At 65.6% G+C, this 57,671-nt stretch carries 42 protein-coding genes (2 of these 42 running past the window's edge); 20 read left to right on the top strand and 22 right to left on the bottom strand.

Annotation, left to right across the window (positions count from 1 at the left end):
• The 4 genes from LQG66_RS26795 to LQG66_RS26780 all read left to right on the top strand — a co-directional run.
• Positions 1 to 462, top strand: the end of a protein-coding gene (locus tag LQG66_RS26795; protein WP_231318634.1) for an MBL fold metallo-hydrolase. Its footprint begins 579 nt before the window's first position; the window shows 462 of its 1,041 coding nt (coding positions 580–1,041); the start codon falls outside the window, past its left edge; the stop codon is at positions 460 to 462.
• 465 nt (positions 463 to 927) lie between these two features.
• A complete protein-coding gene (locus LQG66_RS26790; protein ID WP_231318633.1) occupies positions 928 to 2,154 on the top strand; it encodes an MFS transporter in 1,227 nt (408 codons plus the stop codon).
• A gap of 307 nt (positions 2,155 to 2,461) precedes the next feature.
• On the top strand, positions 2,462 to 4,180 hold the full coding sequence (locus tag LQG66_RS26785; RefSeq protein WP_231318632.1) for an N-acyl-D-amino-acid deacylase family protein: 1,719 nt from the start codon (positions 2,462 to 2,464) through the stop codon (positions 4,178 to 4,180).
• Between the two features lie 240 nt (positions 4,181 to 4,420).
• A complete protein-coding gene (locus LQG66_RS26780; RefSeq protein WP_231327954.1) occupies positions 4,421 to 5,470 on the top strand; it encodes an IS110 family RNA-guided transposase in 1,050 nt (349 codons plus the stop codon).
• A gap of 407 nt (positions 5,471 to 5,877) precedes the next feature.
• On the opposite strand, the gene LQG66_RS26775 is transcribed toward LQG66_RS26780, so the two are convergent.
• Positions 5,878 to 7,188, bottom strand: coding sequence for an MFS transporter (locus LQG66_RS26775; RefSeq protein WP_231318631.1), 1,311 nt, complete (start codon positions 7,186 to 7,188; stop codon positions 5,878 to 5,880).
• Positions 7,189 to 7,450: 262 nt separating this feature from the next.
• Here LQG66_RS26775 and LQG66_RS26770 point away from each other — a divergent pair, with 262 nt between their 5' ends.
• The 4 genes from LQG66_RS26770 to LQG66_RS26755 are packed head-to-tail and all read left to right on the top strand — an operon-like array spanning position 7,451 to position 12,053.
• Positions 7,451 to 8,104: an ABC transporter ATP-binding protein gene (locus tag LQG66_RS26770; RefSeq protein ID WP_231318630.1), complete on the top strand. Its 654-nt coding sequence runs from the start codon at positions 7,451 to 7,453 to the stop codon at positions 8,102 to 8,104.
• Positions 8,101 to 10,563, top strand: a complete 2,463-nt coding sequence (locus LQG66_RS26765; protein WP_231318629.1) for an FtsX-like permease family protein — start codon at positions 8,101 to 8,103, stop codon at positions 10,561 to 10,563. The genes LQG66_RS26770 and LQG66_RS26765 overlap by 4 nt, the downstream gene beginning before the upstream one ends.
• A complete protein-coding gene (locus LQG66_RS26760; RefSeq protein ID WP_231318628.1) occupies positions 10,553 to 11,635 on the top strand; it encodes a lipocalin-like domain-containing protein in 1,083 nt (360 codons plus the stop codon). Before LQG66_RS26765 ends, LQG66_RS26760 begins: the two co-directional genes overlap by 11 nt.
• A 25-nt stretch (positions 11,636 to 11,660) precedes the next feature.
• On the top strand, positions 11,661 to 12,053 hold the full coding sequence (locus tag LQG66_RS26755; protein WP_231318627.1) for an MAPEG family protein: 393 nt from the start codon (positions 11,661 to 11,663) through the stop codon (positions 12,051 to 12,053).
• A gap of 153 nt (positions 12,054 to 12,206) precedes the next feature.
• Here the strand turns inward: LQG66_RS26755 and LQG66_RS26750 are convergent, their stop codons facing one another.
• The 3 genes from LQG66_RS26750 to LQG66_RS26740 form a co-directional block, all read right to left on the bottom strand.
• Positions 12,207 to 13,394 (bottom strand): ABC transporter substrate-binding protein, encoded by a 1,188-nt coding sequence (locus tag LQG66_RS26750; RefSeq protein ID WP_231318626.1) that lies wholly within the window; start codon positions 13,392 to 13,394, stop codon positions 12,207 to 12,209.
• A 153-nt stretch (positions 13,395 to 13,547) separates the two neighbouring features.
• The gene (locus tag LQG66_RS26745) at positions 13,548 to 16,700 is read right to left on the bottom strand and encodes an efflux RND transporter permease subunit (RefSeq protein ID WP_231318625.1); all 3,153 of its coding nucleotides are present in this window, start codon (positions 16,698 to 16,700) and stop codon (positions 13,548 to 13,550) included.
• Entirely contained in the window at positions 16,697 to 17,920 is a 1,224-nt protein-coding gene (locus tag LQG66_RS26740; protein ID WP_425601249.1) for an efflux RND transporter periplasmic adaptor subunit, read from the bottom strand. Before LQG66_RS26740 ends, LQG66_RS26745 begins: the two co-directional genes overlap by 4 nt.
• 443 nt (positions 17,921 to 18,363) lie before the next feature.
• On the opposite strand from LQG66_RS26740, the gene LQG66_RS26735 reads away from it, so the two are divergent.
• From LQG66_RS26735 to LQG66_RS26715, 5 genes are all read left to right on the top strand, one after another.
• Positions 18,364 to 19,914: an AMP-binding protein gene (locus LQG66_RS26735; protein ID WP_231318624.1), complete on the top strand. Its 1,551-nt coding sequence runs from the start codon at positions 18,364 to 18,366 to the stop codon at positions 19,912 to 19,914.
• Positions 19,915 to 20,016: 102 nt separating this feature from the next.
• Positions 20,017 to 20,766 (top strand): CBS domain-containing protein, encoded by a 750-nt coding sequence (locus LQG66_RS26730; protein ID WP_231318623.1) that lies wholly within the window; start codon positions 20,017 to 20,019, stop codon positions 20,764 to 20,766.
• Positions 20,767 to 20,778: 12 nt separating this feature from the next.
• The gene (locus tag LQG66_RS26725) at positions 20,779 to 21,084 is read left to right on the top strand and encodes a c-type cytochrome (RefSeq protein ID WP_231318622.1); all 306 of its coding nucleotides are present in this window, start codon (positions 20,779 to 20,781) and stop codon (positions 21,082 to 21,084) included.
• 359 nt (positions 21,085 to 21,443) lie between these two features.
• Entirely contained in the window at positions 21,444 to 22,826 is a 1,383-nt protein-coding gene (locus LQG66_RS26720; RefSeq protein WP_231318621.1) for a sensor histidine kinase, read from the top strand.
• A complete protein-coding gene (locus LQG66_RS26715; RefSeq protein ID WP_231318620.1) occupies positions 22,813 to 23,175 on the top strand; it encodes a response regulator in 363 nt (120 codons plus the stop codon). Before LQG66_RS26720 ends, LQG66_RS26715 begins: the two co-directional genes overlap by 14 nt.
• A 64-nt stretch (positions 23,176 to 23,239) precedes the next feature.
• Here the strand turns inward: LQG66_RS26715 and LQG66_RS26710 are convergent, their stop codons facing one another.
• The 4 genes from LQG66_RS26710 to LQG66_RS26695 form a co-directional block, all read right to left on the bottom strand.
• Positions 23,240 to 25,195 carry an acetyl-CoA carboxylase biotin carboxylase subunit gene (locus tag LQG66_RS26710; RefSeq protein WP_231327955.1) on the bottom strand — a complete coding sequence of 652 codons (1,956 nt, stop codon included), beginning with the start codon at positions 25,193 to 25,195 and terminating at the stop codon, positions 23,240 to 23,242.
• Between the two features lie 17 nt (positions 25,196 to 25,212).
• Positions 25,213 to 26,829, bottom strand: a complete 1,617-nt coding sequence (locus tag LQG66_RS26705) for an acyl-CoA carboxylase subunit beta (RefSeq protein WP_231318619.1) — start codon at positions 26,827 to 26,829, stop codon at positions 25,213 to 25,215.
• A 168-nt stretch (positions 26,830 to 26,997) separates the two neighbouring features.
• On the bottom strand, positions 26,998 to 28,596 hold the full coding sequence (locus LQG66_RS26700; RefSeq protein ID WP_231318618.1) for an AMP-binding protein: 1,599 nt from the start codon (positions 28,594 to 28,596) through the stop codon (positions 26,998 to 27,000).
• 118 nt (positions 28,597 to 28,714) lie between these two features.
• Positions 28,715 to 29,581 carry a beta-keto acid cleavage family enzyme gene (locus LQG66_RS26695; protein WP_231318617.1) on the bottom strand — a complete coding sequence of 289 codons (867 nt, stop codon included), beginning with the start codon at positions 29,579 to 29,581 and terminating at the stop codon, positions 28,715 to 28,717.
• A gap of 184 nt (positions 29,582 to 29,765) precedes the next feature.
• Between LQG66_RS26695 and LQG66_RS26690 the strand changes: the two genes are divergently transcribed.
• On the top strand, positions 29,766 to 32,363 hold the full coding sequence (locus LQG66_RS26690) for a cation-translocating P-type ATPase (protein ID WP_231318616.1): 2,598 nt from the start codon (positions 29,766 to 29,768) through the stop codon (positions 32,361 to 32,363).
• Here LQG66_RS26690 and LQG66_RS26685 read toward each other — a convergent pair.
• The 4 genes from LQG66_RS26685 to LQG66_RS26670 all read right to left on the bottom strand — a co-directional run bounded on the left by LQG66_RS26685 (position 32,333) and on the right by LQG66_RS26670 (position 36,487).
• Positions 32,333 to 33,124, bottom strand: coding sequence for a helix-turn-helix domain-containing protein (locus LQG66_RS26685; protein WP_231318615.1), 792 nt, complete (start codon positions 33,122 to 33,124; stop codon positions 32,333 to 32,335). The genes LQG66_RS26690 and LQG66_RS26685 overlap by 31 nt on opposite strands.
• Positions 33,125 to 33,345: 221 nt before the next feature.
• Positions 33,346 to 34,002: a glutathione S-transferase family protein gene (locus LQG66_RS26680; RefSeq protein WP_231318614.1), complete on the bottom strand. Its 657-nt coding sequence runs from the start codon at positions 34,000 to 34,002 to the stop codon at positions 33,346 to 33,348.
• Positions 34,002 to 35,171, bottom strand: coding sequence for an acyl-CoA dehydrogenase family protein (locus tag LQG66_RS26675; RefSeq protein ID WP_231318613.1), 1,170 nt, complete (start codon positions 35,169 to 35,171; stop codon positions 34,002 to 34,004). The genes LQG66_RS26680 and LQG66_RS26675 overlap by 1 nt, the downstream gene beginning before the upstream one ends.
• 176 nt (positions 35,172 to 35,347) lie before the next feature.
• On the bottom strand, positions 35,348 to 36,487 hold the full coding sequence (locus LQG66_RS26670; protein ID WP_231318612.1) for an acyl-CoA dehydrogenase family protein: 1,140 nt from the start codon (positions 36,485 to 36,487) through the stop codon (positions 35,348 to 35,350).
• Between the two features lie 310 nt (positions 36,488 to 36,797).
• On the opposite strand from LQG66_RS26670, the gene LQG66_RS26665 reads away from it, so the two are divergent.
• Positions 36,798 to 38,030, top strand: coding sequence for an ABC transporter substrate-binding protein (locus LQG66_RS26665; RefSeq protein ID WP_231318611.1), 1,233 nt, complete (start codon positions 36,798 to 36,800; stop codon positions 38,028 to 38,030).
• Between the two features lie 1,104 nt (positions 38,031 to 39,134).
• On the opposite strand, the gene LQG66_RS26660 is transcribed toward LQG66_RS26665, so the two are convergent.
• The 3 genes from LQG66_RS26660 to LQG66_RS26650 form a co-directional block, all read right to left on the bottom strand.
• Positions 39,135 to 40,100: an IS110 family RNA-guided transposase gene (locus LQG66_RS26660; protein WP_231318610.1), complete on the bottom strand. Its 966-nt coding sequence runs from the start codon at positions 40,098 to 40,100 to the stop codon at positions 39,135 to 39,137.
• Between the two features lie 1,017 nt (positions 40,101 to 41,117).
• Entirely contained in the window at positions 41,118 to 42,167 is a 1,050-nt protein-coding gene (locus tag LQG66_RS26655) for an IS110 family RNA-guided transposase (protein WP_231327954.1), read from the bottom strand.
• A 342-nt stretch (positions 42,168 to 42,509) separates the two neighbouring features.
• Positions 42,510 to 43,280 (bottom strand): helix-turn-helix domain-containing protein, encoded by a 771-nt coding sequence (locus tag LQG66_RS26650; RefSeq protein ID WP_231318609.1) that lies wholly within the window; start codon positions 43,278 to 43,280, stop codon positions 42,510 to 42,512.
• Between the two features lie 198 nt (positions 43,281 to 43,478).
• Between LQG66_RS26650 and LQG66_RS26645 the strand changes: the two genes are divergently transcribed.
• The 4 genes from LQG66_RS26645 to LQG66_RS26630 all read left to right on the top strand — a co-directional run bounded on the left by LQG66_RS26645 (position 43,479) and on the right by LQG66_RS26630 (position 48,137).
• Positions 43,479 to 45,746 carry a marine proteobacterial sortase target protein gene (locus LQG66_RS26645; protein ID WP_231318608.1) on the top strand — a complete coding sequence of 756 codons (2,268 nt, stop codon included), beginning with the start codon at positions 43,479 to 43,481 and terminating at the stop codon, positions 45,744 to 45,746.
• Positions 45,747 to 45,846: 100 nt separating this feature from the next.
• Positions 45,847 to 46,416 (top strand): class GN sortase, encoded by a 570-nt coding sequence (locus tag LQG66_RS26640; RefSeq protein ID WP_231318607.1) that lies wholly within the window; start codon positions 45,847 to 45,849, stop codon positions 46,414 to 46,416.
• A gap of 122 nt (positions 46,417 to 46,538) precedes the next feature.
• Positions 46,539 to 47,255 carry a DUF1614 domain-containing protein gene (locus LQG66_RS26635; protein ID WP_231318606.1) on the top strand — a complete coding sequence of 239 codons (717 nt, stop codon included), beginning with the start codon at positions 46,539 to 46,541 and terminating at the stop codon, positions 47,253 to 47,255.
• A 57-nt stretch (positions 47,256 to 47,312) separates the two neighbouring features.
• On the top strand, positions 47,313 to 48,137 hold the full coding sequence (locus tag LQG66_RS26630) for an MlaD family protein (protein ID WP_231318605.1): 825 nt from the start codon (positions 47,313 to 47,315) through the stop codon (positions 48,135 to 48,137).
• 35 nt (positions 48,138 to 48,172) lie between these two features.
• On the opposite strand, the gene LQG66_RS26625 is transcribed toward LQG66_RS26630, so the two are convergent.
• The 7 genes from LQG66_RS26625 to urtA form a co-directional block, all read right to left on the bottom strand.
• Entirely contained in the window at positions 48,173 to 48,514 is a 342-nt protein-coding gene (locus LQG66_RS26625) for an FmdB family zinc ribbon protein (RefSeq protein WP_231318604.1), read from the bottom strand.
• A gap of 100 nt (positions 48,515 to 48,614) precedes the next feature.
• Positions 48,615 to 49,844 carry a formamidase gene (gene fmdA, locus LQG66_RS26620; protein WP_231318603.1) on the bottom strand — a complete coding sequence of 410 codons (1,230 nt, stop codon included), beginning with the start codon at positions 49,842 to 49,844 and terminating at the stop codon, positions 48,615 to 48,617.
• A gap of 34 nt (positions 49,845 to 49,878) precedes the next feature.
• A complete protein-coding gene (gene urtE, locus LQG66_RS26615) occupies positions 49,879 to 50,568 on the bottom strand; it encodes an urea ABC transporter ATP-binding subunit UrtE (RefSeq protein WP_231318602.1) in 690 nt (229 codons plus the stop codon).
• 26 nt (positions 50,569 to 50,594) lie between these two features.
• Positions 50,595 to 51,350: an urea ABC transporter ATP-binding protein UrtD gene (urtD, locus tag LQG66_RS26610; RefSeq protein WP_231318601.1), complete on the bottom strand. Its 756-nt coding sequence runs from the start codon at positions 51,348 to 51,350 to the stop codon at positions 50,595 to 50,597.
• Positions 51,351 to 51,360: 10 nt separating this feature from the next.
• On the bottom strand, positions 51,361 to 52,500 hold the full coding sequence (urtC, locus tag LQG66_RS26605; protein ID WP_231318600.1) for an urea ABC transporter permease subunit UrtC: 1,140 nt from the start codon (positions 52,498 to 52,500) through the stop codon (positions 51,361 to 51,363).
• A 57-nt stretch (positions 52,501 to 52,557) separates the two neighbouring features.
• Positions 52,558 to 53,484: an urea ABC transporter permease subunit UrtB gene (gene urtB / locus LQG66_RS26600; protein WP_231318599.1), complete on the bottom strand. Its 927-nt coding sequence runs from the start codon at positions 53,482 to 53,484 to the stop codon at positions 52,558 to 52,560.
• A 250-nt stretch (positions 53,485 to 53,734) separates the two neighbouring features.
• Positions 53,735 to 54,997 carry an urea ABC transporter substrate-binding protein gene (gene urtA, locus LQG66_RS26595; protein ID WP_231318598.1) on the bottom strand — a complete coding sequence of 421 codons (1,263 nt, stop codon included), beginning with the start codon at positions 54,995 to 54,997 and terminating at the stop codon, positions 53,735 to 53,737.
• A 187-nt stretch (positions 54,998 to 55,184) separates the two neighbouring features.
• Here urtA and LQG66_RS26590 point away from each other — a divergent pair, with 187 nt between their 5' ends.
• Positions 55,185 to 57,671, top strand: partial view of a hybrid sensor histidine kinase/response regulator gene (locus tag LQG66_RS26590; protein WP_231318597.1) — the 5' portion only. Its footprint extends 888 nt past the window's final position; 2,487 of the gene's 3,375 nt are visible here — the first part of the coding sequence; it begins with the start codon at positions 55,185 to 55,187; the stop codon falls past the right edge of the window.

Genomic DNA, 57,671 nt, shown 5'->3' with positions numbered 1-57,671 from the left:
GGCTCTATCGATGAGTACGTGACGCTGATGGCCAATCTGAAGCTGCCGAACCCGAAGATGATGGACGTGGCGGTGCCCGCCAACATGCGGGTCGGGCTGCACCAGGACGAGCTCGCGAAGCAGGGCCTGTCGCTGTCGGCGCGCGAGGCGATCGAATGCCTGGGGCGCCCCGACGTGCTGCTGGTCGATCTGCGCGAGACATCCGAACGCGCCAAGCACGGCACGCTGTCGGGCGCGTTGCACGCGCCTTATCCGGCGATCGCGGACAATCTGAAACCCGGCGGCATGCTGCGGGAGGTCGCCGCCGCCACCGGCCGCCGCATCGTGTTCTTCTGCGCCTACGGCGAGCGCTCCGCCATGGCGGTGCAGACCGCGCAGCAGGCGGGCCTCGCCAATACCGCGCATATCGAGGGCGGACTTGATGCGTGGAAGAAGGCTGGCGGGCCGGTGGTGCATCAGTAGGCGATCAATCCTTCGGACTGTCGCTGACTCCCATGGGCGGCTTCCCGTAGTCAGCTCGTCAAACTCCCGTGTCGTCCCGGGCAAGCATCGGCCCCGCAACGCGGGGCCGGTGCGCCGACCCGGGATCCATAGACACCGGCAGTGCGGGCTGAGCACATTGGAGCGGCGAGTGGTCTCACCACGGGCAACGGTGGTTATGGATCCCGGCTTTCGCCGGGACGACACCTCCGGTGAAGAGGCTCTGTGCCTCCCACTCGCGGCGCCGAAAACCCCGGCAATGTATTGTCGCAGCCCACAAATGCCGCCGGTGCGCGCAGGTGCCATGCACCGGCGTTCATGGACAATGAACTGCCATCCGATAGTGTGGCGTTGTGTCGCGCGCCCCTTATTCGGCAGCCCCCGGCGATTTGCCGGCAACGCGCCCTTCAGGTCCATCACCGACGCCGGGAGCCAAACGGATCCACCATGGCTGACGTTCTCGCCGCATCGCAACATACCGGCACACCGGTCCGCGCCGCCTCCTCGCTGCGCACGCTGGCGCTGATCTCGCTGGCGCATTGGGTCAGCCATCTGCACATGCTGGTGCTGCCGATGCTGTTTCCTTACCTCAAGGACAAGCTTGGCGTCGGCTATGTCGAGCTCGGCTTTCCGCTCACGGTGTTCGCGGTGGTGTCGGCCCTGACTCAGGCGCCGGTCGGCTATCTCGTCGATCGCGCCGGCGCGCGCCGCATCCTGCTGCTCGGCCTCACCGTCGGCGGACTGTCGCTCGCCATGCTCGGCTTCCACCTGAGCTATGCCAGCCTGGTCGTCTCGGCGGTGCTGCTCGGCCTCGCCAATGCGGTCTATCACCCCTCGGACTACGCACTGCTGTCAGCCCACATGGAAGAGAGCCGGATGGGCCGCGCCTTCGGCGTCCACACCTTCGCCGGCTATCTCGGCGGCGCGGTGGCGCCCGCTGTCATGGCGGCCCTGGTCACCACCGTCGGCGGCTCCGGCGCGCTGATCGCGGCCGGCCTGGTCGGCCCGCTCGCCGCGCTGCTGCTGCTCGTGGGTAACGTGCCGGAGGTGCCGAAGCATCCGCACCAAACCCGCGCCGACGGCAGCAAGGTGAAGCAGCCGAACCTGCTGACGCCGATGCTGATGCTGCTGACCGTGTTCTTCATGCTGCTCAGCCTGTCCAACGCCGGCATCGCCAGCTTCGGCGTGGTCGCGTTCATGAACGGCTACGGCATCTCGTTCTCGACTGCCAACATCGCCCTAACCGCCTTCCTCGGCGCCAGCGCCGTCGGCGTGCTCGCTGGCGGCCATCTCGCCGACCGCATCCGCCATCACAATCTGGTGGCGGCGGTCGCCTATGCGATCAATGCCGTGCTCGTGCTGGTCATCACCTTCATCAACCTGCCGGTCGTGCTGCTCGTTGCGATCATGCTGACCGCAGGCTTCATGAGCGGCGTGATCGCGCCGTCACGCGACATGCTGGTGCGCAACGCCGCGCCTCCCGGCGCCGCCGGCCGCGCCTTCGGCATCGTCTCGACCGGCTTCAATTTCGCCGGCGTGATCAGCCCGCTGCTGTTCGGCTGGATCATGGACATGAACGCGCCGCGCTGGGTGTTCGGCACCTCGGTCGTGTTCATGCTGCTGACGATCGTGCTCGCGTTCTTCACCGAGCCGAAGAAGGCGAAGGCGGCGTAACACTTTCGCGTGGAGCCCGACATCGCGCCGCATGCGCAGTGCACCTCGCCCCGCTTGCGGGGAGAGGTCGGATTGCATCGACAGATGCAATCCGGGTGAAGGGGGTACAGGTCTATCCACACACACTTCCAGTGCGTCTGCCCCTCACCCCAACCCTCTCCCCGTGAAGAACGGGGAGAGGGAGCGCACCGCCATCGCGGCTCCCAACTCTTCGCGGCGCAACGCTGCTGTCTCTTCCCGTATGTTGACATCATCGCCTTCCCGCCGAAAATGTCGGCATAACAACAACCCCCGGGGAAGATACGCCATGTCGCAGCCAGATCTCGTGATCCGCGGCGGAACCATTGCTGATGGCTCCGGCGGCGATCTCTACGAGGCCGACGTCGCCATCTCAGACGGCCGCATCGTCGAGGTCGGCAAGGTCGGCGCAAAAGGCCGCGAGGAGATCGAGGCCCGCGGCAGACTGGTGACGCCCGGCTTCGTCGACGTCCACACCCACTACGACGGCCAGGTCACCTGGAGCCATGACATCTCGCCGTCCTCGCAGAACGGCGTCACGACAGCGATCATGGGCAATTGCGGCGTCGGCTTCGCGCCGTGCCGGCCCGCCGACCATCAGCGGCTGATTCAGTTGATGGAGGGCGTCGAGGACATTCCCGAGCCCGTGCTCGAAGCCGGCATTCCCTGGGAATGGGAGAGCTTTCCGGACTACATGGAGTGGCTGGCGCGGCGCCCGTTCGATCTCGACATCGGCGCGCAACTGCCGCACGCAGCGCTGCGCGTCTATGTGATGGGCGAGCGCGGCGCCCGGCGCGATCCTGCCACCGCAGATGACAACCACGCCATGGCGGCGCTCGCCCGCGATGCCGTCAGAGCGGGCGCACTCGGCTTCTCCACCTCGCGCACGCTCAACCATCGCACCTCGACCGGCGACTACACGCCGACCTTGAAGGCCGGCGAGGACGAGTTGACGACGATCGCAAGCGCGATGCACAGCGCCGGCCGCAGCGTGCTGCAATTCGTGCTCGACATCTCGACCATCCACGAAGACCTGCCGATGATGCTGCGGATCGCGGAGGCGACGCAATGCCCGATCTCGTTCTCGGTGACGCAGAACGACCGCGCACCGCAGCGCTGGCGCCAGACGCTCGCCGAGATCAATGCAGCCGCCGCACGCGGCCTGTCGGTGACGGCGCAGATCGCGGCGCGCCCGGTCGGGCTGCTGCTCGGGCTCGAATTGTCGCGCAATCCGCTGCAGACGCACCCGAGCTACCAGGCGATCGCGCATCTGCCGCTGGCGGAGCGCGTCGTCCGGATGCGCGACCCGCAGGTACGCGCGGCGATCCTGAGCGAGCAGGCGCGAGCGACCGACGACCCGCTGTTCTTCAAACCGGACTACGGCAAGATGTACCTGCTCGGCGATCCGCCCGACTATGAGCAGCCGCCGGAGAACTCGCTGGGCGCCCAGGCGCGCGCGAGGGGGTGCCGGCCAGAGGAGATCGCCTATGACGCGATGCTGTCGGATCAGGGACGCGGCATGCTCTATGTGCCGTTCCTGAACTACTCCGATGGCAATCTCGACGCCACCTACGAGATGCTGCGCAATCCTCAGAGCGTGCCGGGTCTCAGCGACGGCGGCGCGCATTGCGGCATCATCTGCGATGCCAGCTTCCCGACCTATCTGCTGACGCATTGGACGCGTGACCGCAGGCGTGGCGACAAGCTGTCGATCCCCTTCGTCGTCGCCGCCCAGTCGCGCAAGAGCGCGCTCTCGGTCGGGCTCGACGATCGCGGCCTGCTCGCGCCGGGCTACAAGGCCGACGTCAACGTCATCGACTATGACCGGCTGCATCTGCACCCGCCCAAGGTGCACTACGACCTGCCCGTCGGCGGCCGCCGCCTGATGCAGGAGGTCGACGGCTATGAGGCGACCATCGTCTCCGGCGTGGTGACGCGCCGGAACGGTGAAGCCACGGGCGCCCGGCCGGGACGCCTCGTCAGAGGTGCGCGAGCCGGCGTGCAATGACAGCGTGTTCGTCGTTTGGCTGCAGGCACACGGCCAACGAGAGCCTCGCTGTCGTCCCGGACAAGCGCGCGGCACGCGCGCGCCGATCCGGGATCCATAACCCCAGGGAGTTGTTCGAGGCACGATAGTCGATCAATTTGGCCCAGCCACACCCGCCGCGGCGTGATGGTGTGGACGGCCCCCTACGGCATCAGTTGTGCCAGAATGAGGTTGTCGAAGTCTCATACTTGGGAGCCGTCCGTGAGCCAGATTATCCGCATTGGGCTGGATACGTCGAAGTATATTTTTCAACTGCATGGGGTGGATGGATCGGAGCGTGTGGTGTTGCGCAAGCGGCTCACGCGCAAGGTGATGCTGGATTTCTTTGCCAAATTGCCGCCGACGGTGGTGGTGATGGAAGCGTGCGGGGCCGCGCACCACCTGGCGCGCGAGCTTGGCAAGCTGGGTCACACGGCCAAGCTGATCGCGCCGCAGTTGGTGAAGCCCTATGTCGAGCGCAACAAGAACGACGGGCGAGACGCAGAGGGGCTGTGCGAGGCATCGAGCCGGCCGCGGATGCGTTATGTGCCGGTCAAGACGGCGGAGCAGCAGGCCGCCTTGATGCTGCTGGGCATCCGTGAGCAGCTGGTGACCCGTCGCACCCAGCTGAGCAACATGATCCGTGGTTACGCGGCTGAGTTCGGTTTGACCGAGGCCAGAGGGCTCGACAAGCTCGCCTCGTTGCTGACCAGGATCGAACAGGATGACAGCGTACCGGAGATGGCGCGTGAGCTGTTTGCGATGCAGGCTCGTGAATACGCCTGGGTGCAGGAGGAATTGAAGACGATCGAGGCCAAGCTTCTGGCTTGGCACCGCGCCAATGCCATGAGCCGGCGTCTGGCACAGATCCCGGGAGTGGGCCCGGTCACCGCCGCAGCGCTGGTGATGAAGGCGCCAGATCCGCACGCCTTTCGTTCTGGCCGGCTGTTCGCAGCCTGGATGGGCCTCACGCCGAGGGACCATTCGACCGGCGGAAAGACCCGGCTCGGCAAGATCACGCGCGCCGGTGACGAGCGATTGCGCCAGCTGCTCGTGGTGGGCGCGACCTCGGTCATCAAAGTGGCAAAGGCGAAGGGGCAAGGGCCGGGCTGGCTCATTGAGCTGTTGAAGCGCAAATCGGCCAAGCTTGCCGCGGTGGCGCTCGCCAACAAGATCGCCCGCATCGCGTGGAAGCTGATGACCACGGGAGAGACCTTTGATGGCGCACGACTGGCTGGCCTGGCGAAGGCCCCCGTAGCGGCCGCCGCGTAACAAACAAAAGGATTCGGCCGACCGGAGGGCGATCCCACCGGCCGAACCGGAGCTGCAAGAGCAGAGGAGATGGTGCGATCGATCGAACCGAGATGCGGGCAAATCCGTGGGACCCATTGGCCGAACAAGGTCGCTGGCGTGTTTGGAACCCGTGTCGCGGAAACCATCTTGGCCAGCGGCCCAACAGGCCACATCCAAAGGCCGGACATATGGATGCAAGCGATCCGATCGAACCTCAACACCGCTCTTGTGCCACGGGGGCCGTCCACATATGGGTCCCGGGTCGGCGTCCGCCAACGCTGCGCGTTGTCGGACTTGCCCGGGACGACACCGAATGTGAGGCCCGCGTTGTGGCAAGGCGACGCCACGCTCGTCGTCGTTGCAGGCAGCGGAGACCAAGCCACCGCTCACGCAAATTCCGGTGCGGCAGCCTGGTGCGCCTGCAGGCGCGCGCGTTCGGTGTTGGGCCAGAGCAGCGCCAGGCCGAGCAGGCCGGAGAGCAGCATGATCACGGCGTTGATGGTGAAGCCCATCAGGTAGCCTTCGAGCAGGCTGCCTGATGCCTGGATCATCTTGCCCATCACGACAGGCGCGACGATGCCGGCGAGCGTATAGAGCGCGCCGTAGATCGCCATCGCCGCGCCACGCTGCGCCACCGGCGTGAATTCGCCGATCATCGGCGGACAGACCACGTAGATCGATCCGCACAGCCCCGAACCGACGACGAGCAGCGCGATCTTGGCTGCGGCACCGTCGACATGCGGCATCGCCGCCACCAGGACGGCTCCGAAGATCAACGGCGTCGCGCCGAGCACGCCGCGGGCCACGCGTGTCGAGACGCCGCGGGCCATCAGCCGTTGCGACAGCCAGCCCGTGGTCAGCACCACGCACGCCCCGAAGATCCAGGGCATGATCGAGATGAAGCCGGCCTCCTGCTGTGAAAAGCCCAGGCCCTTGACCAGGAACGGCGTCATCCAGGTCAGCCCCAGCGACAGCGCCCAATAGGCGCCGAACGTCGCCGCAACGCAGCCGACGAAGGTCCGCGATGTCAGCAGCTGCAGATAGGGCACGCGCTGCTCGCGCGATGCGGCCAGCTCGACCTCGGCCAAGGGACCCTCCTGGCCCAGCCAAAGCCACGCCGCGCTCCACATCAGGCCGACGATGCCGAGCGCGCCGAACGCATAGTGCCAGCCGTGATTCACGATCACCCAGTTCAGCGCGGGCACCGCAAGGATGATACCGAAGGCGGACCCTTGCGACAGAATCGCGGTCGGCATCGCGCGTTTCTCATCGGGAAACCATTTGTAGACCGCATGAACGGCGACGGACGCCGCGGGCCCTTCACCGGCCCCGAGAATGATTCGGCAGATCACGAGCGTGCTGAAGCCGATGGTGCCGACCATCGGGAACTGCGCCAGCGCCCAGATCACCGCGAGCACCAGCAGGACCCAGCGCGTCGGGACCCTGTTCACGACGAACCCGACCACGATCGCGGCAATCGAGAACAGCAGGAAGAAGGACGAACCGAGCACGCCGAACTGCTCGGGCGTGAGATTGAGTTCGGTCATGATCGGCACCCCTGCGAGTCCGACCACGATCTTGTCGGCGAAGTTGACCAACATGAACAGGAACAGCAGGAACGTGATTTTCCAGGCGCCCTTGGGCGTCGGCCTCGACGTCGTTCCGGAGGTGCCCTCGAGCGTGACTGGCGCGGCCATGTTTCTTCCCCGTCGTTCTCATGATCCGCCCCTCTCGTCCGGGCGTTTTGCACATGCTACCCACGAAGCCGCGGCGCAAGCAACCGGCCCGCGAGCTAAGCTATTGCTGCAACGCGAGAATCCGCCATTCGAAGATGAGCAGTGCAGCGTCCGCAACCTGCCCACGAAGCAGTAGCATCTCCCACCGCCTGGAACGACAACGAAGGCGTGATGTTCGGGTACGACCTTGTTATGTTGTGACGCAACAACCTCGAAGAAGCTCGTGCTCAACGTCCGGCATCTCATCAAGTCCTATCGATCCGGCGGCGAGCCGATCAGCGTTCTGCGCGGCGTCGATCTCGACGTGAGCGGTGGCGAGCGTGTCGCCCTGACCGGCGAGTCCGGTTCAGGCAAGAGCACGTTGCTGCATCTGATCGCCGGCCTCGATGCGGCAGATGGCGGCGAGATCGCGCTCGATGGCGTTGCGATCAGCGGACTGGACGATGCCGGACGCGCAGCGCTGCGGCGCGAGCGGCTCGGCCTCGTGTTTCAGCAGTTCAACCTGGTGCCGAGCCTGTCGGTGGCCGACAATCTGACATTCCAGGCGCGGCTGGCCGGACGGCATGATCCGGCGTGGCAAACGGAGCTGGTCGAGCGGCTCGGACTCAAGACGCTGCTCAGGCGCTATCCGGAGCAGCTCTCGGGCGGCCAGCAGCAGCGCGTCGCCATTGGCCGGGCGCTGGCGGTCAAGCCGGTCCTGCTGCTGGCGGACGAACCGACCGGCAATCTCGACGAGGACACCGCCGACGAAGTGATGGCGCTGACGCGCGACCTCGTCGCGCGCACCGGCTGCGGCTTCCTGATGGTGACGCACAGCGCGCGGCTGGCGGCGATGCTCGACCGCCATGTTCATCTGCACGCCGGACGCGTCGCATGAGGCGCGCGCTGTGGATATCAGCCGTGCTGCTCAGTCACTGGCGCCGGCATCCGATGCAGCTCGCGACATTGCTGATCGGGCTGATCTCGGCCACGGCGCTGTGGAGCGGCGTGCAGGCACTGAACCAGCAGGCGCGCAGCTCCTATGATCGCGCGGCCGCGATCTTCGGCGGCGCGCGTACGCCGATGCTGGTCGCGACCGACGGCCGGATGCTGCCGCAGAGTGTCTTCGCCGAGCTGCGCCGCGCTGGCTGGGCAGTATCGCCGATCGTCGAAGGCCGCGTGCAGATCGACGGCCGCTCGATCCGGCTGCTCGGCATCGAGCCGTTCAGCATCCCCAAGGAGGTCGGCGACGCCCCGACAGTCGGGCGCAGCGAGCTCGAGGCGTTCCTCACGCCGCCGCATCGCACTTTGATCTCGCCGGAAACACTGGCGGATCTGGGACTGAAGAACGGTGCGGCGCCGCGGCTGAGCAATGACGCTGTGCTGCCGCCGCTGATGGCGCAACAGCAGCTTGCGCCCGGCGTGCTCGTGGTCGACATCGGGGACGCGCAGAAGCTGCTGGACAGACCGGGCCAGATCTCGCGCCTGCTGGTCGGCAAGGGGCCAGGGAAGCCGCAGCCGCTGCAGACGATCGCAGGCGGCCGCCTGCAGCTGGTCCAGCCTGAAGCCGAGACCGACCTGGAGCGGTTGACCGACAGCTTCCATCTCAACCTGACGGCGTTCGGCCTGCTGTCGTTCGTCGTCGGCCTCTTCATCGTCAATTCCGCGATTGGCCTCGCCTTCGAACAGCGGCTGCCGGTGCTGCGCACCTTGCGCGCCTGCGGCGTGTCGGCGCGCCAGCTCAACAGCGTGCTGATCGGCGAGCTCATCGCCTTCGCGCTGGTCGCGGGCCTCGTCGGCCTCGTCTGCGGCTATTTCATCGCCGCGGCGCTGCTGCCGAACGTTGCCGCTTCGCTGCGTGGCCTGTATGGCGCGCAGGTGCCGGGCGAACTGAACCTGCGGCCCGAATGGTGGCTCGCCGGCCTCGTCATCAGCGTCGCCGGCGCGCTCGTGGCGGCGACGACCAGCCTGATCAAATCGATGCGGCTGCCGATCCTCTCCACCGCGCAACCCTATGCATGGCAGGAGGCGCAGCGGCGCTGGTTGCGGCTGCAGAGCGCGGTCGCGCTCGCGTTCTTCGCCGCCGCCGGCCTGTTGCTGTGGTTTGGCCAGTCGCTGCTGGCGGGCTTCGGCGTGCTCGCGGCGATGATGCTGGGCGCGGCGCTGCTGCTGCCGGCGATCCTGCAACTCGTGCTGCGGCTCGGCGAACGCGGCGCGCGCGGGGCGCTGGCGCAATGGTTCTGGGCCGACAGCCGCCAACAGATCTCGGGCTTGTCGCTGGCGCTGATGGCGCTGCTGATGGCGCTGGCCGTCAATGTCGGCGTCGCGACGATGGTCGAGACCTTCAGCCGCACCTTCCTGGTCTGGCTCGACGGCCGGCTCGCCGCGGATGTCTACATCAGCGCCTCGGATGAAGCACAGGCCCGCGACATCCAGACCTGGCTGCGCGCGCGACCCGAGGTACAGGCGGTGCTGCCGGGCGGCCGCGCCGAGGCCCAGCTTGCGGGCGCGCCGATCGACGTGCTCGGCCTACCCGATCACGACACCTATCGCGAACACTGGCCGCTGCTGCAGGCCGGCGAGAACGCCTGGAAGCAGCTGGTGCGCGGCGACGCCGGCTTCGTCAGCGAGCAGCTGGCGCGGCGGCTCACTCTTGCGGTCGGCGACAGCTTCGACGTTCCCGCGCCCACCGGCGACTGGCGCATCACCGTCGCGGGCATCTATGCCGACTACGGCAATCCCAAGGGACAGGTCGCGGTCAACGTCGCCGCGCTGACGCGCCGCTTTCCGGCGACGCCGATGACGCGGATGGCGGTGCGCGCAGCGTCTGCTGACGTGCCGGGACTGATCGCGGGGCTCACGAACACGTTCGGGCTCGACGGCCGCAATGTCGTCGACCAGGCCACCGTGAAGCAGGAGTCGCGGCAGATCTTCAACCGCACCTTTGCGGTGACCGGCGCGCTCAACACCTTCACGCTCGGCGTCGCTGCCATCGCGCTCTTGACCAGCCTGCTGACGCTGGCCAATTCACGGCTGCCGCAGCTCGCGCCGCTGTGGGCGATCGGGCTGACGCGCCGTCGGCTCGCCGAGGTCGAGCTGTTGAAGACGCTATCGCTCGCCGGCCTCACCGCGCTGCTGGCGCTGCCGCTCGGTCTATTGGTGGCCTGGTGCCTGATCGCGATCGTCAATGTGAAAGCGTTCGGCTGGCGGCTGCCGTTCGACGTGTTTCCGCTGCAGCTGATCCGGCTCTTGATCATCACGCTCTTTGCCGCGCTGATCGCCTCGCTGCTGCCGGTGCTGCGGCTGGCGCGGATGCAGCCGGCCGATCTGGTCAGGACCTTCACCATTGAGCGCTAGAGCGACCATCACGCGGCGCGGCCTGATCGGCGGGCTTGGCTTTTTGGCGCTGCCGCGCGCCGCACACGGGCAGGGCTTCGCCGGACTGAGTGACAGCGCAGACGGCTTTACGCCGGTGACGCCGGGCAAGACCTTCACATTCCCGGCCGACCACGGGCCGCACAACGATTTCCGCATCGAATGGTGGTACGTCACCGCGAATCTCAGCGACAGCAGCGGCAAGGCCTATGGTCTGCAATGGACGCTGTTCCGCTCGGCGGCGCGGCCGGGACCACAGGGCGAGGGTTTTGACAATCAGCAGCTCTGGATGGCGCACGCTGCGGCGACACGCGCGGACAGCCATCGCTCGACCGAGAAATTCGCGCGCGGCGGCATCGGCCAGGCGGGCGTCGAGGCCACGCCGTTCCAGGCCTGGATCGACGACTGGCAGCTGCGCGGGACAGCCACTACCGACGATCAGTCGCTGGCGCCGCTCGACATGACGGCGACAGCAAGCGACTTCTCATATGCGCTGCATCTGGAGGCGGACCGGCCGGTGGTGCTGCAGGGCATCGGCGGCTACAGCCGCAAATCCGAGCGCGGCCAGGCGTCCTACTACTACAGCCAGCCGTTCTATCGCGCCCGCGGCCGCCTCAGCTTCGATGACACGCCGGTGGAGGTGACCGGCGTGGCCTGGCTCGACCGCGAATGGAGCAGCCAGCCGCTGGCCTCCGACCAGAGCGGCTGGGACTGGTTCGCGCTGCATTTCAACGACGGTGAGAAGCTGATGTTGTACCGGATGCGGCAGGGCGACGGCAACTACACGTCCGGCACCTGGGTCATGGCGGACGGCACCTCACGCGCGCTCGGCCCCGAGGGCATCGTGATGACGCCGACGGAGACGGTTACGATCGGCGAGCGCAAGCTGCCGGTCGGCTGGCGCGTCGAGATCGCCTCACTCGGCATCGCCATCGATTCGACGCCGCTGAACCCGAAGGCCTGGATGGGCACCCGCGTGCCCTATTGGGAGGGGCCGATCAGCTTCAAGGGCAGCCACACGGGGGTAGGCTATCTCGAGCTGACCGGGTATTAGAAGGCGCTCACAGGGGGAACCGCGCATGTATCACTCCACCGCACTCGTAACGGTGCTCGCGCTCATACTGTATTTCTACATGGGGCTCCGCGTCGCGCAGGCGCGCGCCCGCTTCGGCGTCAAGGCGCCTGCGACCACCGGCAATGCCGATTTCGAGCGCGCCTTCCGCGTGCAGATGAACACCCTGGAATGGCTGCCGATCTTCCTGCCGGCATTGTGGCTGTTCGCGATCTATATCAGCGATTGGATCGCTGCGCTCATCGGCCTGGTCTGGATCGTGGGCCGCGCGATGTACATGGTCGGCTATGCCAAGGCGGCGGAGAAGCGCGGCCACGGCTTCGGCGTTCAGGCGCTGGCGGCCTCGGTCCTGCTCGTCGGCGCCCTGATCGCGATCCTCTGGCGCCTGCTGCACGGCTGATTGCCCAGTCCCTCCTGTCGTCCCCGCGACGCAGGGGCCCATAACCACCAGCGGATGTTTGTTGCGCAACAGAGCAACGTGCGGGCCTCCTTACGATAGATCATGCGTACGGGCCCCGGCTTTCGCCGGGGCAACACCCATTGTTTGGCGCGATCACTTCGTCAGCGGACAGCCGCTGTCCTTGGCCGCGAAGAACGCCTTGTCGCCGGGCACCGTGGCGAGCTGCTTGTAGTAGTCCCACGGCTTCTTCGATTCCGACGGCTTCTTGACCTCGAACAGATACATGTCGTGGACCATGCGGCCGTTGGCGAGCACCTTGCCTTGCGCGAAGGCGTCGTCGACCGGCAGCTCCTTCAGCTTGGCTACGACCGCATCCGAGTCCTTGCTGCCGGCGGCCTTGACTGCCTTCAGGTAGGACAACGTCGCCGAATAGGTGCCGGCGTGGATCATGCTCGGCATGCGCGAGGTGCGCTTGAAGAAGCGCTCGCTGAAGGCACGGGACTTGTCGTCGCGATCCCAGTAGAAGCCCTCGGTCAGGATCAGGCCCTGCGCGGCCTCCAATCCCAGGCCATGAACCTCCGACAGCGTCATCAGGAGACCGGCGAGCTTCTGGCCGCCCTTGACGATGCCGAACTCGGCCGCCTGCTTGATCGAGTTGGTGGTGTCGAGGCCGGCATTGGCGAGCCCGATGACCTTGGCCTTGGAGCTCTGCGCCTGCAGCAGGAAGGAGGAGAAGTCCGACGAGTTGAGCGGAATGCGCACCGAGCCCAGCACCTTGCCACCCTTCGACGTCACGATGTCGCTGGTGTCCTTCTCCAGCGCGTAGCCGAAGGCGTAGTCGGCGGTCATGAAGAACCAGGTGTTGCCGCCGGACTCGACCAGCGCCCCACCGGTACCGACCGCGAGCGCGCGCGTGTCATAGGCCCAATGGAAACCGTAGGGCGTGCAGGCATCGCCCGTGATGCGCGAGGTCGCGGCCCCGACGACGATGTCGATCTTCTTCTTTTCCTTCGACAGATCCTGGATCGCGAGCGCGACCGAGGAGGTCGTCAGCTCCGTGATCATGTCGACACCCTCGGTGTCGTACCAGCGCCGCGCGATCGACGACGCAAGATCCGGCTTGTTCTGGTGGTCGGCCGTGACCAGTTCGACCTTCTGGCCCAGCACCTCGCCGCCGAAATCCTCGATCGCCATCCTGGCGGCCTCGACGGAATATTTGCCGCCGTAATCGGCGTAGACGCCGGACTGGTCGTTGAGGATGCCGATCTTGACCTGTGCCGACGCCGGCGCGGCGATGAACAGCGCGCCGACCGCGGCAAAAGCCAGAAAGCCCGATTTCATAGGTTCTCTCCCGATTGTTCTTGGTTGTGACAGACCATTCGTCCTGGAATGCCGCATCATGATAGGCCAGAACCCCGGCCGCGCCCATCCCTTCCCGCGGCGGCCACGGCCGCGCTCGAGTGCGTGGTCCGGCACCGACATTCGCTTGGAGAGCTAGAGCGCCGGCTTGGTGCGCCTCGATCCGTCGGCGAGGTTGCGGACCACGACATAGAAGATCGGCGTGAAGATCAGGCCGAACAGCGTCACGCCGAGCATGCCGAAGAACACCGCGACACCGACCGCCTGGCGCATCTCCGACCCCGAGCCGGTGGAGACGACGAGCGGCAGCACGCCGAGGATGAACGCGAAGGACGTCATCAGGATCGGCCGCAGGCGCAGACGGCAGGCCTCGATCACGGCATCGAGCCGCTCGCGACCCTCGCGCTCGATGTCGCGGGCGAACTCCACGATCAGAATAGCATTCTTGGCCGCGAGCCCGACCAGCACCACGAAGCCGATCTGGGTCAGGATGTTGACGTCCTGCCCCATGATCCTGACCCCGATGGTGGCGGCGAGCAGGCACATCGGCACGATGAGAATCACGGCGAAGGGCAGGCTCCAGCTGCCATATTGCGCCGACAGCACCAGGAACACGAACAGCACGCAGATCGGAAACACATAGAGCCCCGAATTGCCGCCGGTGACCTGCTGATAGGACAGGTCGGTCCACTCATAGGAGAAGCCGCTCGGCAGCGTCTCGGCGGCGAGCCGCTTCATGGTGTCGATCGCGGCCGCCGAGCTGGTCCCCGGCAAGGTGTCGCCCTGCACTTCGGACGACGGATAGAGATTGTAGCGCGCGACGCGATCCGGCCCGGAGATGTCCTTGAAGTCGACGACGCTGCCGAGCTGCACCATGTCTCCGGCGGCGTTGCGCGTGCGCAGGCGGGCGAGATCCGCCGTCTCCTTGCGGAACGGCAGGTCGGCCTGCGCCGTGACGTGGTAGGTGCGGCCGAACAGGTTGAAGTCGTTGACATAGGCCGAACCGAAATAGGTCTCGATCGTCTCGGTGATGTTGGCGATGGGAACGCCGAGCTTCTGCGCCTTGACCCGATCGATATCGACGAACACCTGCGGCGTGTTGGCGCTGTAGGGCGAAAACACCGCGGTCAGTCCCGGCGCCTTGCGCGCCGCCCCGACCAGTTCATCGGTCGCCGCCGCCAACAGGTCGCTGCCGCGGCCCTGGCGGTCCTGGATCCGCATCGTGAACCCACCGCCCGTGCCGATGCCGGGGACTGCCGGCGGCGGGATCACGATGATGAAGGCATCTTCGATGGCGCCCAGCCGCTTGCGCAGCTCCGCGGTGATGGCATTGGCGGTCAGACCCTTCTTGGCCCGCACCTCGGGCTCGTCGAACACTGGAAACAGCGCCGCGGAATTGCCGGACTGGGTGCGCGTGGCGCCCGACAAGCCCGCCAGCGCCGGAACGCGCACGACGCCCGGCGTCGCCAGCGCGATGTTCTCGATCTTGCGCACGACCTCGGTGGTGCGCGCCAGCGAGGCAGCGCCCGGCAATTGGACGGCGACGATGACGTAACCGCGGTCCTGCGCCGGGATGAAGCCTTGCGGCGTGGTGTACAGCAGCCAGCCGGCGCTGCCGATCAGCAGCGCATAGACCACGAGCATCAAGACGGCGTGGCCGATCACGAAGCCAGCCACCCGCGCATAGCCGTGCGACAGCCGGTCGAAGACGCGGTTGAACAGGCCGGTGAAGGCGCCCCAGCCGCGCGCGATGACATTCCAGCGCGCCGGCGGCCGTTTCTCGCCATGCGGCTGCAGCAGTTGCGACGCCAGCGCCGGCGACAGCGTCAGCGAACAGAAGCAGGAGATCGCGGTCGCGACCGCGATGGTGACGGCGAATTGCTGGAAGAACTGCCCGGAAATGCCGCCGAGGAACGCCGTCGGCACGAACACCGCACACAGCACCAGCGCGATCGAGACCAGCGCGCCGCCAACCTCTTCCATGGTCTTGAGCGCGGCGTCGCGCCGGCTCATGCCGTGCTCGAGATGCCGCTCGACGTTCTCGACCACGACGATGGCGTCGTCGACCACGATGCCGACCGCAAGCACCAGGCCGAACAGCGTGAGATTGTTGATCGAGAAGCCGAGCGCGGCCATCACCGCGAAGGTGCCGACCAGCGAGACCGGAATCGCGATGATGGGAATGATCGCAGGGCGCCAGCCCTGCAGGAACACCAGCACCACGATCACGACGAGCACCATCGCCTCGTAGATCGTCTTCACCAGCTCGCTGACGGACTGTGCGATGAACTCGGTCGGGTTGTAGCCGATATTGTAGTCCAGCCCTTTCGGGAAGTTCGCCTTGAGGCTGGTCATCGTATCGGAAATGCGCTTGGCGGTGGCGAGAGCGTTGGAGCCCGGACGCTGGAACACCAGCATGGCAACAGCTGATTTCCGCAACAGGAACCCGTTGGTCGAGAAATCCAGCGCGCCGAGCTCGATCCGCGCGACGTCGCGCAGCCGCACCGTGCGGCCGTCGCTGCCGGCCTTGACGACGATGTCCTCGAATTGTCCAGGCTCTTTCAGCCGGCCGGTGAAGGTCAGATTGGGCTGGAAGGCGCGGTCGGCAATCGGCGGCGAGGCGATCTGGCCGCCGGTGATCTGGAGGTTCTGGGAGCGGATCGCCGCGATCACATCGCCCGCGGTCATGCCGAGATTGGCGATCTTGTCGGGATCGAGCCACAGCCGCATCGAATAGTCTCGCGCACCGAAGATCGTGATGTCGCCGACCCCGTCGAGCCGCAGCAACTGATCACGGACCTGCAGCAACGCATAGTTGGAGATGTAGGTCTGGTCGAAAGTGTCGTCCGGCGACAGCATGAACACGACCATCATCAGGTCGGGGCTGTTCTTGCGGGTGACGACGCCGTTGCGCTGCACCTCCTCCGGCAGCCGCGGCTGCGCGATCGCGACGCGGTTCTGTACCAGCACCTGGGCCTTGTCGAGATCGGTGCCGAGCTTGAAGGTTACCGTGATGTTCAACTGGCCGTTCGACGTCGCCTGGCTGTACAGATACAGCATGTCGTCGACGCCGTTGATCTCCTGCTCGATCGGAGCCGCGACCGTATCGGACACCGTCTGCGCCGAGGCGCCCGGATATTGCGTGGTGACGACGACCGTCGGCGGCACCACCTGCGGATATTCCGAGACCGGCAGGGTCGTGTAGGCGAGCGCGCCGACGATCAGCAGCACGATCGACAGCACCATCGCCAGGATCGGCTGATTGATGGAGAGCCGGCCGAGATTCATGTCTTGTCACCGGTCTTGCCGCCACTCGACTGGGCCGCAGGATGCGGACTGACCTTGGCGCCAACACGGGCGCGCTGCAGTCCCTCGACGATGACGCGGTCCTCCGCCTTGAGGCCTTCGCGGATCACGCGCAGGCCGTCATCGAGCGGCCCGAGCACGACCGGCCTCGCCTCCACGCTGTTGTCGTCCTTGACGACGAACACGATTTTCCGCGACTGATCGGTGGCTACAGCGGTGTCCGGCAACAGCAGGGCCTCATACGGCGCACTGCCGATCAGCCTGACGCGCGCGAACTGCCCGGGCAGGATCGACAGATCGTGATTGGGAATCACCGCGCGGCTGCGCAAGGTGCCGGTGGACACGTCGAGGCGGTTGTCGAGAAAGTCCATCTTGCCGTCATGCGACGGTTTGGTCTCGCCGGTCAGCGTCACCTGCACCGGATTGGGCGTCTCACGCGAGCTTGGCCGCTTGCCCTCGAAATAGAGCCGGTTGTTCTTCAGGTAAGTCGCCTCGTCCATATCGAAATAGATATAGATCGGGTCCATCGAGACGATCGTGGTCAGAAGCGTCGAGGTACCGTTGTCGCTGCCCTGGACGAGATTGCCGACACTGACGAGATGGCGACTGACACGGCCGGTGATCGGCGCCTGCACATGCGTGAACTCGATATTGAGCTGCGCCGCCTTGAGGGCGCCCTCGGCCTGCGTTTCCGCAGCGTGGGCCGCCTGCAGCGCCTGACGGCGCTGATCGACGATGGAGTCGGAGACGGCCTGGCTCTGGTTCAAGGTCAGGCTGCGATCGAGTTCGCGCTTCGCAAGTTCCGCCTTCGCGCGCGCATCAGCCAATTGGCCATCGGCTTGTGTGGCGACGGCCTCGAACGGGCGGGGGTCGATCACATAGAGCAGGTCGCCGGTCTTGACCATGGCGCCGTCGCGGAACTCGACGTTGGTCACGAAGCCGCCGACCCGCGCCCGGACCTGGACTTCCTCGACGGCCTCGAAGCGCCCGGTGAACTCGTCCCAATCGGTGACCGTGCGCCTGGTCGGCTGTGCCACGGTGACCGGCGGAGCGGCCGGCGCCGCGGCCTGCTGCGGAGGCTTCTCGCTGCAGCCCGACAGGGCCAGCACGAGCAGCACGACCGACGGCCCGATCGCGCGCACGGGCTGGATGTTGAGATCCGCGGCTTGACGTGAAGGAACAGGGGAGTCGGTCGCACTCAAGGTCGTCTCCTTTGCGCCAGACCGCGATCGGGGCGACCGGCCACAGGCGTTCGAGAGCATCTTTGTTCGCGGGCATCAGTCGACGAGATCGGCGCCCCGCTCAAGGACGGATTGGCGACTGCAGGCCCGCTTCCATAATCTCACACACGTCGTGGTTTTGTGACAGAGAAACAATCGTGCCGACTGCCGGTAAATTCAGCAGCGCCGGCCAATTGACCTCCGGTGATCAGGCCAAAGAATAAGCCGAGGGTGAAGAGATGACGCATGTCATGCCTCGCCGGCGAAATGGCACGACGTGCTCCCGATTTTTGCGGCGCAAAAAAAGGCGCAGCAACAGCCCTCGAGCCGACAGGCCGGGAACTTCAGACATGACGGCTCCGATTCGCTCCGTTACACTCCTTCGAAATAACCAAGAACCAGATCCCCGGAGGACAAGGCGCAGCATGTACACCGGCAAGCACGCCCGGCTGCGCCCGCTGCAGCCCGCCTTCATCATGGCCTCCACCGGCGAGGCCGTGACCTATCGCGAGCTCGAGGCCCGCAGCAACCGGCTGGCGCATCTGTTGCGCAAGCTTGGGCTACAGCGGCTCGACCATTATTCGATCTTCATGGAGAACAACAGCCGCTATCTCGAAGCGTGCGGCGCCGGCGAGCGCTCCGGGCTCTATTTCACCTGCGTGAACTCCTATCTGACATCCGGCGAGCTGGCCTACATCCTCAACAACAGCCAGTCGCGGCTCTTGATCACCTCCGTTGCCAAGCTCGACGTCGCGCGCGAGGCGCTCAAGGAGTCGCCCAACATCGAGCTCTGCATCGTCGCCGATGGGCCGGGCGAGAGCGAGCGGATCGTCGGCCTGCAGGTGGCGGCCGCCGGCCTGCCTGCGACGCCGATATCCGACGAATGCGTGGGCACGGCGATGCTGTACTCGTCCGGCACCACGGGCCGGCCCAAGGGCATCCTGCGTCCCCTGCCCGAGCAGCCCCCCGTGCAGCAGCTGCCGATCTTCGACTTCCTGGAGAAGCTGTGGCGCTACCGCGAGGGCATGATCTATCTGTCGCCGGCGCCGCTCTATCACTCGGCGCCGCAGGCCGCCGTCAATCTCACCATCCGCTGCGGCGGCACGGCCATCATCATGGAGACGTTCGACCCCGAGCGCTATCTCCAGCTCATCGAGCAATGGGGCATCACCCACACCCAGCTGGTGCCGACGATGTTCTCGCGCATGCTGAAGCTGCCCGAGGAGGTCCGCACCCGCTACGATCTGTCGACGCTCGAAGTCGCGATCCATGCCGCCGCGCCCTGCCCGGCGCAGGTCAAGGAGGACATGATCAAATGGTGGGGGCCGATCATCCACGAATATTACGGCGCCACCGAAGGCCTCGGCTTCACCGCGTGCGACAGCGAGCAATGGCTGGCGCATCGCGGCACCGTCGGCAAGGTGCTGTTCGGCGATTTGCACATTCTCGATGACACCATGCAGCCGTGCCCGCGAGGCACCGCCGGCACGGTGTGGTTCAAGACCGGATCGCCGTTCGAATATTTCAACGATCCCGAGCGCACCAGGGAGGCGCGATCGGCCGACGGCACGATGAGCACGGTCGGCGACGTCGGCTATGTCGATGCCGACGGCTATCTCCATCTCACCGACCGCGCCACCTTCATGATCATCTCCGGCGGCGTGAACATCTATCCGCAGGAGTGCGAGAACCTGCTGATCACGCATCCGAAGGTGGCCGACGCCGCCGTGTTCGGCGTGCCCAATCCAGACCTCGGCGAGGAGGTGAAGGCGGTGATCCAGCCGCTGCCGGGCATCATCCCCGGGTCCGAGCTCGAGGAGGAGCTGATCGCCTTCTGCCGGCAATCGCTGTCACGGCAGAAGGTGCCGCGCTCGATCGACTTCGAGAAGGAGCTGCCGCGGCTGCCGACCGGCAAGCTGTACAAGCGGCTGCTGCGTGACCGCTATTGGGGCAACAAGACCTCGCGGATCGTTTAGGTCCGCCGGACGCCGGGCCGGGCGTTGATCCTGGTCAAGCGCGCGCGGCGTGACGCGGCTATTATTTATAGATTGCGACCGCAGCGACTTCGAGACCACGACATGCGCGCTCATCAAATCATGACCAGATCAGTGATCACGGTGACGCCGGGAACACCTGTTGCCGAGGCCGCCCGGATCATGCTGCGCAATCATATCGGCGGGCTGCCGGTGGTCGACGCCTCGGGCACGCTGGTCGGCATGGTCACCGACGGCGACTTCCTGCGCCGGGCCGAGCTCGGCACCGAGCGCAAGCGGGGCCGCTGGCTCGATCTCCTGGTCGGACGCGGCCGCATCGGTGCCGACTTCGTCCATTCGCACGGTCGCACCGTCGGCGACATCATGAGCCAGCCTGCAGTCGCCGTCAGCGCCGATGCCGGCCTTGCCGAGATCGTCGAGACCATGGAGAAGCACAGCATCAAGCGCCTGCCGGTCGTGAGCGGCGAGCGACTGACCGGGATAGTGACGCATACGGACTTCGTCCAGACGCTGGCCGATCTCGCGACTGCCGTGCCCGGCCCTACCCCCGACGATGACGGGCTCCGCAGCGCCATTCTCGACGCCCTCGACCAGGCCGCCTGCAAGCACTGCCGCTTCAACGTCGTCGTCCGCAACGGCATCGCGCATCTGACCGGCGCCGTGCGCCATGAAAGCGAGCGCGCCACAGCGATCGTCGCGGCCAAGAGCGTACCGGGCGTCAGGGATGTGCGGGACCACATGTGGGTCTACCCGCCGCCGGAGGACGAATTCGGTGGCGGCGACATCGTCTCGCTGCAGGACCAGCCGTCGACTGACGACGACCAGCCGCTGTGAGGAGTGCAGCCCTTGCCGCGTGCAATCGCCTTTTCGGTCGTGCTGCTGATCCTGATGGCGGCCCCCGCTGCGGCCGAGGACCTCGACCACGGCCGGCAGCTCGCTGAGCGCTGGTGCGCCGAGTGCCACGCCGTGGGCGCCCAGCCGACCAAGTTCCGGCGCGCCAGGCCCTTCGTCGCAATTGCGGCCAAGGAAAGCCTGACCATGGACATGCTGACCAAGTTCCTCCTGCTTCCGCATGCGACCATGGCCAACAACCCGCTCGGTCCGGCCGACGCCGCCGACCTCGCGACTTACATTCTCAGTCTGCGAAAGTAATCGGGTACGCCGCGCGCGCTCCAGAGCTCTGCGCGCTGTTCGCTCCCGACGTTTACCAATGGACCGGGCGGCCACCAGCAGGACGGCCGGAGAGCCGTCAACGCACAGCTTGTCAGCCTGAAGGCGCGGAACAAAAATCCGCGATCCACGTTTGCTGTGCTCGCCCCGGAGGCTGGAGCGCGTGGCACGATCCCGGTGGAGCACATCCCGGTCGTTCGACGGCTCTGCCTGCTCCTCGTCGCCGGAAATAACCAATAAGAAACATGCGAAGGAGATGACCCTTGCATTCGTACACGAACAAGTCGCTAATCTTGTTCACGGCGTCCTCTCTATTGTCCTGTTAGCAAGGAACATGCGACGTGCACGGAAAGCCCGGCGCCTCCCCTGTCCAATGCGCCGCCGATGACGAAACGGCCTATCTGGCCGCGATTGTAGACTCGTCCGCCGACGCTGTCCTCGGCACGGATAACGACGGCGTCATCCGCAGTTGGAACCGGGCTTGCGAACGGATGCTCGGACATAGCGCCGCCGAGATGATCGGCACCTCCGTTTTCGACATCGTTCCTCCTGAGCTGCGCGAGGAGGCCCGCGCCATTCGAGCGCGGGTGAGCCTGGGCGAGTCCATCGAAAGCTTCGAGACGCTCCGGATCACGAAGCAGGGCCACCCGATCGAAGTCTCCATCACATTTTCGCCGATCCGCACCAAGGCCGACACGATCATCGGGATCTCGGCCATCGTTCGCGATGTGAGCCAGTCCAAGAAGGCGGAGCGCAGCGCCGCCATGCTCGCGGCCATCGTCGCGTCGTCGTCCGACGGCGTCGTCAGCAAGACGTTGGACGGAACGATCACGAGCTGGAACAGGAGCGCCGAACGAATTTTTGGCTTTTCCGAGTCGGAAATGATCAACCAGTCGATCCGGACGATCATTCCTTCCGAACGCCAGGCCGAGGAGGATCGCATCCTGGCAACCGTCATCTCCGGCGCGATCGTCGACAATTTCGAGACGATCCGCATCCGCAAGGATGGCGCGCAGATTGACGTCTCGGTCACGGTCTCCCCGGTGCGCGATTCTGCCGGCCGCGTCATCGGCGCCTCCAAGATCGTGCGCGACATCACCGACAAGCGCCAGACCCGGGAACAGTTGCGCACCCTGCTCGCCGAGGTGAACCATCGCAGCAAGAACCTGTTGTCGCTGGTGCAGGCGATTGCGCGGCAGATGACCCGTCATGGCCGGCAGCTCGACCTCGGCCGCTTCCTGGAACGGCTGCAGGCGATCGCGGGCAATCAGGATCTCCTGATCCAGAACGACTGGCGGTTCATTCCGCTCGGCGACCTCGTCCGTTCCCAGCTTGGCGCCTTCGGCGATCCCGTCAGCAACCGCATCGCCATCGATGGGCCGCAGATCGAACTGACGCCTGAAGCCGCACAATCGATCGGCATGGCAATCCACGAGCTCGCGACCAACGCCGCCAAGTATGGTGCGCTGTCGAACGATGACGGGCAGATCGTGATCCGCTGGAGCACGGACGGACAACTCTTCGACATGAGCTGGACGGAAAACGGCGGACCGCCGGTGTCGCCGCCCGCGCATACCGGCTTCGGCAGCCGAGTGATCTCCGACATGGTGCGGTCCGGCCTGGATGGAACGGTGGAGGTGCTATTCCCGGTGTCCGGCCTGCACTGGCATCTGACCTGTCCCCTGCAACGTCTCAGCCGCACCAGAATCAATGCGCATCGGTGAGAAGATTCACGTTCTGATCGTCGAGGACGATCCCATCATCGGCTTCGACCTGGCCGTCGAGCTCGAAGAGGCAGGCTTTGCGGTGGTCGGCGTGGCGCCGACGGTGGCCAAGGCGCTCGATCTGCTGGAGCGTCATCCCTGCGACCTCGCGGTGCTCGACGTCAACCTCGGACAGGAAACCTCAGCGCCGATCGCCCGCGCCCTCGTCGCGGCCGACGTACCCTTCGTCGCCGTGACCGGATATTCCGTCGATCAATGCCCGGAGGAGTTTGCCAGAGCGCCGCTGCTGTCGAAGCCGTTCCAGACGACCCGGCTGGTCGCCGCGCTGAGACGGCAATTGCATCCGTGAGGCAGGCAGGCTGTACCGACGTCGTGACAGCTCTGCTCCGCAACACAAGCCCACGGCACAGCGATCACCCCGCAATCTCCACCACGATCCGGCCCGTGGCCACCTGATCGCCGTCGGCCACCTCGACCGTCGTCACCGTTCCGGCAATGCCGGCGATGTGGACGTGCTCCATCTTCATGGCTTCGAGCGTGACGACCGGCTGTCCCACCGCGACGCGATCGCCGGGCTTCACCAGCACCGCGACGACGCGCCCGTTGAGAGCCGCGCGGACTTTCCCATCGCCGCCGGCAGCGGCCGTGGACTGAGGCGCAGCCAGCGTAAGATCGCGCAACGCCAGCGTCTGGCTTCGATACTGGACAAACAGCCAGTCGCCATCGCGCACGAAACGGGCGCTCTCGGTGATGTCGGCGTGACGGACGCGGAGCGTATCGCCCTCGAGCGCAGCGATCTCGAAGCGATGGTCGGCGCCGTCGTGGGTCACGCGATAGAATCTGTCGCGCTCGCGCAGCAGCTCGCATTCCCGGACCTCGCCGCCGATCTGAAACCGGAGCGGTGTCGCAAAGGCCGCCGACAACGAACGGCCGCTGCGGACCGGATGCGCAAGCGGGTGGCTGATGGAAAGCAGCAGCGCGGCGAGCGCGATGGCCTCTGCATCGACAGCCGGCGCGCGCAGCTCGTCACGATGCGCGCCGATGAAGGCAGTGGTTGCCTTCCCCGCTGCGAAGGCCGGATGCCGCAGGCAGGACATCAGGAAGGCCTGGTTGGTCGCCACGCCGAGCGCGGCGGCCTGCGCGAGTCCGACGATCAGCCGCGCCCGCGCCTCCTCCCGGGTCGCGCCATGGCTGATCAGCTTGGCGATCATCGAGTCGTAGTAGGGCGGAATCTCCGCGCCGGAGTCCAGCGCATGCTCGACGCGGATCGAGCTCGGCATGTGCCACAGCGCCATTCGTCCCGACTGCGGCATGAAGTCATGCTCGGCATCCTCCGAGCACAGCCGCACCTCGATCGCATGACCCGAGAAGCGGATCTCCTCCTGACGCAGCGGCAGCGGCTCGCCGGCGGCGACGCGCAACTGCCACTCCACGAGGTCGAGTCCGGTGAGCGCCTCAGTGACCGGGTGCTCGACCTGCAGCCGGGTGTTCATCTCCATGAAGTAGAACTGGCCGTCTCCATCGAGCAGGAATTCCAGCGTGCCCGCGCCTTCATAGCCGAGCGCCTTCACCGCCTGCACCGCCACCGCACCCATGCGCGCGCGCAACTCGGGCCCGACTGCCGGTGACGGCGCCTCCTCGATCAGCTTCTGATGCCGCCGCTGCACCGAGCAGTCGCGCTCGCCGAGATGGACCGCGTTGCCATTGACATCACCGAACACCTGGATCTCGATGTGGCGCGGATTGGCGATCGCCTTCTCCAGGATGACGGTGCCGTCACCGAATGCGGCTGCTGCTTCGGAACGCGCGCTACGCAGCAGGCCCGCGAACGTGTCCGCGTCCGTCACCAGCCGCATGCCGCGGCCACCGCCGCCGGCGACCGCCTTGATCATGACGGGAAAGCCGATGCGGCGCGCTTCGCGCATCATCGCCTCGTCACCCTGGTCCTCGCCCTGATAGCCGGGCACGCAGGGCACGCCGGCGCCTTGCATGATCGCCTTGGCGCCGGCCTTGTTGCCCATCGCCTTGATCGCCTCGGGCGAAGGACCGATGAAGACGAGGCCCGCTTCCTTGCAGGCTATCGCAAAATCCTCGTTCTCGGCGAGGAAGCCATAGCCTGGATGCACGGCATCCGCGCCGGTCGCCTTCGCCGCATCAATGATCGCTGCCATGTTCAAATAGGATTGCGCCGGTGGCGGCGCGCCGATGCGGACCGCCTGATCGGCCAGCCGGACATGCGGTGCGTCCTGATCGGCGTCGGAATAGACCGCAACTACGCCATGACCAAGCCGGCGCACGGTGCGCATGATCCGCAACGCAATCTCGCCGCGGTTGGCGATCAGCACCTTGTGGAACGGCCTGCGCTGCATTCCCGTCGTCTCTCCGCTCATGGCCGCGCCACCGAGAACTGCATGCGCTGCGGCTCGCGTGCCTCGGCCTCGCGGCAGATCGCCAGCACCTCGGACAGCACCGCGCGGGTGTCGCGCGGATCGATCACGCCATCGTCGAGCACGCGCGCCGAGGTCGCGAACACATCCATCTGGCTGTCGAACACGCCGATGATCTGCGCCTTCATCGCGTCGAGCTTCTCGCGCTCGACCGGCTTGCCGCGCCTGACGGCGGCCGCCTCGGTCACGATCGCCATCGTCTCCGCGGCCTGCTCGCCGCCCATCACCGCCGTCTTGGCGTTGGGCCAGGAGAAGCAGAAGCGCGGATGGAAGCCGCGCCCACACATGCCGTAATTGCCGGCGCCGAACGAGGCGCCGCAATAGATCGTGATCTGCGGCACGGTGGCCGAGGTCACCGCCTGGATCATCTTGGAGCCGTGCTTGATCATGCCGGCCTCCTCATAGGCCCGGCCGACCATGTAGCCGGTGGTGTTGTTGAGATAGAGGATCGGCGTGCGGGTCTGGCAGCAGGCCTGGATGAAATGCGTCGCCTTGTTGGCGCCGGCCGGATCGAGCGGGCCGTTGTTGGTGACGATGCCGATGGCCTGGCCCTCGATGCGGGCATGGCCACACACCGTCGCGAGCCCGTAGTTCGGCGCCATCTCGACGAAGTCGCTGTCGTCGACGATGCGGGCAATGACCTGGCGCATGTCGACCGGGCGCTTATGGTCGAGCGGCATGATGCCGAGCAGCTCCTCCTGGTCGTAGCGCGGCGGCTTGGCCGGTGACACGTCGTGCGACGGGCGATCCCAGTTGAGCTTGCCCATGATCTCGCGCGCGATGCGCAGCGCGTCGCGGTCGTCCTCGGCGAGATAGTCGCCGAGGCCCGAGATCGAGGTGTGCATCTCGGCGCCGCCGAGCTCCTCCTCTGTCGCGATCTCGCCGGTCGCGGCCTTCAGGAGCGGCGGTCCGGCCAGGAAGGCGCGGGTGCGGCCGCGCACCATCACGATGTAGTCCGACAGCCCGGTCTGATAGGCGCCGCCCGCCGTCGACGAGCCGTGCGTGACGGTGACGACGGGAAGCCCCGCCGCCGACAGCCGCGCCAGATTGCGAAAGATGTTGCCGCCGCGGACGAAGTCCTCGACGCGGTAGCGCAAGAGATTGGCGCCGGCGCTCTCGACCAGTTGCACGTAGGGCAGCTTGTTCTCCAGCGCCAGCTCCTGCACCCGCAAGGTCTTGTCGAGACCGTAGGGCTGCAGCGCGCCGGCATCGATGCCGGCATCGTTGGCAGAGACCATGCAGCGCACGCCGGACACGAAGCCGATGCCGGCCACGACACCGCCGCCGGGCACGCTCTTGCCTGCGTCCGGCACGTCGAACATGTAGCCGGCAAGCGTCGACAGCTCCAGGAACGGCGCGCCGGGATCGAGCACCAGCGCCACGCGCTCGCGCGGCAGCAGCTGGCCGCGCTGATGGAAGCGATCCTTCGCCGCCGCCGAGGCGTTGCGCGTCCGCGCTTCCAGATCGCGCATCCGCGCGATCAGCCCGAGCATGCCGTCACGGTTGGCCTGGAAGGCTGCGCCGGTGGGTGAGATGGTGTTGTCGATGGTGGCCATAAGCAACGATCTCTGAGTTTGTTCGTCATTCCGGGGCGCGCGTTTGCCGCCGCTCGCAGAGCGAAGGCGGACGCGCGAGCCCGGAATCCATGCTCACGATCGCGGTTATGGATTCCGGGCCTGGCCCTTCGGGCCATCCCGGAATGACGGCGGAGTTGGTGGAGCAGCTCACGCGCGCTTCGCCGCAAAGTGCTCGCCATAGGCCTGGCGCAGCTCGACCTTGCGCAGCTTGCCGGTGGCGGTCATCGGCATCTCCTCCAGCACACGCACCAGCTTCGGCACCTGGAAGCCGCCGAGCGATTTGCGGCAGTGCTCGAGCAGCTCATTCTCACTGGCCTGTACGCCGGGCTTGAGCTTGACGAAGGCCGAGACGGCCTCGCCCCATTGCGGATGCGGCAGGCCGACGACGGCGGCATTCTGCACAGCCGGATGCGCCAGCAGCGTCTCCTCGATCTTGACCGAGGCGACGTTCTCGCCGCCGGACTTGATCATGTCCTTCTTGCGATCGAGGAACAGCACCTCGCCGTTGTCGATGACGGCGAGATCGCCGGTGTGGTGCCAGCCGAACTTGCGGGCGTCCTCGGTCGATTTCGGGTCCTTGTAGTAGCCCATCATGACGTTGGGACCGCGATGCACGAGCTCGCCGACCTCGCCTGGCGGCAGCAGGTTGCCGGCATCGTCCATGATCGCGGTCTCGTTGACGAACAGCGACTCGCCCCAATAATTGCCGAAACGATTCAGCTGGACCTCGGGGCGCGACATCGTCGTCGCCGGATACATCTCGGTCTGGCCGCTGGTCAGCACGAAGTTCGGGCACAGCTCCCTGATGGCGCGCTCCAGCAGCGGCCGGCCCATCGGCGCCATCGTGTAGAGGCAGGTCCGCAGCTGCGAGAGATCGAACTCCTTGCGGCGCGGATGATCGAGGATCGCCTGGTACATCAGCGGCAGACCGACGAACACGGTGAGCCGGTCGCGCACGATCGCCTCCATGCAGGCGACCGGATCAAAGCCGCGCATCAGCGCCATGCGGCCGCCGACCGAGAGATAGCTGAGCAGCAGCACGTGGCCGGCACAGTGGAACAGCGGAAATTGCCCGGTGATGCCGTCGTCGCGCGACAGCTGCATCTCGATGCAGTTGCTCATCACGGCCATCACCACGGCGAGATGGCAATGCATCGCGCCCTTCGGCCGCGACGTCGTGCCGGAGGTGTAGATGATCATCGCCAGATCGCGATCATTGATCTCAATCTCGGGCTCGATGTCCGAATGGCCCTGGATGAGGTCGTTGAGGCTGGCGAGCCCGGCGGCCTTCGCCGTGCCCGTCAGGTCGACCGCGATCAGCTCAACGCCGCGCTTTTCCAGCGCCGCGCGCCGCTCCGGCTGGGCATGCAGATTGTCATCGATGATGGCGAAGCCGACCTCGGCATGACCGAGGATGTAGTCCATGTCAGCCGGGCCGAGCATGGTGTTGATCGGCACCCAGACGAGGCCGGCCCGGTGGATGCCGAACAGCGCTTTGACGAACTCGATCGAGTTGTTGCAGACGGTCGAGATCTTCTCGCCTGGCTTCAGCCCCTTGGCCACGAGAGTGTTCGCGAAGCGGTTGGCATCGCGCTCCAGCTCGGTGAAGGTGATCTGGCGACTGCCATCAGTGATCGCGACCCGCTCCGGAAAGCGCCGCGCCGCGCGCTTCAGGAGATCGCCGATCGCGACCCGGCCGATGCGTCCCGGACCGGATACGCCGCCCGTGGCGTCGAGATTGGTCATTGGTTTACTCCTTCCCCATCCACGTCATTGCGAGGAGCCGAAGGCGACGAAGCAATCCAGGGCCTCACGCGGATGTCTGGATTGCGTCGCTGCGCTCGCAATGACGGAGCCTGTCGCGTCAATTCATCGTGCCGAACATCTGCCGCGCCTCGGCGGGGCTCGCGATCTCGCGTCCCGCGCGCCGCGCGCAGGCGGCGATCGCCTCGATCAACTGGCCGTTCGAGGTCACCTTGGTGCCGTCGCCGAGATAGAACGCGTCCTCCAGCCCGGTGCGCAGATGACCGCCGAGCTCGGCGCAGCGCTGGTGCAGCGGCCAGATTTCGGCGCGGCCGATCGCCGTCACCTGCCAGTGCGCCTCCGGCAGCTTCAGCTTGAGCAGGATCGGCAGCAACTCGGGATCGGCCGGCATGCCGGAGGCAACGCCCATCACGAAATTGTACTCCAGCGGCCCGGAGTACATGCCGGTCTGCCGGTACATGCCGACGCAACGCACGATGCCGACGTCGAAGCATTCGAACTCCGGGATCGTCCCAGCGTCTTTCATCGCAGCAAGATAGTCCGAGATTTTCTCGACCGAGTTGTCGAACATCATCGGCGGCCAGGCCCAATTGTTGTCGGCCTTGACCTTCAGGTAGTTCAGCGAGCCTGCGTTGCAGGCCGCGATCTCGGGCTGCGTTTCTCTGATACAATCGAGCGCGCCCTGATAGTGCGGCCCGGAGACGCCCGAGGTGTGATTGATGACGACGCCGGGGCAGGCCTCGCGGATCGCCTGCTGGATCTCGCGCGAGACGCTGACCTCCCAGGACGGCAGATGTCCCTTGCCAGGGGCCTGCTGACGCAGATGGATGTGCATGATCGACGCGCCGGCGTCAAAGGCGCGGCGCGCCTCGCGCGCCATCTCCTCCGGCGTGACCGGCACGTGATGCTGCCTGGGATCGGTGAGCACGCCGTTCAGCGCGCAGGTGATGACCGCTTTGTCGCTCATGGGGCTCGTTCGACCGGATAGGCGCAACACGAGATGCGCTGATGATCCGCAGCATGAGAATATTGCGGCCTATTTGCTTGCGTTGACTGGCTGACGGGAACCAACGCTGCCGATATTGCTTTGCCTCAAGCCCGGGGGTGACGAGCCGCGCTATGCAGTGGGGACGACCGTCATCGAGGGTGCCATGCCAGCCGGGTCACAAAATGCATCCGCCTATCCGGGCGGCTTGACCGCGGCCGAGGCGGCCGCGCGCCTGCGGGCCGAGGGCTTCAACGAACTGCCGCAAACCCGCAGCCGCTCGATCCTTCGTCTCATCACGGACGTGTTGAAGGAGCCGATGCTGGCGCTGCTGGTTGCGGGCGCCGTCATCTATTTGCTGCTCGGCGATCTGGCCGAGGCGGTCATGCTCGGCGTGTTCGCTTCCGCATCGATCGTCATCACGATCGTGCAGGAGGCGCGCACGGAGCGCGTGCTGGAGTCGCTGCGCGATCTCTCCAGCCCGCGCGCGCTCGTGGTCCGCGACGGCGAGCAGGTGCGCATCGCCGGCCGAGAGGTGGTGCGCGGCGACCTCATCGTGCTCACCGAGGGCGACCGCGTTGCGGCCGATGCCGTGCTGCGGCAATGCGACGACCTGCTGACCGACGAATCGCTGCTGACCGGCGAGTCGGTTGCGGTGCGCAAGCGCGCTGCGGCCGGCACTGAGACCGTCGCGGCTTACGCCGCAGGCGGCGACGATCAGCCGCTGGTGTTCTCCAGCAGCCTCGTCGTGCGCGGCACGGGCCTCGCCGAGGTGACCGCCACCGGGCCGCACACCGCGATCGGACGGATCGGCCAGGCCGTGACCGCGGTGGAGACGGAGACGCCGCGGCTGCAGCAACAGACCACGCGGCTGGTCACGGCCTTTGCGATCGGCGGAGGGATCGTGGTGGCCATCACGGTCGTGCTCTACGCGGTGTATCGCGGCGGCTGGCTCGACGGCGTGCTCGCGGGCATTGCATTGGGCATGTCGATGCTCCCCGAGGAATTCCCGCTGGTTCTGACCGTTTTCATGGCGATGGGCGCCTGGCGCATCTCGCAGGTCCGCGTGCTGACACGGCGCGCCTCGGCCATCGAGTCGCTCGGCGCGGCGACGGTGCTATGCACCGACAAGACGGGCACGCTAACCCAGAACCGGATGACCGTGGCGCGGCTGGTGCTGCCCGATGGCGCCATGCTGCGGCCCGCAGCAGCATCCGCGGACGCCGTGACGCCGCCGTTTCACGAGCTCGTCGCCACCGCGGTGCTGGCCTGCGATCCGCAGTCACACGATCCGATGGAAAGGGCGTTGCAGGCGATCGGCGCGGAGACCGGCGCTGCGCTGCTGCGGCGCTATGGGCTGCGTCCGGATCTGCTGGCGATGACCAACGTGTGGTCCGGTCGCGATGGAAGCGGGGTCGTGGTCGCGGCCAAAGGCGCGCCGGAGGCTATCGCCGGGCTGTGCGGCATCACCGGCTCCGCGCTCGCCGCGCTGCAGGCGCAGGTCGAGACCCTGGCCGCCGACGGGCTGCGCGTCCTCGGCATTGCCCGGGCGGCCTGGGATGACGCCGAGCTGCCCAATGCGCAGCAGGATTTCGCCTTCACGTTCTGCGGCCTTGCCGGATTCGCCGATCCGTTGCGCGCCGAAGTCCCCGGTGCGGTCGCGGAATGCCGCTCGGCCGGCATCCGGATCATCATGATCACGGGTGATTATCCGGCGACGGCCACGACCATCGCGAGACAGGCCGGGCTCGATCCGGAGCGCGTCATCACCGGCCCGGAACTCGCCAAGCTCGACGACGCGGCATTGGCGCAGGCCACCCGCACGCCGACCGCCTTCGCGCGCATCATGCCGGAGCAGAAGCTGCGCATCGTCAACGCCCTCAAGGCGGACGGCGAGATCGTCGCGATGACCGGCGACGGCGTCAACGATGCGCCGTCGCTGAAATCAGCGCATATCGGCATCGCCATGGGCGGCCGCGGCACCGACGTCGCACGCGAAGCCTCGGCGATCGTGCTGCTCGACGATGATTTCGGCTCGATCGTGAAGGCGATCCGGCTCGGGCGGCGGATCTACGACAATCTCCGCAAGGCGATGTGCTTCATCCTCGCCGTCCATTTTCCCATTGCCGGGCTGGCGCTGCTGCCGCTCGTCACCGGGCTGCCGCTGCTGCTCGGCCCCGTGCACATCGCATTCCTCGAAATGATCATCGATCCGGTGTGCTCGCTGGTGTTCGAGGCCGAAATCGAGGAGCACGACGTCATGCAGCGGCCGCCGCGTGATCCGCAGGAGCCGTTGCTGCCGCGCACGCTCGTGCTGTGGGGAGCGTTTCAGGGCGTCCTGGCGCTGCTGACGACGGGCGGCATTCTGCTGATGGCAAGCCGGGTCGGCATGCCCGACGACGAGATCCGCGCGCTGGTGTTCTTTGCGCTGGTGTTCGTGATCGTCAGCCTCGTCTTCGTCAACCGCTCCTTCTCCAGCTCGCTGCGCGACGCCTTCACGCGCCCCAACCGGGTGCTGCTGCTGGTGATCGCCATCGTCGTCGCCGTGCTCGCGACCAGCCTGGCATGGCCCGTGGCGGCGGCGCTGTTCCGCTTCGGGCCGCTTCATGCGGATGATCTCGCATTGACCGTCGGAGCGGGGATCGCGACGCTGATCGTGCTCGAACTGGCCAAGCTCCCGCTGCGCGCCGCGTTCACACGGCGCGCCGGGACGTCGGATCAGGCCAAGCCCGATCAGGTCAAGGCGTCTGCACCCGCGCGATAGATCGCCAGATCGCGCGAGCCGGAGAAGATCGCGCGCGGCTTCAGGCCGTAGAAGCGGCGGATCGAATGGCTGAAATGCGTCGAGTCGGGATAGCCGATGTCCTGCGCGAGATGCGCGAGGTTGAGATCCTGGTTGGCGTAGTTGAGCAGATGCCGCGCGCGCTTCCAGGCGCGGAACGAACGGAAGGAGATGTCGGTCTCCTCCTTGAACAGATGCAGGAAGCGCGAGGTCGACAGGCCGACCGCCGCGGCGCAGCTCTCGGCGGTGGCGGGCTCGCCTGAGAACCGGTTGATCAGCGCGATCGCCCTGACCACGCGCGGATCGAGCGTCCGCTGCAGCAGCACCTCGCCGAAGCAGAGCCGGTCGAAGATGGCGCTGGTGACGTCGCCGCTGAGCGGCCGCTGCACCAATTCCTCATAGGCGGCGCGGATGCGGCAGGCATAGGCCTCCGCGTCGCGCGTGATACGGTTGGCAAAGCGGTCCAGCGTGCCGATCGGCACGCTCTCCGGCTCGATGGTGACGACGATGACGGTACGGTAGTCGCTCTCGATCGTATGCTGCCTGTTGGGCGGCACGAGCAGCAGCTCGCCATGCTGCTGCTCGCCGGGCTCTAGCAGCAGCCGCAGACTGCCGGTGAGCGCGACATAGATATGGAACGCACCCGAGCAGCGCTGGCGGGGACGGCCGAGCAGCCCGGCGTAGAAGACGCGCTCGGGCGTGATCAGCATGAGATGGCCGGAGTCCCGGCGGGTCACATCCATGGCATTCCTCCTGAGGCGCGGCTCTGTCGGCCGCTTCATTGGAGGAGGACCATAGCGCAATTCGCGCCGCTGTCATCGGCGATGGCTGGCGATTTTTGTCGCGGTTAATCCTCAGAACGTCGAGATGATCGTCATTCCGGGATGGTCCGAAGGACCAGACCCGGAATCTCGAGATTCCGGGTTCGACGCTGCGCGTCGCCCCGGAATGACGTGCCCAAAGCTCACGGTCTGGCGCGTGGCTTGATGCCCTGCTCCGCACCCGCACGCCGCTCAGCCGCCAGGGCCCGCTGGTAGCCCGCGCGCTGCTGCAGCCGCGCCCAATACGCCGCCACATTCGGGCCGAAATCCTTGGAGAGTCCCAGCGTGTCGGCCAGCCGCAACGCATAGCCGATCACGATGTCGGCGGCGGTGAAACGGCCGGCGCACAAGAACTCGGCATTGGCGGTCGCTGCCTCCACGGCGCGCAGCCGCCCCAGGAACCACTTGGCATAATCGGTCGCGACCTGCGGCGAGCGCCGCTCCTCCGGCTCGAGCTGAGTGTATCGCAATACCAGCGTTTGCGGGAACGTCAGCGTCGCGTCGGAGAAGTACATCCAGTTCAGGAACGCGCCGTAGTCCCTCTCCTCGAGCCCGACCATCAGCGGCGTCGGGCCATGTTTGGCGCCGAGGTAGTGGCAGATGCCGGAGGACTCGGTCATCTTCGTCTCGCCGTCGATCAGATACGGGATCGTCCCGAGCGGATTGATCGCCAGATACTCCTTGGCGAACACCCGCGGCGGGAACGGCAGCATCTTCAACTCGTAGTCAATCCTCAGCTCCTCCAGCATCCACAGCGGGCGGAACGAGCGGGCGCCGTCGCAATGATACAGCGTGATCATCAGGCGTTCCCCGCTTTGCCGCTGCCCGGCAACGTGCCCATCATCTTGCACAGGATCGTCAGCATCACCTCGTCGGCGCCGCCGCCGATCGAGCTCAGCCGCGAATCGCGATAGGCGCGGCTGACCGGCGTCTCGTTCATGAAGCCCATGCCGCCCCAATATTGCAGGCAGGCATCGGTGAGCTCGCGGCCGAGCCGGCCGGTCTTGAGCTTCACCATGGTCGCCAGCCGGGTGACATCCTCGCCTGCGACCAGCGCCTCGGCGGCCTGATAGGTCAGCGCGCGCAACAGCTCGACCTCGGTCTGCATCTCCGCCAGCTTGAAGTGGACGACCTGGTTGTCGAGGATCGAGCGGCCGAACGCCTTGCGGTTGCGGGTGTACTCGATCGTCGCATTGATGATGGCTTCGTGCGCCTTCAGGCAGGCAGCGCCGGCCCACAGCCGCTCCTCCTGGAACTGCATCATCTGATAAGTAAAACCCTGGCCCTCCTCGCCGATGCGGTTGCGCTTGGGCACCCGGACATTGTCGAAGAAGATCTGCGCGGTATCCGACGAACGCATGCCCATCTTGTCGAGCTTGCGCGCGACCTGCACGCCCTTGCTCTTCATCGGCACGCAGATCAGCGACTTGTTGCGATGGACCGGACCGTCGCCGGTGTTGGCGAGCAGGCAGATGAAATCCGCCTGGGTGCCGTTGGTGATCCACATCTTGCCGCCGTTGATGACGTAGTCGTCGCCATCGCCACGCGCCTGGGTCTTGATCGAGGCGACGTCGGAGCCGGCGCCGGGCTCGGAGACGCCGATGCAGGCGACGTAGTCGCCGGCGATCGCCGGCGCCAGGAACTCCTTGCGCACCTCGTCGGAGCCGAACCGCGCCAGCGCCGGGGTGGCCATATCGGTCTGCACCCCGATCGCCATCGGGATCGCGCCGCAATTGATCGCGCCGAGCTCCTCCGCCATCATCAGCGCGTAGGAATAGTCCAGCCCCTGGCCGCCGAACTCGACCGGCTTGTTGAGGCCAAGAAAGCCGAGACTGCCGAGCTTCTTGAACAGCTCATGCGCGGGGAAGATGCCGGCCTCCTCCCATTCGTCGACATGGGGATTGATCTCGGCAGCGATGAACTTCTGCAGGATGCGGCGCGGTTCGTCGTGGTCGGCGGTGAAGAGCATTCTTCCTCGAGCTCCTGTCGTATTTTTTTTGACGTCATGGCCGGGCTTGTCCCGGCCATCCACGTCGTTGTTCATGTGTGGCGGACAGCGTGGATGCCCGGGCCTTCGCCGCACCGAAGGGGTTTTGGCCCCGCAGGCGGATCAAGCCCGGGCATGACGAACGGAGAAAGTACGCGTCACAATCCCATCTGCCGGCTGGCCAGATCCTTCATGATCTCCTCGGTGCCGCCGCCGATCGCGTTGACCTTGACCTCGCGATAGATGCGCTCGACGCGGATGCCGCGCATGAAGCCCGCGCCACCAAAAATCTGCACCGCCTCGGAGGCACAATAGGCCATCGTCTGCGTCGCCTGGTTCTTCATCATGCAGATCTCGGCGACCGGATTGTCGCCCTGTTCGAGCCGCCACGCCAGCATTTCCAGCATCGCCTGCGACGCCGCGACGCGCTGCGCCATGTCGACCAGCTTGTGCCTGATGACCTGGTGCTGCGCCAGTGGCTTGCCGAACGTCTGCCGCTCTTTCGCATAGGCGATCGCATCCTCCAGGCAGACGCGGGCGAACGCTGTGCAGCCCGCCGCCATGCCCATCCGCTCGCTGTTGAAATTGTGCATGATCAGCTTGAAGCCCTGGCCCTCCTCGCCGATCAGATTCTCGGCCGGCACACGGCAGTTGTCGAAATGCAAGGTCGCGGTGTCCGACGCCCACCAGCCCATCTTGTCGAGCTTCGTGCGCGTCAAGCCCGGCGTGTCGCCGGGAATGAGCAGCAGGCTGACGCCGGACGCGCCCGGCCCGCCGGTGCGCACGGCAACCGTGATGTAGTCGGCGCGCATGCCGGAGGTGATGAAGGTCTTCTCGCCGCTGACGACATAGGCATCGCCATCGCGGATCGCCTTGGTCCTGAGATTTGCGACATCCGAGCCGCCGCTCGGCTCGGTGATGGCGAGCGCCGAGATCTTCCGCCCCGCAAGAATCTCCGGCAGCACCCGCGCCCTCAGCTCCGGCCGCGCGGCGCGTGCGATCGGAGGCGCGCCGATCGTATGGCTCATCAGGCTGGCGCTGACGCCGCCACAGCCTGCCCGCGCCAGCTCCTGCGAGGCGACGATCTTCATGAACTGATCGGCCGGCACGCCGCCGAACTGTTCCGGGAAGCCGAGCCCGAGCAGTCCGATCTCGGCCGCCTCGACGTAGAGCGCGCGCGGAAATTCGCCGGCCTCATCCCAGGCGCTAGCAAACGGCGCGATCTTCTTGTCGACGAAGCGCCTGACGACGTCGCGAAACGCCTCGTGCTCGGCCGTGTAGAACGGGCTTTTCGTCATCGTTGCCGGAGCTCTGGTTCGTGCTTTGGCCAAGATGCGCCGGAAGCGGCGGTATCAACTTGCGTCGAGTGGCTGGCAGCCAAAATCACCTGCGCTCCCGCGCGACATTCCCCGCCGTTCCCGGCAACAGCGCCTGAACGCAAGACAGTGCATCGCACACATCTGCCCACTCGTTTCTGACCGGCAGCCATCCACAATCGCTCCTGCTTTACCGCGGGCGTCGTGATCACGGCGAGAGGCGCACGCGGACGCTGTCATCGGCCACAAAGAAAAAAAGAAATCGCAGGACCAACCAGAGGAAACCCAGGGAATGTCGCCGACAACTGTCAGGACTTTGCTCTCGTTTGCGGCCGCAGCCGCCCTCTCCGTGCTGGCGAGCCAGAGCGCATCAGCACAAAAGAAATACGACACCGGCGCCACCGATACCGAGATCAGGATCGGCAATGTCGAAGCCTATAGCGGCCCGGCCTCGGCCTACGGCATCATCGGCAAGACCGAGGAAGCCTATTTCAAGATGATCAACGATCAGGGTGGCATCAACGGCCGCAGGATCAACTTCATCTCCTATGACGACGGCTACAGCCCGCCGAAGACGGTCGAGCAGGTGCGCAAGCTGATCGAGAGCGACGAGGTGTTTCTGGTGTTCAATGCGCTGGGCACGCCGACGCAGACCGCCGTGCAGAAATATCACAACGCCAAGAAGATCCCGCAGCTGTTCCTCGCCACCGGCGCCAGCAAGTGGAACGACCCGAAGGAATTCCCCTGGACCATGGGCTTCCAGCCCAGCTACCGCGTCGAGGCGCGGATCTTTGCCAAGTACATCCTCAAGGAGAAGCCTAACGCGAAGATCGCGATCTTTTACGCCAATGACGATTTCGGCAAGGACTACGTCCTCGGCATCAAGGAGGTGCTCGGCGACAAGGCCAAGACCCTGATCGTCGCCGAGGAGAGCTACGAGACCACCGAGCCGTCGATCGACTCCCACATCGTCAAGCTCAAGGGCACCGGCGCCGACGTGTTCGTCAACATCTCGACGCCGAAATTCGCGGCGCAGGCGATCAAGAAGATCGCCGAGCTGGAATGGAAGCCGATGCACGTGATGACCGACGTCTCGATCTCGATCGGCGCGGTGATGAAGCCTGCCGGCTTCGAGGCCTCAGAGGGCGTGGTCTCCGCCAGCTATCTCAAGGACCCGTCGGATCCGCAGTGGAAGGACGACGAGGGCATGAAGAAGTTCATGGCCTTCATCGACAAGTACATGCCGGGCGCCAACATCTCCGACACCAACCTCGCCTATGGCTATGCCGCGGCCCAGACCATGGTGCAGGCCCTGAAGCAGTGCGGCGACAATCTCACCCGCGAGAACGTCATGAAGCAGGCCGCCAGCCTGAAGGATTTCGCGCCGGACACGCTGATCCCCGGCATCAAGGTCAACACCGGCCCCAATGACTTCGCCCCGATCGAGCAGCTCAAGATGATGCAGTTCAAGGGCGGCAAATGGGACCTGTTCGGCGACATCATCAGCGCGGAAGTCGGGGGGTAGAAGCAGGCGAGGTTGTCTCCTCGCGTGTCGCTTGAGCCACACGACCTACGGCGCGCGCGGTGCGCCCTATCCCTCACAACAATCGCGTAGCGATGGGAGTCGATGTGGCGGGAGACGTCGAGCGAGCTGGCGCGGCAAATTCGGTGCACCCTCTCCCCTTGTGGGAGAGGGTGGCGGAGATGCGAAGCATCGCAGCCGGGTGAGGGGTTGCCACGGACTGGGAGCTTAGCGTGTGGCACGAACCCCTCACCCGAGCGGGTCTGGAGTTGGTTTCAGCGTAGCCCTCTCCCACAAGGGGAGAGGGCGCAATCATTGTCACCGCTCTGCCACCGGCGGAGGATGTCGCCGCGATAGAGACATCGAGGGAGCCGGCGCGGCAAAATTCGGTGCACCCTCTCCCCTTGTGGGAGAGGGTGGCGGAGATGCGAAGCATCGCAGCCGGGTGAGGGGTTGCCACGAACTGGGAGCTTAGCGTGTGGCACGAACCCCTCACCCGAGTGGGTCTGGAGTTGGTTTCAGCGTAGCCCTCTCCCACAAGGGGAGAGGGCGCAATCATTGTCACCGCTCGGCCACCGGCGGAGGATGTCGCCGCGATAGAGACATCGAGGGAGCCGGCGCGGCAAAATTCGGTGCACCCTCTCCCCTTGTGGGAGAGGGTGGCGGAGATGCGAAGCATCGCAGCCGGGTGAGGGGTTGCCACGAACTGGGAGCTTAGCGTGTGGCACGAACCCCTCACCCGAGTGGGTCTGGAGTTGGTTTCAGCGTAGCCCTCTCCCACAAGGGGAGAGGGCGCAATCATTGTCACCGCGCGGCTACCGGCGATGGATGTCGCCGCGATAGAGTTTATGAAGGCTGAGACAGAAGCCATTCGCTTCCGGAAAAAATAAATCTCTTGCGATTTTTCCGAATACATGATTGTATCCGCCCATCCCGCCTCACTGCGGAGCAACTGTGCTGTTGAGGTAGGCCGGCGAGCGGCCGGCCTCAAGGCTGGCGCGAGACGCGCCCCCGCCTTCGGCGGCTGAAGGCCTTGACCCCGTCCGCTCGCCGTCCTGTTGGCTTGGCATGCGCTCGGTCGTGGACCGAGCGCGGCATGGCGCTCGATCAGTTCACCGCAACGCGTGGTGGCTTAGGATTCCACTTCTCACCGCGGGCGATCATCGTGTTGAGGATGATGATCAGCTTGCGCATGCAGGCGATGAGCGCAACTTTCGGCTCCTTGCCCTTGGCGGTGAGGCGCTCATAGTAGGCCTTGAGCACCGGATTATGCTGGGTCGCTGCGCCGAGGCAGGGAAGAAACAGGCCGTTTCTCACCCAGCGCCGGCCCCCCTTGATGTGGCGCTCGCCTCGGCGCTTGCCGCTGTCATCGTCGTAAGGAGCGACCCCGATCAGGGCGGCGGCGATCTCGTCGCTCACCTTGCCGAGCTCCGGCGCTCCTGCAATGAGGATCGCGGAGGTCGTGCCGGCAAGCCCTGGCACAGTTTCGATGATCTCGGCGCGCTTGGCAAACTCCGGTGTGGCCTTGACCTTGGCCGAGATCGCAGCCTCGAGCTTCGCAATCTGTGCAGCGAGCGTCTTCAACACCTGGGAATGGGCCTTCTGCGCCAATCCCGGCACGACATGTTCGTTCTGGTTCTGCAGACGGGTTTTCAGATCCATCAGGTTCTTGCGTGCTTTCACCAGTCCCGCCAGTTCCTCGCGGGCAGCATCGTAGGTCTGGCTCGGTGCGTCGTTGAACGTCTCGGCGAACCAGGCGATCATCTCCGCATCGATCGTGTCGTTCTTCGCCAGTCGACCGGCCGATAGGGCAAAGTTGCGAACCCGCTTGGGATCGACGATCCGCACCTCTATCCCGGCCTGGCGCAACACCTTGGCCCACTCGCGCTCATAACCGCCGCTGGCCTCCATGACGGCCTTGTTCACCTTGTGCTTGCGAAGCAAGGTCAACAGCTGGCGGTGCCCGTGCGGAGTGCTCGGGAACGTCTGCCGTAGTCCGAGGCTGCGAATGCAGCCGTCCACCTTGTCCTTGGCCACATCGATGCCAGCGACACCGTTTGCGATTTGTGTCATCATCCACTCCCTTCCTTGCCTTGTATGGGCTCGAGGCCCTTGCAACTGTTCGGGTTGAGGAAGATCACCGGAGCTGTCCCTCGCTCTGAAACAGGCTCTGCTGCGTTTGGGGCGTTACGGGCTCAGATCCAGCGACGGGCGGTTTTGCGAGAACCGCCCGTTCGCATATTCTGACAGACTTTCTGAACACAAGGGGCGTTGCGCGCGATCGTCACGACACGCGAGGCGGGGAGCGATGGCCGCGTCTTGCCGCAGCGTGTCTTCGGATGCGCCGACGAACGGCAGGGCTGCGGACGTGAAGTCGCAGCGTCCTGACACCCCGATGCTGGTGTCCCGCGGTGGTGCGCGTGAGCGCATTGTCGCGCATGGTGGCCAACAAGCCCGGCGCACCAGGGAGACTGCGTATAAGCGTGAAGACCGTCGCGCAGGGAATGCCGGTTGATCGGCACCACCTGTGGTACCTGCCGCCTGCATTTTTTTCGCAGGCGGGCCATGGGTGAGGCCTTCACCCGGCATTCCCTGCGCCCTCTGCATTCTCGCGAGGGACTCGATGATCGCAGACCTCGGGCATCATGTGCCGCGAGAATGCGGCATCATGCCCTTCTGATCGGTTTGACCTTGCTGCTTGATACGAACCTTTTGATAGATGCGACCCGGCTGTTTGAGACGTGAATCTGCTCTCTCCCCGTCGTCCCGGACAAGCCGTGGCGCGCGAAAGCGCGGCGCGGCGCCGATCCGGGACCCATATGTGGACGGCCCCCGTGGCACAAGAGCGGTGTTGAGGTTCGATCGGATCGCTTGCATCCATATGTCCGGCCTTTGGATGTGGCCTGTTGGGCCGCTGGCCAAGATGGTTTCCGCGACACGGGTTCCAAACACGCCAGCGACCTTGTTCGGCCAATGGGTCCCACGGATTTGCCCGCATCTCGGTTCGATCGATCGCACCATCTCCTCTGCTCTTGCAGCTCCGGTTCGGCCGGTGGGATCGCCCTCCGGTCGGCCGAATCCTTTTGTTTGTTACGCGGCGGCCGCTACGGGGGCCTTCGCCAGGCCAGCCAGTCGTGCGCCATCAAAGGTCTCTCCCGTGGTCATCAGCTTCCACGCGATGCGGGCGATCTTGTTGGCGAGCGCCACCGCGGCAAGCTTGGCCGATTTGCGCTTCAACAGCTCAATGAGCCAGCCCGGCCCTTGCCCCTTCGCCTTTGCCACTTTGATGACCGAGGTCGCGCCCACCACGAGCAGCTGGCGCAATCGCTCGTCACCGGCGCGCGTGATCTTGCCGAGCCGGGTCTTTCCGCCGGTCGAATGGTCCCTCGGCGTGAGGCCCATCCAGGCTGCGAACAGCCGGCCAGAACGAAAGGCGTGCGGATCTGGCGCCTTCATCACCAGCGCTGCGGCGGTGACCGGGCCCACTCCCGGGATCTGTGCCAGACGCCGGCTCATGGCATTGGCGCGGTGCCAAGCCAGAAGCTTGGCCTCGATCGTCTTCAATTCCTCCTGCACCCAGGCGTATTCACGAGCCTGCATCGCAAACAGCTCACGCGCCATCTCCGGTACGCTGTCATCCTGTTCGATCCTGGTCAGCAACGAGGCGAGCTTGTCGAGCCCTCTGGCCTCGGTCAAACCGAACTCAGCCGCGTAACCACGGATCATGTTGCTCAGCTGGGTGCGACGGGTCACCAGCTGCTCACGGATGCCCAGCAGCATCAAGGCGGCCTGCTGCTCCGCCGTCTTGACCGGCACATAACGCATCCGCGGCCGGCTCGATGCCTCGCACAGCCCCTCTGCGTCTCGCCCGTCGTTCTTGTTGCGCTCGACATAGGGCTTCACCAACTGCGGCGCGATCAGCTTGGCCGTGTGACCCAGCTTGCCAAGCTCGCGCGCCAGGTGGTGCGCGGCCCCGCACGCTTCCATCACCACCACCGTCGGCGGCAATTTGGCAAAGAAATCCAGCATCACCTTGCGCGTGAGCCGCTTGCGCAACACCACACGCTCCGATCCATCCACCCCATGCAGTTGAAAAATATACTTCGACGTATCCAGCCCAATGCGGATAATCTGGCTCACGGACGGCTCCCAAGTATGAGACTTCGACAACCTCATTCTGGCACAACTGATGCCGTAGGGGGCCGTCCACACCATCACGCTTCGGCGGATGTGAGATGCGAAATGCCAACGACGCGCGTGCCTCACATTGCTCCCTGGGGTTATCGATCCCGGCGTGACAGCGGTGTTTGTTGAGGCAGTATCGTAGGGTGGGCAAAGCGGCCGACCGCAGGGCGGTCGCGTGCCCACCATCGATCCACGCGCTCGGAGCAAATGGTGGGCACGGCGCGCGATGGAGCACGGCATACAATGCGCATTGGGGCGCGCCTTTGCCCACCCTACGGACTACTACTGGCTACGAACTCACGCCACGCCGTGCACGAACATTGCGAACGGCTCCTCCACCGTCTTGCGCAGATGCTCGCGATAGAACTGATAATGTCGATCATCCCCACCGAGCCGGCCGAAGCTCGGCTCATCGACATTGCGCAGCGGCAGCAGCGCGATCGGCGCGGCGATCGGCGTCAAGAGCGAGCCGCGGCCCGCCAAGAGCGTCGTGATGATGCCGTACATCTCGCCGGTGATGGTTGGCCGCGACACCGTGATCAGGCGGTGCTGGCCGTGGCGGTTGGTGACGAGATAGACGAAGCCGGACTGGTTGGGCACGGCGACCTCGCCGAACTGCGTGAAGGCCGCATCGAGCCGCGCGCCTTCGCGAAACACCAGCGACGAGGCCGCGTCGTCCCAGGCGATGTCGGTGCGATAGGCGTAGATCGCCTCCCTGTCGCCGAACGACGGACGCACGGTGACATAGGTGCCCTCGATCCATTCCACCGCCCGCCGCGAATAGGAGCCGAGACTGTCCGGCGCGACGCCGCCGCTCGCAGCGGGCGGCACGGCCGGCGCGCCCACGGGCTTGCGCAGGGACATGCCGAGGGCCTGCTCCAGCCGGACGATGGTCGCGAGCGTGAACGGGCGGCGGCCGCCGAGCGCCTTTTCCAGGGTCGACAGGCTCAGCTTGGCCTGCTCCGCCAGCGCCTGCCGCGACATCCGGCGCCGCGCGATCTCCTCGCGGATCGTCTCCGCGACCTGCCGGCTCTGCTCGTCGGAAAGCTCATTGTCCGGTATCGACATCCTGTCCCCTGCCGTGTGCCGCGCGTCCTTTTAGCAGACGGACAAATCAGCACAAACCCGTACAACAGCGTCCGCCCCGGGTGGCCGGCGGACGCACCGGGGCGGACCGTGCCCGAACAAGACCGACCATTCCGCTCGCGATATCAGCGCGCCGCGCTCAGTCTCGGCAGGCCGAAATTGTTCGTTGCGGAGCCACTGATGAGCGAGACGATCGACCACGATATCAGAAGCAGCGCCCACCCGGTCCGGTCCTTCATCGTGACCATGCTGCTGTTCCTGCTGCTGCAGGCCGCCGCCGTGCTGCTGGTGGGCTTCACGGCACTCTTCCTCAGCGTCACGCCGGGCTGGTCGTCGGAAGGACCGCTGGCGCCGCTGACCAAGCCGGGCGACGCGCGCTCCGGCGCGCTGCTGTTCAAGACCGACACCGGTTATGCCGAGGCGCCGCGGCTCGGCATCGACGTCGACATCGTCGTGTCCGGCCCGACGGCGCGGGCGCGCGTGACTCAGCTGTTCAAGAACACGAGCTCGCAATGGATGGAGGCGGTCTATGTCTATCCGCTGCCGCCGGACAGCGCAGTCGACACGCTGAAGATGATCGTCGGCGATCGCGTCGTGGTCGGCGACATCAAGCCGCGCGAGCAGGCCAAGGTCATCTATGAGCAGGCCAAGCGCGACGGCAAGACCGCGGCGCTGACCGAGCAGGAGCGGCCGAACATCTTCACCACCTCGCTCGCCAATATCGGTCCGGGCGAGACCGTTCTGGTGCAGATCGAGTATCAGCAGCCGGTGGCGCAGGCGGCCGGCGAGTTCTCGCTGCGGGTGCCGCTGGTGGTCGCGCCGCGCTACAATCCCGCGCCGATCGTGCAGAGCGTCGAGCTGCGCCCTGACAGCAACGGCTGGGGCGCCGCAGGCAACGACCCCGTGCCGGACCGCGACCGCATCTCGCCCGAGGTGCTCGACCCGGCCAAGCATGATCCGGTCAATCCGACCCGGATCACGGTGCGGCTGCAGGCGGGCTTCGCGCTCGGCGAGGTGAAGAGCCACCATCACCAGGTAACCATCGACAGCCCGGATGCGCGGACGCGCGTTGTCACCCTGGCCGAAGGCGTGGTGCCGGCCGATCGCGACTTCGAGCTGACCTGGAAGCCGGCTGCTACGACAGCGCCCTCGGTCGGGCTGTTTCACGAGCAGGTCGGCGATGCCGACTATCTGCTCGCCTTCGTCACACCGCCCGCCGTGGCGGCGACCGCGCAGCGGCCGCAGCCGCGCGACGTGATCTTCGTGATCGACAATTCCGGCTCGATGGGCGGCACCTCGATCCGCCAGGCCAAGGCCAGCCTGCTCTATGCGCTGGGCCGGCTGCAGCCGGGCGACCGCTTCAACGTGATCCGCTTCGACGACACCATGACGGTGCTGTTTCCGTCCTCGGTGCCTGCCGATTCCGAGCATGTCGGCAGCGCGACCAGCTTCGTCAGCGCGCTGGACGCGCGCGGCGGCACCGAGATGGTGCCGGCGATGCGTGCCGCGCTCACCGACGACGGCAGCGACTCCGATCGCGTGCGCCAGGTCGTGTTCCTGACCGACGGCGCCATCGGCAACGAGCAGCAGCTGTTCGAGACCATCACCGCGATGCGCGGCCGCTCGCGCATCTTCATGGTCGGCATCGGCTCGGCGCCGAACACCTACCTGATGACGCGGGCCGCCGAGCTCGGCCGCGGCGCCTTCACCCATATCGGCTCGGTCGAGCAGGTCGAGGAGCGCATGCGCGACCTGTTCGCCAAGCTGGAAAACCCTGTCGTGACCGGGCTCAGCGCGAATTTCTCGGAAGCCTCGGCGGATCTGACGCCCGCTGTCCTCCCCGACGTCTATCGCAACGAGCCGCTGGTGCTGGCCGCCAAGCTCGATCGGCTGGCGGGCTCGCTGCAGATCAAGGGCCGCATCGGCGACCAGCCCTGGACCATCACGCTGCCGCTGTCCGGCGCGGCCGAGGGCAAGGGCCTGTCGAAGCTATGGGCGCGGCGCAAGATCGGCGATGCCGAGGTGGCGAAGACGATGCGGCAGATGACGCCGGAAGAAGCCGACGGCGCCACTCTGAAGCTCGCGCTGGAGCATCAACTGGTGACGCGCCTGACCAGCCTCGTCGCGGTCGACAAGACGCCACGACGCCCCGACGGCGAGCCGCTGAGACTGGCAGAGCTGCCGATCAACCTGCCGGCCGGCTGGGATTTCGAGAAGGTGTTCGGCGAGCGCGGCCGGATGCCCATGATGCAGAAGGACCGCCGCGCGGAGACAGACAGCGACGTCCAGCTTGCCGCGCTGAAGCGGCCGGTGGTGCCGGCGACGCCTGCGACGATCACCTTGCCGAAGACGGCCACCGATGCCGAGCTCAGCATGCTGCTCGGGTTGGGGATCCTGATGCTCGAATTGATCTGGCTCGTCGCCATACGGCGGCGGGCGAGCAACTAATACGCGCCGTCATTGCGAGGAGCGAAGCGACGAGGCAATCCAGGGCCAGACGAAGATTCTGGATTGCTTCGCTTCGCTCGCAATGACGAATGGAGAGTTCATGCCCCGCTTCCTCATCCCGCTCGCGATTGCCCTGGTCGGCATCGCCCTGTTCGGCCACGGCGCCCTCATCCACGCCAAGGCGATCGTCGCGCAGGTGCTGCTCGACCGCGCCTTCAGCCAGACCATCGCGACAGGCCACCCCGTCAAGCCATGGTCCTGGGCCGACACGGCCCCGGTGGCACGCATCGAGATCAAGCGTCTCGGCGTCTCCACCATCGCGCTCGACGGCTCCAGCGGCCAGGCCCTCGCCTTCGGTGCGGGCCATGTCGAGGGCAGCGCCGAGCCCGGCCAGCCCGGCATCGCCGTCTACTCCGCGCATCGCGACACCCACTTCCGGTTCCTGCGCGACGTCAGGATCGGTGACGAGATCGACGTCGTCAGGCGCGACGGCAAGGCCTTCCGCTACCGCGCCGATGCCGCGCAGGTCGTCCGTTACGATGCGTCGGGCATTGATCCGGTGACGCAAGACTCCGAGCTGGTGCTGTCGACCTGCTGGCCGTTCGACGCGCTGATACCGGGCCCGGAGCGCTACGTGCTGCACGCCACGCTGATCCGTGCTGAGTCATGAGCCATGGCGCCCGGAGCATGGCAGCCCTTGGGAACGAAGCGGCGAATGACCATTTGTCACCCTGCCGCCTCCGTGAAATGATCCCACGGACAGCACGGTCCCACTATCCAAGCGCTTCCGACATGCATTCCCAGGTTCAATATCTGCCGATCACGCCGGTTTTCTTCGCGGTCCTGGTGCTCGCTTTCGGCGTCCTGATCATCCTGATCCAGCTCCGCATCCTGCGCTACGCCTACATGAAGCTCGGCGTCAGCTCGGGCACCGCGATGCTGCTGCTGCTCGGCTCGCTGATCGGCAGCTATTTCAACATTCCCATCACGGTGCTGCCTGGACAGGTCGCCAGATCCGGCGAGGTCATCGACTTTTTCGGCATGCAATATGTCGTGCCGCTGGTGCATCAATGGCCCGGCACCGTGCTGGCGGTGAATGTCGGCGGCGCCATCATCCCGACGATCATGTCGACCTACCTCGTGCTGCGCTACCAGCTGTGGCTGCGCGCTGCGATCGCCGTGCTGGTGATCGCCGTAGTCATCCACGCGCTGGCGACGCCGGTGCAGGGGGTCGGTATCGCCGTGCCGGTGTTCGCGCCCATCGTGGTGACCGCGATCCTCGCTTTCCTGCTGTCGCGAGAATATGCCGCGCCGCTGGCCTATATCGGTGGCTCGATGGGCACGCTCGTGGGCGCCGACCTGATGAATCTCGACAAGATCGGCAGCCTCGGCGCGCCCGTGGCTTCGATCGGCGGCGCGGGAACCTTCGACGGTATCTTCCTGACCGGGATTCTCGCGGTGCTGCTGGCGGGCCTCGCCGCGCCCTCCCGGCCGGGCTTGGCGCGCTGAGCTTTCAACCCGGAGACTTAACGGCTAGAATCGGGCGGAGGCAGCGGCGGACACCGAATGCGCGCGATCAATCTCATCGTGGGAACCCTGACGATCGCGGCCGTCGCAGCCGGGATCAGCGGCGTCCTGCTCAAGCAGAAGAGCCGCATCGCGCAGCAGCGCAGCACTTTGCGCGTCGTGTTCGACGGCGGCTCGGCCGCGGGCTTGCGCAAGGGCGGCCCGGTCAATTTCGACGGCGTGCAGGCCGGGCAGATTCTTTCGATCAATCTCGAAAGCCCGCGCAAGATCGTGGCCCTGGTCACGCTCGACAGCAGCGCGCCGCTCCGCAAGGACACCACCGCCGGCATCGAGTTCCAAGGGCTGACCGGGATCGCCGCGATCTCGCTGGTCGGCGGCGCGCCGACGGCGCCGCCCGTGCCGCTGGATCACGACGGCGTTCCGGTGCTCACCGCGGACCTGAAGGACCAGGAGACGATGGTCGAGACGGTGCACAACGTCGACAAATTCGTCGTCAGCAACGCGCCGGCCATCAAGGACGCGCTGCAGACGTTCGAATCCGAGACCGCCTCGCTGAACGACAAGACCGCGGCGATCGATGCCGCGATCGACAAGGCCGAGGACATCTTCAAGGGCTTCGACAAGGTCGTGACCAAGGTCGACGACGCCATTCCCGGCTTCGCACAGGGCAATCCGGGCGAGCTGTTCGATCAGATCAGATCGATGCGGGAGCTGGTCGACGGTCTCAGGCGCAAATCGGCGAAAGTGTTGGAGGACGGCCGCAAGACGCTGGTGGACATCAGCGACGGCGCCAATGCGATGAACGTCAAGCTCGGCGGCCAGCCGGCAGCGCCGGGACCACGCCGCGTGCCGGCGTCACGCTGAGGGGCGGCCCAACCGCGCCGCCCGCGCGCGTTCGTTCAGTGGCTGATCATCCAGGGCCGCGCCGTCGGAAAGCCCTTGGCGCCGCTCCTGGACTTGGTCATCAGCCGCGGCGATTTCTTCGGCGAGCAGCAACCGCAGCCCGGGCCGTGCTTGGCCTTGTATTCCGCGACCGTCTGCGGCGCGTGGCGGCTGCGCTCGTTGGCCGCATGCGCCGTGCGCCGCTCCGCCGGCATGCAGGCGAAGGCGGGTGCGGTGAGGATCACGCGCGGCGCCATGTCAGCGCATTGCGGACAGACCTGCGGCTCATCACATTCAGCCATAGGACGCATGTCCGTGAACGGTCCGCATGCATCACAGAGATATTCATAGACCGGCATTGTCTCGTCTCCTGCGCAACAATCATCTTCAACTCTCACGCGGCGGATGCGGGGCGGCCGATACGCTGCCGTCCCGCATCCCGTCGCGCAGGGAGGAGAATTACTTATCCGGCGAGATCGGCATCTGGATGTCGCCCGTGATGTGCTTGACCGGTCCCGCCGACGACGGCATCACGTCGAAGTCGAAGATCTCGGTCGGCAGCCACAACGTCGCGCAGGCATTGGGCACGTCGACGACACCCGAGATGTGGCCCTGAACCGGCGCGGTGCCGAGGATCGAGTAGGCCTGGGCGCCGGAGTAGCCGAACTTCTTCAGGTACTCGATGGCGTTGAGACAGGCCTGGCGATAGGCGATGTGGACGTCGAGATAATGCTGCTTGCCGGCCTCGTCGACCGAGATGCCCTCGAAGATCAGGTAGTCCTTGTAGTTCGGCGTGATCGGCGACGGCTTGAAGATCGGGTTCTTGATGCCGTATTTCGAGACGCCGTCCTTGATGATGTCGACCTTGAGATGTAGCCAGCCGGCCATCTCGATGGCACCGCAGAAGGTGATCTCGCCGTCGCCCTGGCTGAAGTGCAGGTCGCCCATCGAAAGGCCGCCGCCGGGCACGTAGACCGGGAAGTAGATCTTCGAGCCGCGCGACAGGTCCTTGATGTCGCAATTGCCGCCATGCTCGCGCGGCGGCACCGTGCGGGCGCCCTCGGCGCCGATCTTGGCCTTGACGTCGCCCTTGGCCTGGCCGGCATGGGCAGTCGGCGCGAACGGCGGATTGGCGAGGCCCGGCACGCGGGTCGGGTTGGTGGCGATCAGCGCCGTCTCGCGCTCGTTCCAGGTCGCGAGCAGCTTCGGATCGGGCAGACAGCCGATCAGGCCGGGATGGATCAGGCCGGCAAAATTGACGCCGGGCACGTGACGCGACGAGGTATAGAGGCCCTTGATGTCCCAGATCGACTTCTGCGCCAGCGGGAAGTGGTCGGTCAGGAAGCCGCCGCCATTCTGCTTGGAGAAGAAGCCGTTGAAGCCCCACAGGCTCTCCTTCATCGGGCCGACGTCAAGCAGGTCGACGACGAGCAGGTCGCCTGGCTCCGCGCCCTTGACGCCAATCGGACCGGAGAGGAAGTGCACGATCGACAGGTCGATGTCGCGCACGTCATCGGCGGAGTCGTTGTTCTTGATGAAGCCGCCGGTCCAGTCATAGGTCTCGATGATGAAATCATCGCCGGGATTGACCCACTCCACCATCGGAATGTCGGGGTGCCAACGGTTGTGCACCTTGTCGTTCTCGTAGGCCGATTTGGTGAGATCGACCTTGATCAGTGTGTCTGGCATCAGAAGCTCCCCTTGTTCCTTGCTTGGACGGTGGTTAGACGGACAGATATTTCGAGACCTGGGCGGCATCGACGGAGTCGCGCGGATCGTCGCGGACGATCTCGCCGTTCTCGATCACCAGCACGCGGTCGGCGATGTCGAGGGCGAAGCTCAGGACCTGCTCGGAGACGACGATCGACAGCCCCTTCTCGTCGCGGATGCGCTTCAGGGTGCGCGCCATCTCCTTGATGATCGACGGCTGGATGCCTTCCGTCGGCTCGTCGAGCAGCAGCACCTTCGGCTTGGTCGCGAGCGCACGAGCAATCGCGAGCTGCTGCTGCTGGCCGCCGGAGAGGTTGCCGCCGCGGCGTCCCTTCATCTCCAGCAGCACCGGAAACAGCTCATAGATGTCGCCCGGCACCTCGGACTCGCCGGACACGACGAGGCCGGTCTCGATGTTCTCCTTGACCGTCATAGTCGAGAAGATCATCCGGCCCTGCGGCACGTAAGCGAGGCCCTTGGCGACGCGCTCATAGCTCTTCAGGCCCGACAACTCGGTACCGTTCATGTCGATGGAGCCGCTCTTGGCGGGCAGGATGCCCATCAGCGACTTCATCAGCGTGGTCTTGCCCATGCCGTTGCGGCCCATGATCGCAACGATCTCGTTGGGCGCGACCTTGACGTTCAGACCATGCAGCACCTCGCTCTGGCCGTAGGCGACATGAAGATCGGAGATTGCCAACATTACATCTGCTCCTGAGGCTGCCGCGCTCAATGCCCGAGATAGACTTCGACGACCTTGGGATCGTTCTTGACCTTCTCCATCGTCCCTTCGGAGAGGATCTGGCCCTGATGCAACACGGTGACCTTGTGCGCGATGTCCTCGACGAACTTCATGTCGTGCTCGATCACCAGCACCGAGCGGTCCTTGATGATGCGGTTGAGCAGCTCCGCCGTCTTGGCGCGCTCGCTGACGCTCATGCCGGCAACCGGCTCGTCGAGCATCAGCAGGTCGGGATTCTGAATCAGCAGCATGCCGATCTCGAGCCACTGCTTCTGGCCGTGGCTGAGCTCAGCCGCCGAGGTCTTGAGACGATCCTTCAGGAAGATCATCTCGGCGACCTCCTCGACGCGATCCTTGACGACGGCGTCACGCTGGAAGGTCAGCGAGCCGAACACGGTGCGGCCACGCGGGAAGGAGATCTCGAGATTCTCGAACACGCTGAGATCCTCGAAGATCGACGGCGTCTGGAACTTGCGGCCGACGCCGGCCTGGACGATTTCGTTCTCCCTCAGCCTGGTCAGCTCCTTGCCGCGGAACTGGATCGAGCCGGAGGTCGCTTTGGTCTTGCCGCAGATCAGGTCGAGCACCGTGGTCTTGCCGGCGCCGTTCGGGCCGATGATGACGCGGATCTCGTTCTCCTCGACATAGAAGGAGAGGTCGTTCACCGCCTTGAAGCCGTCGAAGGAGACGGTGAGCGCTTCGACCGCGAGCAGGAATTCCTTGGGCTGATGACCGATGAGCATCGCTGTCTCCTCACTCTGCGGGGGCGCCGTTGGCGACGAGGCCGCCATTGCCGGATTTCTTCGTGCGGGACGCCAGCAGGCGGTCGATGCGCGGCTGCACGTGATCGCCCCAGATGCCGGCGAGCCCGTTCGGGAAGGCAAGGACCACTGCAATGAAGAGCGCGCCGAGGCCGAACAGCCAGAGCTGCGGGAAGGTCTCCGACAGGCTGGTCTTGGCGAAGTTGACCAGGATCGTGCCGTAGACTGCGCCGAAGATCGAAAGCCGGCCGCCGACCGCGGTGTAGATCACCATCTCGATCGACGGCACGATGCCGACGAAGGATGGCGACATGAACCCGACTTCGAGCGTGAACAGCGCGCCGCCGACGGCCGCGAACATCGCGGCGGCGCAGAAGGCGAAGATCTTGAAGTTTGCGACGCTGTAGCCGGAGAAGCGGACGCGATCTTCCTGCTCGCGCATCGCCACCAGGATGCGACCGAGCTTGGTCAACCGGATGAACTGCGCGATCAGGATGGCCAGGAACAGGAAGGCGACCTCGACGAAGTAAAGAATGTACTTGGCGTGATCGGTACGAATGTCCCAGCCGTGCAAGGTGCGCAGGTCGGTGATGCCGTTGATGCCGCCGGTATAGCCCTGCTGGCCCACGATCAGGATGGTCAGGATGGCCGCAATCGCCTGCGTGATGATTGCGAAGTAGACGCCGCCGACGCGACGCTTGAACATCGCGGCGCCGACGATGAAGGCGAAGATGCCCGGTACGAGCAGGATTGCCACGAGCGCAAAGGAGAAGCTCTGAAATGGCTTCCAGAAGAACGGCAGCTGCGTCAGCTGATTCCAATCCATGAAGTCGGGAATGCCCGGCGTCGACTGGATCTTCGTGTTCGCAACGCTCGATGCCTCGAGCTTCAGGAACATCGCCATGCAGTAGCCGCCGAGGCCGAAGAACACGCCCTGGCCAAGGCTCAGAATGCCGCCATAGCCCCAGCACAGCACCAGGCCGATCGCAACGAAAGCATAGGTCAGATATTTCGCAACCAGGTTGAGGCGGAACACATCGAGCGCCAGCGGCAGGATGACGACGAGCAGCAGCAGCAGCGAGACGAAGCCGATGAGTTCTGAGCGGTTGAAAAAGCGCGAGTTGATGATCATGGCCGTGCTTTCTTGTTGGACTGTCTGAGCTGGCGGGATCGGCTCACTTGATCGAGCTCACTTGCGAACCTTAAGGGCGAAGAGGCCCTGCGGGCGCATCATCAGGATGGCGACGATCGCAAGCAGCGTGAGCACCTTGGCCATCGAGCCGGACAGGAAGAACTCCATGGTCGACTGCGCTTGGGAGATCGTGAAGGCCGACGCAATGGTGCCGAGCAGGCTGGCCGCGCCACCGAACACGACGACCAGGAAGGTGTCGACGATGTAGAGCTGGCCCGCGGTTGGACCGGTCGAGCCGATCATCGTAAAGGCGGAGCCGGCGACACCGGCGATGCCGCAGCCGAGACCGAAGGTGTAGCGGTCGACCTTCTCGGTGTTGATGCCGACGGTGCCTGCCATGACGCGGTTCTGGACCACGGCACGGACCTGCTTGCCCCAACGCGACAGGAACAGGACGTAGGCGACGACGATCGTGATCAGGATGGTCAGGCACATCACGAACATGCCGTTGATCGGGATCTGGATGGCGTCGGTCGCCTGCCAGGAGCCCATCATCCAGTCGGGCAGCTCGACGCCGACCTCGCGCGCGCCGAACACCGAGCGATAGGCCTGCTGCAGGATCAGGCTGAGGCCCCAGGTCGCGAGCAGCGTGTCGAGCGGCCGCTTATAGAGGCGGCGGATCATCGCCCACTCGACCAGCATGCCGAGGGATCCGGAGGCGATGAAGGCAAATATCATGGCGACGAAGAAGTAGCCGGGAAACAGCGACGGCAGGAAATGCTGGAAGGCGTTCGACGTCATCCAGGTGACGTAGGCGCCGAGGATCATGAACTCGCCATGCGCCATGTTGATGACACCCATCTGGCCGAAGATGATGGCAAGGCCCAGCGCCATCAGCACGTAGACCGAAAACAGGATGAGGCCCGCGAAGCCCTGCATCGCGAAGATGGCCCCGAGGTCGCCGATGGAATAGTCACCGAACATGATCCGTCCTCTCGAGCGTGATGCTGTTGCTGGAAATCGATCTGCCTGCGGACTGGCTGTTTCCGCAGCCCGGGTCGTTCCCTCCCCCTTGGGGGGCGAGGGTTTTGGAGCGGGTTCTCAACTCGGTCTGAGTATGCGGCCCCCGCCCCCTCCCCGCTGCCGACAATCGCTGCGCGATTGCGACATGGGGAGGGGAGAGCACCGGTGTTGACGCAGCAGCTCGCCTTGCCCCGCGAGCTTGCAAAGGCGCTTACTGGTAGCCCTTCGGGAACGGATCCGGCTCGACCAGGTCGGCGGTCTCGTAGATCAGCTCGTACTGACCGTCCGCCTTGGCGCGGCCGACGCGGGTCTTGGACCAGAGATGGTGGTTCTCGTGGATCCGCACATAGCCTTCCGGCGCGCCTTTGAACTCGATGCCCGGCGATGCGGCCGCGATCTTGTCGACATCGAAGCTGCCCGCCTTCTCCACCGTCAACTTCCACAGCCACGGACCGAGATAGGCAGCCTGGGTGACGTCTCCGATCACCGTCTTCTCGCCCCACATCTTCTTGAATTCGGAGACGAAGGCCTTGTTGTTGGCGTTGTCGAGCGACTGGAAGTACTTCATGCAGGCGTAAGCGCCCGCGATGTTCTCACCGCCGATGCCGTCGATCTCGTCCTCGGTCACGGAGATGGTGAGCAGCGTCTGCTTCGACATGTCGATGCCGGCCGCCTTCAGCTGCTTGTAGAAGGCCACGTTCGAGCCGCCGACGATGATCGCGTAGATCACGTCCGGCTTGGTGAGCTTGATCTTGTTGATCACCGAGTTGAACTGGGTGTGGCCGAGCGGGAAGTATTCCTCGCCGACGACCTTGGCGCCCTGCAGATGGCCCTCGATATGCTTGCGGGCGATCTTGTTCGAGGTGCGCGGCCAGATGTAGTCGGAGCCGAGCAGATAGAAGGTCTTGGCGCCCTTGGTCTTGTTGACCCAGTCGAGGCCGGCGATGATCTGCTGGGTGGCTTCCTGGCCGGTGTAGATGACGTTCTTCGACTGCTCGAGACCTTCATAGAAGGTCGGATAATAGAGCATGCCGTTGTACTGCTCGAACACCGGCAGCACCGCCTTGCGCGAGGCCGAGGTCCAGCAGCCCATGACGGCGGCGCATTTGTCGTTGACGAGGAGCTTCTTGGCCTTCTCGGCGAAGGTCGGCCAATCCGAGGCGCCGTCCTCCTGGATGTACTTGATCTTGCGGCCGAGCACGCCGCCCGAGGCGTTGATCTGCTCGATCGCGAGCTTCTCGGCCTGCACCGAGCCGGTCTCGGAGATCGCCATCGTGCCGGTGACCGAGTGCAGAATGCCGACCGTGACTTCACTATCGGTGACTGCAAGGCCGGTCGTATTGACAGCGGAGGTTGCGGGACCCGCGCCGAAAGAGGGGCGCGGCATCATGGCGAGCGCCGGGATCGCGGCCATTCCCATCAGCAATTGGCGCCGAAGTGGCGACTTCAGGCCTTTTTCAGTTTCGTCTGACATGAGCACCCCATTCATAGGTTCGAGGACACGCGTTTGGTCAGGCGAAGGATGGCGCGGTTTGTGCACTGCACGGATACGCAAGATTGCGTATACTGCACCGCAAAAGCGCGACGTAGGCTCTGCGTAGGTCTTGCAAGGGGCAGGATGAAGCGTGCGGGAGAACCGCGTCGCGGTCAGGAGTTCGAGAGTGGCAGGGCGGCAGCGGATAGACCGCGTCAGGCGCCAGTACAACCAGTGGGTCGCCAACCAGACGTTGGAGGATTACGCGCTCCGTTTCACGGCCAAGAGCGCGCGGCGCTGGTCCGCCGCCCGCGTCGCCAACACGGCGCTGGGCGCGATCTCGTTCCTGGCGCTGGAGGCGATCGGCGGCACCATCACGCTCAATTACGGCGTCACCAACGCCACCGCGGCGATCCTGGTCGCCAGCATCATCATCTTCTTCTGCGGCCTGCCGATCGCCTATCATGCCGCCAAATGCGGCATCGACATCGATCTGCTGACGCGCGGCGCCGGCTTCGGCTACATCGGCTCGACGGTGACGTCGCTGATCTACGCGTCCTTCACCTTCATCTTCTTCGCGATCGAGGCGGTCATTCTGGCCTCGGCGCTGGAGATGTGCTTCGGCATTCCGCGGCCGATCGGCTACCTCATCAGCGCCGTCGTCATCATTCCGCTCGTCACCTACGGCATTACCCTGATCAGCCGCTTCCAGCTCTGGACGCAGCCACTGTGGGTCGTGCTGCACATCCTCCCCTTTGCGGCGATCGCCTATGCGAGTCCGCACTCCTTCGCCGAGTGGCAGCAGTTTCCCGGCGAGCATGGCGATCCCGCCGGCCATCTCGACCTGGCGCTGTTCGGCACGGCCGCGGCGGTGGTGTTCTCGCTGGTGGCCCAGATCGGCGAGCAGGTTGACTTCCTGCGCTTCCTGCCACGCGACCGCCGCACATCGAGGCGGTCCTGGTGGATCGCCTTGTTGACAGCCGGTCCAGGCTGGATCGTGCTCGGCGCGCTCAAGCTGCTGGCGGGGTCGTTCCTGGCCTTCTTCGCGCTGAGCCATGGCGTGTCGGCCGACCACGCGGCCGAGCCGGCCCACATGTATCTGGAGGCGTTCCGCTACGTGCTCGCGCAGCCGGACCTGGCGCTCGCCCTGACCGGCACCTTCGTGATTCTGTCCCAGATCAAGATCAACGTCACCAATGCCTATGCCGGCTCGATCGCCTGGTCGAACTTCTTCTCGCGCCTGACCCACAGCCATCCCGGCCGCGTGGTCTGGCTGGTGTTCAATGTCGTCGTCGCTCTCCTTCTGATGGAGATCGGCGTCTACAAGGCGCTCGAGCAGACGCTGGCGCTCTACTCCAACATCGCAATCTCCTGGGTCGGCGCGCTCGTCGCCGATCTCGTGATCAACCGGCCGCTGGGATTGCGGCCGCCGCAGATGGAGTTCAAGCGCGCCCACCTCTATGACATCAATCCGGTCGGCGTCGGGGCGATGACCATCGCCACCATCGTCTCGATCAGCGCCTTCTACGGCCTGTTCGGACCGACCGGGAGGGCGCTGTCGACCTTCGTCGCGCTCGGCGTCGCGCTCGTCACCGCGCCGGCGATCGCCTACCTCACCGACGGCAAATATTATCTCGCGCGCAAGCCGAAGCGGAGCTGGCAGAACATCGAGCAGATCCAGTGCTGCATCTGTGAGCATCATTTCGAGCCCGAGGACATGGCCTCCTGCCCTGCCTATGCCGGACCGATCTGCTCGCTGTGCTGCTCGCTCGATGCGCGCTGCCACGATCTCTGCAAGCCGCACGCGCGGGCGCAGACCCAGGTCGCCGCGGCGCTCAGCGGCATGCTGCCGCAATCAATGCTGGCGAAGATCAACTCGCAGTTCGGGCATTATGTCGGCGTGTTCCTGACATCAGCGGGACTCGTCGCTCTGACGCTCGGCATGATCTATCTCGAGACGTCGGCGGCCCTGCCAGGCTACAAGGGCATCATCTCCGATGTGCTGTGGAAGGTGTTCTTTGCGCTCTCCATCATCATCGGTGTCGTGACGTGGCTGTTCGTGCTGGCCCAACAGAGCCGCCGCGCGGCGGAAGACGAGACGCGGCGCCAGACCCAGCTGCTGATCCAGGAGATCGAAGCTCACAAGCGCACCGACGCGGAGCTGCAGCGTGCGAAGGAGGTCGCGGAATCCGCCAATCTGGCCAAGAGCCGCTACGTCGTCGGCCTGAGCCACGAGCTGCGCTCGCCGTTGAACGCGATCTCCGGCTATGCGCAGCTGCTCGAACAGGACACGAGTCTGGCGCCGAAGCCGCGCGACCAGGTGCGCGTCGTGCGCCGCAGCGCCGACCATCTGTCGGGCCTGATCGACGGCATTCTCGACATCTCCAAGATCGAAGCCGGCCGGCTGTATCTGTCGCGCGACGAGGTGCGCTTAAGCGAATTCCTCGATCAGCTCGTCGGCATGTTCCGGCTGCAGGCGGCGGCGAAGGGCGTCGACTTCGTCTTCAAGCGGCCGGCGGTGCTGCCGCTCGTCGTCTATGCCGACGAGAAGCGGCTGCGTCAGATCCTGATCAACCTGCTGTCGAACGCGATCAAGTTCACCCAGGAAGGCAGCGTCCGGTTCGTCGTGCATTACCGCAGCCCGGTTGCCGAGTTCGAGGTGATCGATACGGGC

Source organism: Bradyrhizobium ontarionense (genome assembly GCF_021088345.1).
Lineage (GTDB): Bacteria > Pseudomonadota > Alphaproteobacteria > Rhizobiales > Xanthobacteraceae > Bradyrhizobium > Bradyrhizobium ontarionense.
Note: the sequence above shows the minus strand (reverse complement) of the source record. Positions and strands in the feature narration are given on the sequence as shown.

Coding starts and splice junctions, on each gene's coding strand:
- LQG66_RS26790 (WP_231318633.1), top strand. CDS start 928: ATGGCTGACGTTCTCGCCGCATCGCAACATACCGGCACACCGGTCCGC.
- LQG66_RS26785 (WP_231318632.1), top strand. CDS start 2,462: ATGTCGCAGCCAGATCTCGTGATCCGCGGCGGAACCATTGCTGATGGC.
- LQG66_RS26775 (WP_231318631.1), bottom strand. CDS start 7,188: ATGGCCGCGCCAGTCACGCTCGAGGGCACCTCCGGAACGACGTCGAGG.
- LQG66_RS26765 (WP_231318629.1), top strand. CDS start 8,101: ATGAGGCGCGCGCTGTGGATATCAGCCGTGCTGCTCAGTCACTGGCGC.
- LQG66_RS26755 (WP_231318627.1), top strand. CDS start 11,661: ATGTATCACTCCACCGCACTCGTAACGGTGCTCGCGCTCATACTGTAT.
- LQG66_RS26750 (WP_231318626.1), bottom strand. CDS start 13,394: ATGAAATCGGGCTTTCTGGCTTTTGCCGCGGTCGGCGCGCTGTTCATC.
- LQG66_RS26745 (WP_231318625.1), bottom strand. CDS start 16,700: ATGAATCTCGGCCGGCTCTCCATCAATCAGCCGATCCTGGCGATGGTG.
- LQG66_RS26735 (WP_231318624.1), top strand. CDS start 18,364: ATGTACACCGGCAAGCACGCCCGGCTGCGCCCGCTGCAGCCCGCCTTC.
- LQG66_RS26730 (WP_231318623.1), top strand. CDS start 20,017: ATGCGCGCTCATCAAATCATGACCAGATCAGTGATCACGGTGACGCCG.
- LQG66_RS26715 (WP_231318620.1), top strand. CDS start 22,813: ATGCGCATCGGTGAGAAGATTCACGTTCTGATCGTCGAGGACGATCCC.
- LQG66_RS26710 (WP_231327955.1), bottom strand. CDS start 25,195: ATGCAGCGCAGGCCGTTCCACAAGGTGCTGATCGCCAACCGCGGCGAG.
- LQG66_RS26705 (WP_231318619.1), bottom strand. CDS start 26,829: ATGGCCACCATCGACAACACCATCTCACCCACCGGCGCAGCCTTCCAG.
- LQG66_RS26700 (WP_231318618.1), bottom strand. CDS start 28,596: ATGACCAATCTCGACGCCACGGGCGGCGTATCCGGTCCGGGACGCATC.
- LQG66_RS26695 (WP_231318617.1), bottom strand. CDS start 29,581: ATGAGCGACAAAGCGGTCATCACCTGCGCGCTGAACGGCGTGCTCACC.
- LQG66_RS26690 (WP_231318616.1), top strand. CDS start 29,766: ATGCCAGCCGGGTCACAAAATGCATCCGCCTATCCGGGCGGCTTGACC.
- LQG66_RS26685 (WP_231318615.1), bottom strand. CDS start 33,124: ATGGATGTGACCCGCCGGGACTCCGGCCATCTCATGCTGATCACGCCC.
- LQG66_RS26680 (WP_231318614.1), bottom strand. CDS start 34,002: ATGATCACGCTGTATCATTGCGACGGCGCCCGCTCGTTCCGCCCGCTG.
- LQG66_RS26675 (WP_231318613.1), bottom strand. CDS start 35,171: ATGCTCTTCACCGCCGACCACGACGAACCGCGCCGCATCCTGCAGAAG.
- LQG66_RS26670 (WP_231318612.1), bottom strand. CDS start 36,487: ATGACGAAAAGCCCGTTCTACACGGCCGAGCACGAGGCGTTTCGCGAC.
- LQG66_RS26665 (WP_231318611.1), top strand. CDS start 36,798: ATGTCGCCGACAACTGTCAGGACTTTGCTCTCGTTTGCGGCCGCAGCC.
- LQG66_RS26660 (WP_231318610.1), bottom strand. CDS start 40,100: ATGACACAAATCGCAAACGGTGTCGCTGGCATCGATGTGGCCAAGGAC.
- LQG66_RS26650 (WP_231318609.1), bottom strand. CDS start 43,280: ATGTCGATACCGGACAATGAGCTTTCCGACGAGCAGAGCCGGCAGGTC.
- LQG66_RS26645 (WP_231318608.1), top strand. CDS start 43,479: ATGAGCGAGACGATCGACCACGATATCAGAAGCAGCGCCCACCCGGTC.
- LQG66_RS26640 (WP_231318607.1), top strand. CDS start 45,847: ATGCCCCGCTTCCTCATCCCGCTCGCGATTGCCCTGGTCGGCATCGCC.
- LQG66_RS26635 (WP_231318606.1), top strand. CDS start 46,539: ATGCATTCCCAGGTTCAATATCTGCCGATCACGCCGGTTTTCTTCGCG.
- LQG66_RS26630 (WP_231318605.1), top strand. CDS start 47,313: ATGCGCGCGATCAATCTCATCGTGGGAACCCTGACGATCGCGGCCGTC.
- LQG66_RS26625 (WP_231318604.1), bottom strand. CDS start 48,514: ATGCCGGTCTATGAATATCTCTGTGATGCATGCGGACCGTTCACGGAC.
- fmdA (WP_231318603.1), bottom strand. CDS start 49,844: ATGCCAGACACACTGATCAAGGTCGATCTCACCAAATCGGCCTACGAG.
- urtE (WP_231318602.1), bottom strand. CDS start 50,568: ATGTTGGCAATCTCCGATCTTCATGTCGCCTACGGCCAGAGCGAGGTG.
- urtD (WP_231318601.1), bottom strand. CDS start 51,350: ATGCTCATCGGTCATCAGCCCAAGGAATTCCTGCTCGCGGTCGAAGCG.
- urtC (WP_231318600.1), bottom strand. CDS start 52,500: ATGATCATCAACTCGCGCTTTTTCAACCGCTCAGAACTCATCGGCTTC.
- urtB (WP_231318599.1), bottom strand. CDS start 53,484: ATGTTCGGTGACTATTCCATCGGCGACCTCGGGGCCATCTTCGCGATG.
- urtA (WP_231318598.1), bottom strand. CDS start 54,997: ATGTCAGACGAAACTGAAAAAGGCCTGAAGTCGCCACTTCGGCGCCAA.